The 57,671-nt window shown below is 65.3% G+C and carries 47 protein-coding genes (1 of these 47 running past the window's edge); 27 read left to right on the forward strand and 20 right to left on the reverse strand.

Annotated elements, in window-relative coordinates; all coding sequences use genetic code 11:
- Positions 1 to 139: 139 nt before the first annotated feature.
- Positions 140 to 1,807, forward strand: coding sequence for a fatty acid--CoA ligase (locus HWX07_RS14325; protein WP_175876653.1), 1,668 nt, complete (start codon positions 140 to 142; stop codon positions 1,805 to 1,807).
- A gap of 295 nt (positions 1,808 to 2,102) precedes the next feature.
- Positions 2,103 to 4,868: a LuxR C-terminal-related transcriptional regulator gene (locus HWX07_RS14330; protein ID WP_175876654.1), complete on the forward strand. Its 2,766-nt coding sequence runs from the start codon at positions 2,103 to 2,105 to the stop codon at positions 4,866 to 4,868.
- Positions 4,869 to 4,892: 24 nt separating this feature from the next.
- On the opposite strand, the gene HWX07_RS14335 is transcribed toward HWX07_RS14330, so the two are convergent.
- On the reverse strand, positions 4,893 to 5,765 hold the full coding sequence (locus tag HWX07_RS14335) for a LysR family transcriptional regulator (RefSeq protein WP_027813897.1): 873 nt from the start codon (positions 5,763 to 5,765) through the stop codon (positions 4,893 to 4,895).
- A 194-nt stretch (positions 5,766 to 5,959) separates the two neighbouring features.
- Between HWX07_RS14335 and HWX07_RS14340 the strand changes: the two genes are divergently transcribed.
- The 3 genes from HWX07_RS14340 to HWX07_RS14350 all read left to right on the forward strand — a co-directional run bounded on the left by HWX07_RS14340 (position 5,960) and on the right by HWX07_RS14350 (position 8,553).
- Positions 5,960 to 6,997: an NAD(P)H-quinone oxidoreductase gene (locus HWX07_RS14340; RefSeq protein ID WP_175876655.1), complete on the forward strand. Its 1,038-nt coding sequence runs from the start codon at positions 5,960 to 5,962 to the stop codon at positions 6,995 to 6,997.
- A gap of 137 nt (positions 6,998 to 7,134) precedes the next feature.
- Entirely contained in the window at positions 7,135 to 8,118 is a 984-nt protein-coding gene (locus HWX07_RS14345) for a LysR family transcriptional regulator (RefSeq protein WP_175876656.1), read from the forward strand.
- 57 nt (positions 8,119 to 8,175) lie between these two features.
- Positions 8,176 to 8,553, forward strand: coding sequence for a BON domain-containing protein (locus HWX07_RS14350; RefSeq protein ID WP_006480033.1), 378 nt, complete (start codon positions 8,176 to 8,178; stop codon positions 8,551 to 8,553).
- A gap of 125 nt (positions 8,554 to 8,678) precedes the next feature.
- On the opposite strand, the gene HWX07_RS14355 is transcribed toward HWX07_RS14350, so the two are convergent.
- Both HWX07_RS14355 and HWX07_RS14360 read right to left on the reverse strand, forming a co-directional pair.
- Positions 8,679 to 8,834: a DUF3309 family protein gene (locus HWX07_RS14355; protein ID WP_034185249.1), complete on the reverse strand. Its 156-nt coding sequence runs from the start codon at positions 8,832 to 8,834 to the stop codon at positions 8,679 to 8,681.
- Positions 8,835 to 8,954: 120 nt separating this feature from the next.
- Entirely contained in the window at positions 8,955 to 9,161 is a 207-nt protein-coding gene (locus HWX07_RS14360) for a DUF1737 domain-containing protein (protein ID WP_175876657.1), read from the reverse strand.
- 169 nt (positions 9,162 to 9,330) lie between these two features.
- On the opposite strand from HWX07_RS14360, the gene HWX07_RS14365 reads away from it, so the two are divergent.
- The 6 genes from HWX07_RS14365 (at position 9,331) to HWX07_RS14390 (ending at position 14,935) form a co-directional block, all read left to right on the forward strand.
- Positions 9,331 to 10,005 (forward strand): histidine phosphatase family protein, encoded by a 675-nt coding sequence (locus HWX07_RS14365; RefSeq protein WP_175876658.1) that lies wholly within the window; start codon positions 9,331 to 9,333, stop codon positions 10,003 to 10,005.
- Positions 10,006 to 10,024: 19 nt separating this feature from the next.
- Complete coding sequence (locus HWX07_RS14370) at positions 10,025 to 11,056, forward strand: phosphotransferase (protein ID WP_175876659.1); 1,032 nt, start codon at positions 10,025 to 10,027, stop codon at positions 11,054 to 11,056.
- A gap of 78 nt (positions 11,057 to 11,134) precedes the next feature.
- Entirely contained in the window at positions 11,135 to 11,899 is a 765-nt protein-coding gene (locus HWX07_RS14375) for an SDR family oxidoreductase (protein WP_012338952.1), read from the forward strand.
- Positions 11,900 to 11,906: 7 nt separating this feature from the next.
- A complete protein-coding gene (locus tag HWX07_RS14380) occupies positions 11,907 to 12,665 on the forward strand; it encodes a glucose 1-dehydrogenase (protein ID WP_175876660.1) in 759 nt (252 codons plus the stop codon).
- A gap of 40 nt (positions 12,666 to 12,705) precedes the next feature.
- On the forward strand, positions 12,706 to 13,950 hold the full coding sequence (locus HWX07_RS14385; RefSeq protein WP_175876661.1) for an acyl-CoA dehydrogenase family protein: 1,245 nt from the start codon (positions 12,706 to 12,708) through the stop codon (positions 13,948 to 13,950).
- A 79-nt stretch (positions 13,951 to 14,029) separates the two neighbouring features.
- On the forward strand, positions 14,030 to 14,935 hold the full coding sequence (locus tag HWX07_RS14390) for a LysR family transcriptional regulator (protein ID WP_175876662.1): 906 nt from the start codon (positions 14,030 to 14,032) through the stop codon (positions 14,933 to 14,935).
- Positions 14,936 to 14,951: 16 nt separating this feature from the next.
- Here HWX07_RS14390 and HWX07_RS14395 read toward each other — a convergent pair whose 3' ends face one another.
- From HWX07_RS14395 to kdgT, 5 genes are all read right to left on the reverse strand, one after another.
- Entirely contained in the window at positions 14,952 to 16,079 is a 1,128-nt protein-coding gene (locus HWX07_RS14395; RefSeq protein WP_175876663.1) for a J domain-containing protein, read from the reverse strand.
- A gap of 108 nt (positions 16,080 to 16,187) precedes the next feature.
- On the reverse strand, positions 16,188 to 16,511 hold the full coding sequence (locus HWX07_RS14400) for a DUF4148 domain-containing protein (protein WP_175877099.1): 324 nt from the start codon (positions 16,509 to 16,511) through the stop codon (positions 16,188 to 16,190).
- Positions 16,512 to 17,013: 502 nt separating this feature from the next.
- Positions 17,014 to 19,398 (reverse strand): DNA polymerase II, encoded by a 2,385-nt coding sequence (locus HWX07_RS14405; protein WP_175876664.1) that lies wholly within the window; start codon positions 19,396 to 19,398, stop codon positions 17,014 to 17,016.
- A gap of 79 nt (positions 19,399 to 19,477) precedes the next feature.
- Positions 19,478 to 19,774, reverse strand: a complete 297-nt coding sequence (locus HWX07_RS14410; RefSeq protein ID WP_175876665.1) for a hypothetical protein — start codon at positions 19,772 to 19,774, stop codon at positions 19,478 to 19,480.
- A 78-nt stretch (positions 19,775 to 19,852) separates the two neighbouring features.
- Entirely contained in the window at positions 19,853 to 20,932 is a 1,080-nt protein-coding gene (gene kdgT / locus HWX07_RS14415) for a 2-keto-3-deoxygluconate transporter (RefSeq protein ID WP_244129984.1), read from the reverse strand.
- A gap of 234 nt (positions 20,933 to 21,166) precedes the next feature.
- On the opposite strand from kdgT, the gene HWX07_RS14420 reads away from it, so the two are divergent.
- The gene (locus tag HWX07_RS14420; RefSeq protein WP_226210494.1) at positions 21,167 to 21,532 is read left to right on the forward strand and encodes a hypothetical protein; all 366 of its coding nucleotides are present in this window, start codon (positions 21,167 to 21,169) and stop codon (positions 21,530 to 21,532) included.
- Positions 21,533 to 21,550: 18 nt separating this feature from the next.
- Here HWX07_RS14420 and HWX07_RS14425 read toward each other — a convergent pair whose 3' ends face one another.
- Entirely contained in the window at positions 21,551 to 23,155 is a 1,605-nt protein-coding gene (locus HWX07_RS14425; RefSeq protein ID WP_175877100.1) for an EAL domain-containing protein, read from the reverse strand.
- A gap of 424 nt (positions 23,156 to 23,579) precedes the next feature.
- On the opposite strand from HWX07_RS14425, the gene HWX07_RS14430 reads away from it, so the two are divergent.
- On the forward strand, positions 23,580 to 23,876 hold the full coding sequence (locus HWX07_RS14430; protein ID WP_175876666.1) for a hypothetical protein: 297 nt from the start codon (positions 23,580 to 23,582) through the stop codon (positions 23,874 to 23,876).
- Between the two features lie 22 nt (positions 23,877 to 23,898).
- Here the strand turns inward: HWX07_RS14430 and HWX07_RS14435 are convergent, their stop codons facing one another.
- The 4 genes from HWX07_RS14435 to HWX07_RS14450 form a co-directional block, all read right to left on the reverse strand.
- The gene (locus HWX07_RS14435) at positions 23,899 to 24,207 is read right to left on the reverse strand and encodes a hypothetical protein (protein ID WP_175876667.1); all 309 of its coding nucleotides are present in this window, start codon (positions 24,205 to 24,207) and stop codon (positions 23,899 to 23,901) included.
- A gap of 198 nt (positions 24,208 to 24,405) precedes the next feature.
- Entirely contained in the window at positions 24,406 to 26,031 is a 1,626-nt protein-coding gene (locus HWX07_RS14440; protein WP_175876668.1) for a histidine-type phosphatase, read from the reverse strand.
- A 182-nt stretch (positions 26,032 to 26,213) separates the two neighbouring features.
- On the reverse strand, positions 26,214 to 26,648 hold the full coding sequence (locus HWX07_RS14445; RefSeq protein ID WP_175876669.1) for a phosphatase: 435 nt from the start codon (positions 26,646 to 26,648) through the stop codon (positions 26,214 to 26,216).
- A gap of 326 nt (positions 26,649 to 26,974) precedes the next feature.
- Entirely contained in the window at positions 26,975 to 28,333 is a 1,359-nt protein-coding gene (locus HWX07_RS14450) for an NAD(P)/FAD-dependent oxidoreductase (RefSeq protein WP_175876670.1), read from the reverse strand.
- A gap of 100 nt (positions 28,334 to 28,433) precedes the next feature.
- On the opposite strand from HWX07_RS14450, the gene HWX07_RS14455 reads away from it, so the two are divergent.
- Entirely contained in the window at positions 28,434 to 29,387 is a 954-nt protein-coding gene (locus HWX07_RS14455; RefSeq protein ID WP_175876671.1) for a LysR family transcriptional regulator, read from the forward strand.
- 20 nt (positions 29,388 to 29,407) lie between these two features.
- Here the strand turns inward: HWX07_RS14455 and HWX07_RS14460 are convergent, their stop codons facing one another.
- Complete coding sequence (locus tag HWX07_RS14460; RefSeq protein WP_175808002.1) at positions 29,408 to 29,602, reverse strand: hypothetical protein; 195 nt, start codon at positions 29,600 to 29,602, stop codon at positions 29,408 to 29,410.
- Positions 29,603 to 29,794: 192 nt separating this feature from the next.
- Here HWX07_RS14460 and HWX07_RS14465 point away from each other — a divergent pair, with 192 nt between their 5' ends.
- Positions 29,795 to 30,712 carry an AraC family transcriptional regulator gene (locus HWX07_RS14465; protein WP_175876672.1) on the forward strand — a complete coding sequence of 306 codons (918 nt, stop codon included), beginning with the start codon at positions 29,795 to 29,797 and terminating at the stop codon, positions 30,710 to 30,712.
- 231 nt (positions 30,713 to 30,943) lie between these two features.
- Positions 30,944 to 31,837 (forward strand): NAD(P)H-binding protein, encoded by an 894-nt coding sequence (locus tag HWX07_RS14470; protein ID WP_175876673.1) that lies wholly within the window; start codon positions 30,944 to 30,946, stop codon positions 31,835 to 31,837.
- A gap of 83 nt (positions 31,838 to 31,920) precedes the next feature.
- Here HWX07_RS14470 and tssE read toward each other — a convergent pair whose 3' ends face one another.
- From tssE to tssK, 6 genes are all read right to left on the reverse strand, one after another.
- Positions 31,921 to 32,346: a type VI secretion system baseplate subunit TssE gene (gene tssE, locus HWX07_RS14475; protein ID WP_077219851.1), complete on the reverse strand. Its 426-nt coding sequence runs from the start codon at positions 32,344 to 32,346 to the stop codon at positions 31,921 to 31,923.
- A gap of 457 nt (positions 32,347 to 32,803) precedes the next feature.
- A complete protein-coding gene (gene tssH / locus HWX07_RS14480) occupies positions 32,804 to 35,506 on the reverse strand; it encodes a type VI secretion system ATPase TssH (protein WP_175876674.1) in 2,703 nt (900 codons plus the stop codon).
- A 136-nt stretch (positions 35,507 to 35,642) separates the two neighbouring features.
- Positions 35,643 to 36,128, reverse strand: coding sequence for an Hcp family type VI secretion system effector (locus tag HWX07_RS14485; RefSeq protein WP_006494514.1), 486 nt, complete (start codon positions 36,126 to 36,128; stop codon positions 35,643 to 35,645).
- Positions 36,129 to 36,236: 108 nt separating this feature from the next.
- On the reverse strand, positions 36,237 to 37,958 hold the full coding sequence (locus HWX07_RS14490; protein WP_244129985.1) for an OmpA family protein: 1,722 nt from the start codon (positions 37,956 to 37,958) through the stop codon (positions 36,237 to 36,239).
- Positions 37,955 to 38,686 (reverse strand): DotU/TssL family secretion system protein, encoded by a 732-nt coding sequence (locus tag HWX07_RS14495; protein ID WP_175876676.1) that lies wholly within the window; start codon positions 38,684 to 38,686, stop codon positions 37,955 to 37,957. The genes HWX07_RS14490 and HWX07_RS14495 overlap by 4 nt, the downstream gene beginning before the upstream one ends.
- The gene (tssK, locus tag HWX07_RS14500) at positions 38,683 to 40,035 is read right to left on the reverse strand and encodes a type VI secretion system baseplate subunit TssK (RefSeq protein WP_175876677.1); all 1,353 of its coding nucleotides are present in this window, start codon (positions 40,033 to 40,035) and stop codon (positions 38,683 to 38,685) included. Before tssK ends, HWX07_RS14495 begins: the two co-directional genes overlap by 4 nt.
- Before the next feature lie 598 nt (positions 40,036 to 40,633).
- On the opposite strand from tssK, the gene tssB reads away from it, so the two are divergent.
- The 11 genes from tssB to tssF form a co-directional block, all read left to right on the forward strand.
- Complete coding sequence (gene tssB, locus HWX07_RS14505) at positions 40,634 to 41,146, forward strand: type VI secretion system contractile sheath small subunit (protein ID WP_069230479.1); 513 nt, start codon at positions 40,634 to 40,636, stop codon at positions 41,144 to 41,146.
- 73 nt (positions 41,147 to 41,219) lie between these two features.
- The gene (gene tssC, locus HWX07_RS14510; protein ID WP_175876678.1) at positions 41,220 to 42,752 is read left to right on the forward strand and encodes a type VI secretion system contractile sheath large subunit; all 1,533 of its coding nucleotides are present in this window, start codon (positions 41,220 to 41,222) and stop codon (positions 42,750 to 42,752) included.
- Positions 42,753 to 42,835: 83 nt separating this feature from the next.
- The gene (gene vgrG / locus HWX07_RS14515; protein WP_175876679.1) at positions 42,836 to 45,505 is read left to right on the forward strand and encodes a type VI secretion system Vgr family protein; all 2,670 of its coding nucleotides are present in this window, start codon (positions 42,836 to 42,838) and stop codon (positions 45,503 to 45,505) included.
- On the forward strand, positions 45,502 to 47,502 hold the full coding sequence (locus HWX07_RS14520; RefSeq protein ID WP_175876680.1) for a phospholipase D-like domain-containing protein: 2,001 nt from the start codon (positions 45,502 to 45,504) through the stop codon (positions 47,500 to 47,502). The genes vgrG and HWX07_RS14520 overlap by 4 nt, the downstream gene beginning before the upstream one ends.
- A 3-nt stretch (positions 47,503 to 47,505) precedes the next feature.
- Entirely contained in the window at positions 47,506 to 48,801 is a 1,296-nt protein-coding gene (locus HWX07_RS14525) for a DUF6396 domain-containing protein (RefSeq protein WP_175876681.1), read from the forward strand.
- Positions 48,798 to 50,123, forward strand: coding sequence for a DUF6396 domain-containing protein (locus tag HWX07_RS14530; protein ID WP_347879188.1), 1,326 nt, complete (start codon positions 48,798 to 48,800; stop codon positions 50,121 to 50,123). Before HWX07_RS14525 ends, HWX07_RS14530 begins: the two co-directional genes overlap by 4 nt.
- 227 nt (positions 50,124 to 50,350) lie before the next feature.
- Entirely contained in the window at positions 50,351 to 50,599 is a 249-nt protein-coding gene (locus HWX07_RS14535; RefSeq protein WP_175876683.1) for a PAAR domain-containing protein, read from the forward strand.
- A 10-nt stretch (positions 50,600 to 50,609) separates the two neighbouring features.
- On the forward strand, positions 50,610 to 51,827 hold the full coding sequence (locus tag HWX07_RS14540; RefSeq protein WP_244129986.1) for a hypothetical protein: 1,218 nt from the start codon (positions 50,610 to 50,612) through the stop codon (positions 51,825 to 51,827).
- A 14-nt stretch (positions 51,828 to 51,841) separates the two neighbouring features.
- On the forward strand, positions 51,842 to 55,633 hold the full coding sequence (locus HWX07_RS14545; RefSeq protein WP_175876684.1) for an ImcF-related family protein: 3,792 nt from the start codon (positions 51,842 to 51,844) through the stop codon (positions 55,631 to 55,633).
- 8 nt (positions 55,634 to 55,641) lie between these two features.
- The gene (gene tssA, locus HWX07_RS14550) at positions 55,642 to 57,222 is read left to right on the forward strand and encodes a type VI secretion system protein TssA (protein ID WP_175876685.1); all 1,581 of its coding nucleotides are present in this window, start codon (positions 55,642 to 55,644) and stop codon (positions 57,220 to 57,222) included.
- Between the two features lie 9 nt (positions 57,223 to 57,231).
- Positions 57,232 to 57,671 carry the start of a type VI secretion system baseplate subunit TssF gene (gene tssF, locus HWX07_RS14555; RefSeq protein WP_175876686.1) on the forward strand. It continues 1,375 nt past the right edge of the window, so only the first 440 of its 1,815 coding nucleotides appear in the window; its start codon is at positions 57,232 to 57,234; the stop codon falls past the right edge of the window.

A 57,671-nucleotide genomic window follows, 5' to 3' on the forward strand; every position in this document is an offset into this window, starting at 1 on the left:
CCGTGATACGCGTCCGGACGGCTCGCCGCCGCTTTCGACGGGGGCTCGCTCCCCCCGGACAGGGGGGACGCGAAAGCCGGCCGGTCCGGTATCGTGGCCGCACGCTCGACGACCCGACCGGTCGCCCATGGAGACTTTCATGCATTCGTCATACCCGTACCCGCAAGACGAACCGGCACCGTCCGGCCATGCGTATCCGCTGCTGATCAAGCAGTTGCTTCATGCGCCGCTGGCCACGCGGCCCGAGCAGGAGATCGTGTACGGCGACCGGGTTCGGCATGATTACTGGACGTTCCGGCATCGCATCGGGCAACTCGCGAGCGGACTGTCGTCGATCGGTGTCGGCGCGGGCGACGTCGTCGCCGTGCTGGACTGGGACAGCCATCGCTACCTGGAGTGCTACCACGCGATTCCGATGATGGGCGCGGTGCTGATGACGGCCAATGTCCGGCTGTCGCCTGACCAGTTGCTGTATACGCTCGACCATTCGGGCGCGCGCGTCGTGCTGGTGCACCGCGACTTCCTGCCGTTGTGGGCGGGCATGCGCGACCGGCTCGACACGGTGCGGCACGTCGTGCTGATCGCCGACGGCGACGAAACCGGGTTGCCGGACGGTTTCACCGACGAATACGAGGCGCTCGTCGCGGCCGGTTCGCCCGATTTCGCGTTCCCCGATTTCGACGAGCAGACCCGCGCGACGACGTTCTACACGACCGGCACCACCGGCCTGCCGAAGGCGGTGGCGTTCACCCATCGGCAGCTCGTGCTGCATACGCTCGCGGGCATGGCGGCGTTGTCGAGCGCGCGCGATCGCGGTCGCGTGCATCGCGACGACGTCTACATGCCGATCACGCCGATGTTCCATGTGCACGCCTGGGGAATGCCGTACATCGCGACCGCGCTCGGGCTCAAGCAGGTCTATCCGGGCCGTTATTCGCCGGACGGATTGGTCGCGCTGATCGCGCGCGAAGCGGTGACGTTCTCGCATTGCGTGCCGACGCTGCTCGCGATGATTCTCGACAGCCCGGCGTCGGCGGCGGCCGACCTGTCGGCGTGGAAGGTGATCGTCGGCGGCTCGCCGCTGTCCGACGGGCTGGCGCGGGCGGCGCTCGCGCGCGGGATCGAGGTCTACACCGGGTACGGGATGTCGGAAACCTGCCCGCTGATGACGATCGCGCAGATCGACCCGCCGCGCGCGGCCGGCGGCGCATCGGCCGACGACGACATCGCGCGCCGGACGAAGGCGGGGCTGCCGCTGCCGCTCGTCGACCTGCGCATCGTCGACGCGCAGTTTCGCGACGTGCCGCACGACGGCCGCTCGGCGGGCGAGGTCGTCGTGCGGACGCCGTGGGCGACGCAAGGCTATCTGGGCGATGCGCCGGCGTCGGCCGCGCTGTGGGCCGGCGGCTATCTGCATACGAACGACATCGGCGTGATCGATCCCGACGGCCGGCTGCAGATCACCGACCGCATCAAGGACGTGATCAAGACGGGCGGGGAATGGGTTTCGTCGCTCGAACTGGAGGACATCCTGTCGCGTCATCCGGCCGTGCGCGAATCGGCGGTGATCGGCGTGAAGGATGCGCGCTGGGGCGAGCGTCCGCTCGCGCTGGTCGTGCTGACCGACGAGCAGGTCGGTCGCGTCGAGCCGGAGGAATTGAAAGCGCATGTGAAGCAGGTGGCCGACCGCGGGCTGATCTCGCGCTATGCGGTGCCGGAGCGGCTGCTGATCGTCGACGCGATCGAGAAGACGAGCGTCGGGAAGATCAACAAGCGCGCGTTGCGCGAGCGCTACCAGCCCGACTGAGCGGCGCGCGCCCGGCCGTCGAAGACGCCGGCGGTCAGGACGAGGCGACTTTCCCGCCCGGGGTAACCCCCCGAATGGGGGGCTGAACATCGCGCGCCGGTTCGAGAACAATGCGGGTCCCGTGTCGCGGCCGATACGCGCATTGCGCACCCACGCCGGTACGGACATCACCTACCTTTGACGGCCGGCGTCGAATCGTTATGCTGTTTTCGGTGCACGGCGAGACCGGCCCGGTCGGCGGCTTCGCTTGCCGTGCCGGCGGACACGCGATCACCGCGAGGAGAACAGGAACAGCATGGCGCCGACGGACAGCAGACAACCGGCTCGCCCGCCGGACACCGATGCGATCGAAGTGCTGGTGCGCACCAAGCTGGCGCCGGCGTCGACCCGCGGAATCGTGACGCGCATCGCGCGGCTCGGGCGGCTCAGGCGCGGCCTCGACCGCCGGCTGACGCTCGTGAGCGCGCCGGCCGGTTACGGCAAGACCACGCTGCTGGCCGAGTGGCGCCATGCGCTGGTGGCGTCGGGCGTGAAAGTCGCGTGGGTGAGTCTCGACCAGGACGACGACAACGCGTCGATCTTCGCGTCCTACGTGGTCGCCGCGATCGTCGACACGACCGGCGGTGTCGGCGCCCGCGCGCAGCAGTTGTTGCGCGATCGCGCGCTGATTCCGCTGAAGACCGTATTCGACGAACTGCTCAACGAACTGGACAGCGCGGGCGTCGAGCTGTTCCTGATGCTCGACGACTTCGATCGCCTCGCGTCGCCGGTCATCCACGACGCGATGTTCGATCTGCTGCGCTACGCGCCGTCGAACCTGCATGTCGTGCTGTCGTGCCGCTCGGCGCCCGCGTTGCCGCTCAGCTATTTCGAATCGCGCGACGAACTCGTGCGGGTGGACGAGAACGACCTGCGTTTCGACGACGCGGAGACGCGCGCGTTCTTCGAGCGGGTGGCCGGCAAGCCGCTCAATGCGGACAACGTCGGGCGCCTGCGCGCGGCGACCGAAGGCTGGGTGTCGGGCCTGCAACTGGCGGCCCTGGCGCTGCACGACGACAGCGACGCGGCGCGCGTGGCCGAGCAGGTCAGCCACGCGCGTGCCGGCATCGCCGCGTACCTGAACGAGAACGTGATGACGCAGGTGCCGGACGCGATCCGCCACTTCCTGCTGCATACGGCGGTGCTCGACCGGATGACGCCGGCGCTGTGCGATGCGCTGACCGGCCGCGACGACGCGCTCGACTGCCTCGAATGGCTGAGCGCGCACAACCTCTTCATCCGGTCGATCGACGGCGACCGCCGGCGCTACCGCTATCACGCGCTGTTCCTGCAATACCTGCGGGAGGAGCTGGCGCTGCGCGAGCCCGGCGCGGTGGCCACGCTGCATCGCCGCGCGAGCGCGTGGTATGCGGCCGAGCGGCAATGGCCGGACGCCGTCAGGCATGCGCTCGCGGCCGGCGACTTCGATGCGGCCGCCGGCTGGGTCGAGGCGTGCGCGATGAAGCTCATCGCGTCGAGCGACGTGCGTACCGTGCTCGACTGGGTGTCGCGCCTGCCCGCGCAGGCGCTGACGGGCCGCCTGCGGTTGCGGATCGCGCATACGTGGGCGCTCGCGCTGTCGATGCAGATCGTCGATGCGCGCCGTGCGCTGGAAGCGCTGGAAGCCGACATCGCGGCCGGGCGGCTCGATACTGACACGGTTACGGCGACGGAACTGCTGGCCGTGCGCTCGCTGATCGCAGGGCTGTTGGATCGCAGCATCGAATCGCTGCAGCTCGGCGAGCGTGTGCTGGCGGCCGCCCCGCCGGCCGGTTCGTGGGTCGAGCAGATCGGGCAGACGACGCTGATCTTCGGGCTCGGCTACGCGGGCCGCCTCGGCGACGTGCGGGATCTCGGCGCGCGCGCGGAACACGCGGCGTCGGGGCACGAGCCGCTGTACGCGAACGTGTACCGCCAGAACATGTCGGGCCTGGCCGAGTTCGTCGCCGGGCGGCTGCACGACGCGTCGAAGACGTTCGAGACGGCGTTGCGCGCCGCCGAACGCTCGGCGGGTCGCCTGTCGGCAGCGACGGCGCTGTCGGCCGGCTATCTGTCGGCGATCTACTACGAATGGAACGACTGGGCGAAGGTGCGCGACGCGCAGGCCGACCGCTTCGACATCGCGATGCAGGCCTGTTCGCTCGGGCCGTTGCTGAGGTTCATGCAGACCGCCGCATTGCTGCAATTCCGGTCGGGGAACGACGCGCGGGCGCACGACATGCTCGACGAAGCCGATCGCATCGCGTGCAGCCGGCAATGGCTGCGGCTGCGCGTCGCGTGCATGGCGACCGGTATCCGGCTGCATCTGGACGCCGGCCAGCCGACGCAAGCCCACCGTGTGGGGCGCGCGCTGGCGTCGCTGGTGTCGCCCGTGCCGCCGGACGAAGCGTCGAGCCACGTCGAGACGTGGCAGATGGCGCAATCCGCGCAGGCAAGGCTGCTGCTCGCCGATGCACGCGCGAACGAAGCCGCGCAGCGCATGGCGACCGTGCACGCGGTGCTGGCCGCGCGCGGGTTCGACTGGTTCGCGGCGCAGGCCGCCGTGTTGCATGCGATCGCGCTCGACCACGCGGGCGACGAAAGCGCGGCGCTCGCGGCGTTCGCGCGTGCACTCGAATTCGGTCAGGGCAACGGACTCGTCCGCACCTTCGTCGACGAAGGCGCGGCGGCCGAGCGCTTGCTGGCGCGCATGCAGAAGCGTGCCGACCGCTTTCCGGCAGTCGGCGCGTGGTATCTGCGCGACCTGGCCCGTGCGTTCGACGCGCAGCGGGCGTCGGGCGGGGCACCGGCCACGCGGCCGGGTGCGACCGGCAACCTCAGCGCGCGGGAGCTCGAGATCCTCGACTACGTCGCGCGTGGCCTGTCGAACAAGGAAATCGCCCGCGCGCTGCGCGTCGCGCCGGAGACGATCAAGTGGCACCTGAAGAACATCTTCGAGAAGCTCAACGTGACGTCGCGCATCCAGGCGGTGCGCAGCGGGCTGGCGCTCGATCCGTCACGCGTGCGGCGCGATGACGAATGACCGGCTGACGCGCTGTCGCCCGCGTCAGCGGTGCGCGGCGAACGCAGCCACGATCTCGTCGATCGCCGCACGGATGCGCGCGGTGTGGCGCAGGTCGCGGTGCGTGACGAGCCAGACCTCGTACGGCGACGCCCGCATGCGGTCCGGCCAGATCCGCGCGAGCCCGTCGCGCTCGCCCATGTGAACCGGAATCTCGCCGACGCCGAGGCCCGCACGCAGCGCCGCACGCAGCATCAGGTTCGAGTTCGTCCGTGTGACGATGCGGCCGCCGTCGATCGGTTCGCCGGCGAGGGTCGGCTTGCGGCTGGCGTCGATGTACGGCTGGTAGACGGCGAGGTCGTGGCCCGCGAACGCGCGGCCGCGCTCGGGCTCGCCGTGCCGGTGCAGATAGTCGGGCGACGCGAACAGGCCCATGTCCCAGCACGCCAGCCGGCGCGCGACCAGATCGGGGTTCTCGGGCCGCACGGTGCGGATGGCGATATCGGCTTCGCGTTTCGCGAGATTCAGGATGTGGGTCGACGTGTTCAGCGCGACGGAGACGTCGGGATGTTTCGCGTGCAGCCGCGCGATCGACGGCATCACGAACTCGATCGCGAGCGCGTCGGTCGTCGTGATCTTCACCTCCCCGGCGAGCCGCCGGTCGACCCCCTGCGTCAGCCGCACCAGCTCGTGTGCGTGCTGCTCCATCGCCTCGGCGGCGCGCAGCGCCAGTTCGCCGACCGGCGTGGGCAGGTAGCCTTTCGACGAACGCAGGAACAGCGTCGCGCCGAGCATGTGCTCGAGCGTCGCGAGCCGCCGCCCGACCGTCGCCTGATCGACGCCGAGCGTCTGCGCCGCGCGGCGCAGCGTGCGCTCGCGATGGATCGCGAGAAAGACGCGCGCGTCGTCCCAGTTCATCGTGTGTCCCGACTGATGCATTTTTGCATTCCCCGACCGGTAATTCGCTGCGTGCCCGCGCGCGGCATCGCCCATAGACTGGCTTCACCTACATGGCGATGCCGCGATTCGGGGATGGCCCGCGAATCGGCCGCGCATCGACGAACGTTGAGGATCATATCGTGATTGATGACGCGCCCCCCCTGCCCACCCACATGACCGGGATCGAAATCGTGCGGCCCGGCGGCCCCGACGTGCTCGTGCCGGCGACCCGCGCCGTACCGGTGCCGGGCCCCGGCGACGTGCTGATCCGGATTCACGCGGCCGGCGTCAACGGCCCGGACGTATTCCAGCGCAAGGGGCTGTACGATCCGCCGCCCGGCGCGTCCGACATTCCCGGCCTCGAGATCGCCGGTGAGGTCATCGCGATCGGGCGCGACGTCGCGCGGTTCGTCGTCGGCGATCGCGTCTGCGCGCTGATTCCCGGCGGCGGCTATGCGGAATACGCGGTGGCGAACGAGAGCAACACGCTCGCGATTCCCGACGGCCTCGGGATGGCCGAAGCGGCGGCGCTGCCGGAGACCTTCATGACGGTCTGGCTGAACCTGTTCCAGCGCGGCCGGTTTGCGGCCGGGGAAAGCGTGCTGATCCACGGCGGCGCATCGGGCATCGGCACGACGGCGACGATGCTCGCGAAGGCGTTCGGCGCGGCGACGATCATCACCACCGTCGGGTCGGACGCGCAGCGCGACGCGAGCATGCGGCTCGGCGCGGATCTCGCGATCGACTATCGCAGCGAGGATTTCGTCGAGGCGGTCGCGCGCTTCACGGGCGGCAAGGGTGTCGACGTGATCGTCGACATCATCGCGGGCGACTACGTCGCGCGCAATTTCGCGGCGGCCGCGATGAACGGGCGCATCGTGCAGATCGGCGTGATCAATGGCCCCGCGAAGGAGCTCGATCTGTTTCCGATGCTGACGAAGCGGCTCACGCACATCGGCTCGACGCTGCGCTCGCGCACTTACGCGGAGAAGGCGCAGATCATTCGCGAGCTCGAGGAGGCCGTGTGGCCGCTGATCCGGCAAGGCACGGTCAAGCCGCAGGTCTATCGGCTGTTCGATTTGCGCGACGCGCGCGCGGCGCACGAGCTGATGGATTCGGGACGACATATCGGCAAGATCGTGCTGGTGACGCCGGCCGCGGATCATGCGCTTCGGGCTGCCATCGACGCAAACGCCAAGCATTCCACATGATCGGCAGACGCTTCAGCCCCCCGGTCGGGGGGCTGAAGCCGCGGCGGGGATGGCCCGACAATCGGGGCACCGAATGCGTCGCCGCGCCCCGCCGGCGCGTCGCGTGGATGCAGCACCGCACTGGACGATGAGTCGAAATGGACATGCTCGAGAACATGCGGACGTTCGTTCGCGTCGTGCAGGCCGGCAGCTTCTCCGCCGTGGCGAAGCAGACCGATGTCGCGACCGCGCAGGTGTCGCGGGCCGTCGCGAGCCTGGAGGCGTATGCGCAGATTCGTCTGTTGAACCGGACCACCCGGAAAATCGCGCTGACCGACAGCGGGCGCCGCTATTTCGAGCGCCTGCAATCGATCCTCGGCGATGTCGACCAGGCGAATGCCGAGGCCCGGAACGCGCTGGTCCGCCCGTACGGACGCTTGCGCGTGCATACGATGCCGGGCCTCGGGCAGAGCCATGTGACCGCGTTGGCCGTCGCCTATCGGGCGCGCTTTCCCGAAGTCGCCATCGAGATGACCTATTCGCAACGGATGCCCAATCTCGTCGAGGAAGGCTACGACGTATCGGTCGTCACGGCCGCGAGCCTGCCTGATTCCGCCTGCATCGCGCATTCATGCGGCACGTCGTTCAGCGTGCTGGTCGCGTCGCCGGCCTACCTGGCTCGCCACGGCGTGCCGTCCGCGCCCGCCGACCTGGCACGCCATACCTGCCTGCGCCTCGATACGCCGGCCGAAGCGAACGACGAATGGCTGCTGCACGGCCCCGGCGGCCAGACCGCGTCGCATGCGGTCACGGCCGCGCCGTTCCACGCGAATGCGCCGGAGGCGCTGTCGATCGCGCTGCGCGCGGGGCTGGGCATCGGCTCGCTGGCGATCTATTCGGCGATCGACGACCTGCGCAGCGGGCGGCTCGTGCGCGTGCTGCCGGACTACCGGTTGACGATGCTCGACGTGTACGCGATGTATGCGTCGCGTCGCTTCCTGGACGCGAAGGTCCGTACCTTCGTCGAGCATCTGCGCTTGGGGTTGTCGCCCGCGCTGAAAGCCGACGCCCGCGCGCTCGACGCGCTCGTGGCGCCGTGCGGCCGCGAGGGTGCCCGTGCGGCGGCCGGTGTCACGGCCTGACGGCCGGCCCATCCGTCGTACCCGTTGTACCCGTTCGTTCCTGTCGAGGAGAATCCGATGAAGTCCCGTTTTGCAATCGTCGTTGCAGGTTTCGTTGCGTTGTCGCCGCTGGCCGGTCACGCGCAGTCCGCCGCACCCACCGCGCCCGCCGAGCAGGCGGCGTCGGCGGCCGCGTCGCCGCGAGCGGCGAAGAAGGCCGAACGCGCGGCCGACCGCGCATTCGCGAAGAAGGTTCGGCAGGCGATCGTGAGGGCGCCCGGCGTGGGCAATGCGCAGGTCACCGTGTTCGCGAAGGCGAAGACGGGCGACGTGACGCTGGCCGGGCAGATCGCCGACGAGTCCCAGGACCGGGCCGCGGTGGACGCGGCCCGCCAGGTACCGGGCGTGACGTCGGTGAAGAGCAAGCTCCAGTTACGCCTGGAGGGTGGCCAGTAACGGAAAGGGTTGACGGCATCGGGTGCATGTCTTTGCGGGTCTCGTCGTGTAAAGAATCCACGGCGAAGGCTCGGGAAGGCACACACCCGTGCCGGCTGCGACGCGTCCCGCCGGTGACGGGGGCGTCAGATGCGACCGAGCAGCACCAGTATCACGACAATGACGACGATCAGCCCGACGGTCCCCGATGGCCAGTAGCCCCAGCTTCGGCTATGCGGCCATGAAGGAAATGCTCCGATGAGCAGCAGAATCAGAACGATGATGAGGATCGTACCGAGCATCGCATCCCTCCTGGATTTATTCGACACGGTGTGGGCTGACGCAATTCGCGTGCCGCGAGGGGACGATCGTTCCGTAGGGCGCCGCTGCCGCATCGGACGGTGCGCGGCGGGCGACCGGGATTACGCGCCGGCGTCCATGCCGGCGGTGTCCGGCCAAAGCAGGGCCTGGGCGACGACGACGTGATCGCCGTTGAAGGTGGCGGCGGGCGAGCCGTACAGGCGATAGCCGAGCGCCAGCGCATCCGACACACGGTGGCAAAACGCTGCGTCATCCTTGCCCGTCAGCAAGCGGTAGCGGGGCAGGTCGTTGGGCGGGGAATGCGACATGGGCAGGACTCCTGTGAAGGGGGCGGATCGGCCAGTATAAGTCGGACAAACCCATTCCATCTGCGAAGGCCGGGGCATTTACATCATGAATGCCTGTTCATTCAACAAATAAATTTTAAAAATGGCCGCCCACTCGCTATGCTGAGTCCTTCACTCAGGTGGGCATGCAATGGCTGAACTCTTTCTGGTACGGCACGGGCAGGCGTCGTTCGGCACCGACGACTACGACCGGCTTTCCGCGACGGGCGATCAGCAGGGCGTCTGGCTCGGCGAATATTTCGCGCGGCAGGGCCTGGCGTTCGATCGCGTGATCTGCGGCACGATGAACCGCCATGCGCAGACGGTCGCCGCGATCCTGCGCGGGATGGGCCGCGAAGGCGTCGCGGTGGACCGCCATCCCGGCCTGAACGAATACGATTTCCACGGGCTGTTCGCGGCCGCCGCCAGCGACTACCCGGAGATCGCGCGGCTCGCGGCCGGCTCGATGAAGGACCATTTCCGCGCGCTCCGGCAGGTGCTGCAGCTGTGGACCGAGGACAAGCTCGGCGAGGCAGCCCCCGAAAGCTGGGCCCATTTCCAGCAGCGCGTGGCCGACGCGCGCGCGGCGATCCGCGCAGGCGGCGGCCAGCGCGTGCTCGCGGTGAGCTCCGGCGGCCCGATCGCGGTCACCGTGCAGCAGGTGCTCGCGGCCCCGCCGTCGAGCGCGATCGCGCTGAACCTGCAGATCCGCAACAGCAGTCTTTCGCAGTTTTTCTTCAACGCCGAGGCGTTCCACCTCGCGTCGTTCAACGGCATCCCGCATCTGGAGGACCCCGAACGACACGCGCTGCGCACCTACGGCTGACCCACGAACGATCGCGACGATGACGAATCCTTCCCAGCAACTCGACGTAGCCCGCCTCACGCGCTATCTGGAAACGCACGTGCCGGGCTTCGAAGGCCCGGTCGACACGGAGAAGTTTGCCGGCGGCCAGTCGAATCCGACTTTCCTGCTGAATGCGAAAAGCGGCCGCTACGTGCTGCGCCGCCAGCCGCCGGGCGAACTGCTGAAATCCGCGCACGCGGTCGACCGCGAATTCCGCGTGCTCACCGCACTGTCGGGCACCGCGGTGCCGGTCGCGCACCCGTATCACCTGTGCGAAGACCGCGACGTGATCGGCAGCCTGTTCTACGTGATGAGCTTCGAGGATGGCCGGATCTTCTGGGATCCCGCGCTGCCGGAACTGCCGAAGGCCGATCGCGCGACCTGCTACGACGCGCTGCTGCAGACGATGGCCGCGCTGCACGACGTCGATGTCGACGCGGTGGGCCTCGCCGACTACGGCCGCCCGGGCAACTACTTCGAACGCCAGATCGGTGTCTGGACGAAGCAATATCGCGCGGCCGAAACCGGGCGCCTCGACGCGATGGAGACGCTGATCGACTGGCTGCCGAAGGCATGCCCCGAGGACACGGGCCGGCCGGCGCTCGTGCATGGCGATTTCCGGATCGACAACCTGATGTTCGCGCGCGACGGCTATCGCGTGCAGGCCGTGCTCGACTGGGAACTGTCGACGCTCGGCAACCCGCTCGCCGATCTCGCGTACTTCTGCATGTGCCTGCGGCTGCCGTCCGGCGGCCAGGTGCGCGGGCTCGCGGGCCAGGATCGCGCGGCGCTCGGCATTCCCGACGAAGCGGCGATCGTCGCGCGCTACTGCGAACTGCGCGGCATCGCGCCGATCCGCGACTGGCATTTCTACCTCGCCTTCAGTTTCTTCCGGCTCGCGGCGATCGCGCAGGGCGTGAAGGCGCGCGCGTTGCAGGGCAACGCATCGAGCGAGCAGGCGCTGCGCGTCGGCGAAATGGCCGGCCGGCTGGCCGAACTGGCCGTCGGCGTGATCGACGCGCATCGCTGATATCGCCGCGAAGGGTCACGATCGCCACGATCGCCGCGCGGCAATACGACAACACCATCAATGGAGGAGCACAGCAACATGGCAACGAACCTGTTCGACCTGACGGGCAAGATCGCACTGGTGACGGGCGCGAGCCGCGGCATCGGCGAGGAAATCGCGAAACTGCTCGCGGAGCAGGGCGCGTACGTGATCGTGTCGAGCCGCAAGCTCGACGACTGCCAGGCCGTGGCCGACGCGATCGTCGCGGCGGGCGGCCGCGCCGAGGCGCTGGCGTGCCACGTCGGGCGCCTGGAGGACATCGCCGCGACGTTCGAGCACATCCGCGGCAAGCACGGCCGTCTCGACATCCTCGTGAACAACGCCGCGGCGAACCCGTATTTCGGGCACATCCTCGATACCGATCTCGCCGCGTACGAGAAGACCGTCGACGTGAACATCCGCGGCTACTTCTTCATGTCGGTCGAAGCCGGCAAGCTGATGAAGACGCACGGCGGCGGCGCGATCGTCAACACGGCGTCGGTGAACGCGTTGCAGCCGGGCGACCGGCAGGGCATCTATTCGATCACGAAGGCGGCCGTCGTCAACATGACGAAGGCGTTCGCGAAGGAATGCGGGCCGCTCGGCATCCGCGTGAACGCGCTGCTGCCGGGGCTCACGAAGACGAAGTTCGCGGGCGCGTTGTTCGCGGACAAGGACATCTACGAAACCTGGATGACGAAGATCCCGCTGCGCCGCCACGCGGAGCCGCGCGAAATGGCCGGCACCGTGCTGTATCTCGTGTCGGATGCGGCGAGCTACACGAACGGCGAATGCATCGTCGTCGACGGCGGCCTGACGATCTGAGCGCGCAATGAAACTCGACAGCTACGCCGGCCAGGCCGTGATGATCACCGGCGCCGCGAGCGGCTTCGGCGCACTGCTCGCGAGCGAACTCGCCGCGATGGGCGCGCGGCTCGCGCTCGGCGACCTGAACGGCGATGCACTCGAACGCGTGGCCGCGCCGCTGCGCGCGGCCGGCGCCGACGTGATCGCGCAGCGCTGCGACGTGCGCGTCGAAACGGAGGTCGCCGCGCTGGTGCAGGAAGCCGTCGCGCGCTTCGGGCGGCTCGACGTCGGCATCAACAACGCGGGCATCGCCCCGCCGATGAAGGCGCTGATCGACACCGACGAAGCCGATCTCGACCTGAACTTCGCGGTGAACGCCAAGGGCGTGTTCTTCGGGATGAAGCACCAGATCCGCCAGATGCTCGCGCAGCGCGAAGGCGTGATCCTGAACGTCGCGTCGATGGCCGGGCTCGGCGGGGCGCCGAAGCTGGCCGCGTATGCGGCGTCGAAACATGCGGTGGTCGGGCTCACGAAGACGGCCGCGCTCGAATACGCACGCCACGGCATCCGCGTGAATGCGGTGTGCCCGTTCTACAGCACGACGCCGATGGTCACCGAAAGCGAGATCGGCGAGCGCCAGGATTTCCTGGCGCAGGGCTCGCCGATGAAGCGGCTCGGCCGGCCCGACGAAATCGTCGCGACGATGCTGATGCTGTGCGCGAAGGACAACAGTTACCTGACCGGGCAGGCCGTCGCCGTCGACGGCGGCGTCTCGGCCTTCTGAACCGAACGAACGGAAACACGGAAATCTCGAGGAGTCGATCATGGACTTTGGCTACACCCCGAAAGTGGAAGCACTGCGCGAACGCGTGAGCACATTCATGGATGCGCACATCGTGCCGCGCATCCGCCAGTGGAACGACGAAGTGCACGCGGGCCAGTATCCGGTGTCGTTCATGGAGGAACTGAAGGAACGCGCGAAGGCGGAAGGGCTGTGGAACCTGTTCCTGCCGCACCTGAAGGACGACGAGCCGGGGATGGGCCTGACGAACCTCGAATACGCGCCGCTCGCCGAGATCATGGGGCGCGTGAGCTGGGCGTCGGAAGTGTTCAACTGCAACGCGCCGGACACCGGCAACATGGAGCTGCTGCACATGTTCGCGACGCCCGAGCAGCGCGAACAGTGGCTGCTGCCGCTGCTGCGCGGCGAAATCCGCTCGGCGTTCGCGATGACGGAGCCCGACGTCGCGTCGTCGGATGCGACCAACATCACGACACGCATCGAGCGCGCGGGCGACGAGTACGTGATCAACGGCCGCAAGTGGTTCATCACGAACGCCGCGCATCCGAACTGCAAGATCTTCATCGTGATGGGCAAGACCGATCCCGAGGCCGAGTCGCACCAGCAGCAGAGCATGATCCTCGTGCCGCGCGACACGCCGGGCGTGACGGTCGTGCGCAACATCACGGTGGTCAATCACCACGCGCCGGAAGGGCACTGCGAGATCACGTTCGACAACGTGCGCGTGCCGGCGCGCAACCTGCTTGGTGAGGAAGGCAGCGGCTTCGCGCTCGCGCAGGCGCGCCTCGGGCCGGGCCGCATCCACCACTGCATGCGCTCGATCGGCGCGGCCGAGCTGGCGCTGGAGCTGATGGTCGACCGCGCGCAGTCGCGCGTCGCGTTCGGCAAGCCGCTGAACCGGCACGGCACGGTCGGCGAATGGATCGCGCGCTCGCGTATCGAGATCGACCAGGCACGCCTGCTGGTGCTGAAGGCCGCGTGGATGATCGACAAGGTCGGCGCGAAGGCGGCGCGCAAGGAAATCTCGATGATCAAGGCGCTCGTGCCGACCGTCTATACGGACGTGTGCGACCGCGCGATGCAGGTATTCGGCGCGGCGGGCTTGAGCCCCGATACGCCGCTGGCCGACCTGTGGACCTGGGGCCGCGCGCTGCGCTTCGCCGACGGCCCGGACGAGGTGCACCTGCAGGCCATCGCGCGGATGGAGATCAAGGACGGCGAACCCGGCGCGACGGCACCATACCTGACGCCGCCGCCGCGCGGCTGAGCGGCGCGCTGCACCGGAGAGCGACGTGGGTGAACGGGAGGCGCACGCCGTATTAAGATGCCGGCAAGGAGATCCGGCGATGCGCCTTTCGAAGATTGATCTGAACCTGTTCGTCGTATTCGAGGCGATCTACAACAAGCGCAACCTGACGCGCGCGGCCGAGGTGCTGAACCTCACGCAGCCGGCCGTCAGCAACGCGCTGGCGCGGCTGCGCAAGACGCTGAACGATCCGCTGTTCGTCAGCACGCCGGCCGGGATGATGCCGACGCCGATGGCCGAGAACATCGTCGGCCGCGTGCGCGAGGCGCTGCAACTGCTCGATTCGAGCGCGCACGAAGGCGACGTGTTCGATCCGGCTTCGTCGGCGCGCGTGTTCCGGCTCAGCATGAGCGACCTGACGGAAGCGCTGTTGCTGCCCGCGCTCGGCGAGCTGCTGCAGACGCATGCGCCCGGCATGCACGTGCGCAGCTACACGATGGACCGCCGCGAAGTCGCGACCGCGCTCGCGAACGGCTCGGTCGACATCGCGATCGACGCGCCGCTGATCGGCGATCCGCATCTGCACCAGGCGCTGCTGGTGCAGGACCGCTACGCGTGCATGATCCGCAACGATCACCCGTTCAAGGGCGACACGCTGACCATGGACCACTACCTGTCGATGGGCCACATCCACGTATCGAGCCGCCGCAAGGGCAGCGGGCACGTCGACGCGGAACTGACGCGGCTCGGGCTGCGCCGCAACATCCAGATGCGCGTGCAGCACTACATGGTCGCGCCGCTGATTGCGATGCGAAGCGATCTCGTGCTGACGGCGCCGCTGCGGCTGCTGCAGCGCTATCCGGCGCGCATCCTGGAACTGCCGTTCGAGATGCCGGGGCTCGACTACTTCTGCTACTGGCATCGCAGCGCCGATCAGGATCAGGGCAGCCAGTGGCTGCGCGAGCAGTTGATGACGCTGATGGGCGGCATCGGTGAGGTGCGCTGATGTGCGCGCAGGCGGCTCAATACGAATCGTCGTCGAAGCGTGACGATGCGGGCCGGCGCTTCATGTCCTTCAGCCAGTTCCTGACCTGATCCGGATCCTCGAACTCGCGCAGCGCGACGGTCAAATCCTGGTTGCTCCGCTGCATGCCGGCAATGTCGCGCGTAAGCATGCGAATCACGGTATCGGGCGCGACCTTGGTGGACGGCGCGATCCCGTACGTGCGCCGGAAGTCGTTCTCGACGTGCACGATCTCCTGATCGAGTTCGCGCAGTTGTTCCTCCAGGATGCCGTTGTAGCGTGTGAGCCGCGCTTCGCCGAGGCCGTCGATCGCACGCCGGTCGATCTGTTCGATTTCCAGCTGCAATTCGAGTAGCTGGAGCAGATTGCCTTTCTCGTAGGCACGGTTGACCCGCTGCATCAGCACGGTCTTGCGTTGCTGTTCCTGCGGATCGGTTTCGCGATCGGGGTGCAGCGCGCTTGCGAGCTTGCGATAGATCTCGCGGATCGACTTGTTCGATTCGGCCTGCTCGGCTTCGACCCGCGCCTGCGCGGCCGACTGCTTCGGTGCCTTCTTGCGCTTCGCGCGCTGCGCCTCGCGGGCCGCGTGGGCGGCCATGTCGCGCTCGAACTGGGCGTCGAGTTCGGCCTGCATGCGTGCGGCGAGTTCGTCGGGTGACAGCGTATCGAGATCTTCCGGCGATTGCGGTTCGGGTTCCTGTTCCCGTCCCGGTTTGGCGGGCTCGGGAGCGGCCGCTGAGTGGCCGGTGTGCGCGGCTCCGGCATGCCGGTTGTAGATGATTTTCAACGTCGCGTCGTCGCTGACGTCGAGCAACTCGCGCGCCATATCCACGATCAGGTCGGACAGCGTGCGCTGCTCGGCCTTGCTCAGACCCTTCTGCAGGAACGCGTCGTCGAGCAGATGGATCAGCCGGATACGCAGCGCCGTCGCTTCCTGTTCGAGCGGCAACAACCCGTCGACGAACTTCTTCTGGAACGCCGGCATCACGGCTTCCCACGCGCCGAGCCGCTCGCGCCGCGTTTCGATCTGCTTGACGAGCGTATTGAACGTTTGCTGGGCTTTCGACAGGCTGGCTGTCTCGTGGCCGGGTGCGATGGCGACCGCGGCACCGCGACGTGCGGTCATGATGAGTGTCCTCCGGCCGCGGCGGAACGCGCGGCAGGCCGGTATTTTAGCCGCATGCCCGCGGGGCGGCGCGGAGTGGGGCACTTCCCGTTGGCGACCGGCGGCGCGTCAGTGCGTCACGGCCGCCGCTGCCGGCGCGCCGGAATCCGAACGCGGTGCGCCGTTCGGGCCGTAGGCCGCTTCGGCATTCTTGTGTTCGGCGAGGCGCTTCGCGGCCAGACGTTCCTGCGCGGCGACGATGTCGTCCGGATAGCTGTCGCCGTCGCCGATCGACGGGTTGTAGCCGACCGATTCGAGGTCCAGCAACTCCTGGCGCACTTGCGCGCGGGTGAGCGTCGAGTGGGACGATTGCGCGTACGACACGGTCGGTCCTGCAAGAAGCATGGTGGCGGTAGCGGCGACGGTGGCGATGGTAACGACGAGCGATTTCACGATTTCCTCAGACAGTTTCGTTGCGATTCGGCGTACGTGCGGCAGGCCGGACCGATGAAGCAAGTTTAGGAACCCGGAACGGCCGGATAAACGGCGATTCCTGGCGAGCTGTGTTCCAGAATGCGTGAGAGTGCGTAACGCGCATGCCGTGGCGATCACGCATCGGCGATTGCTGCGACGGTGCTTGTCGCATGAGCCGTTCCGGACGCGCGCGGTGACGGCGTCGTCATCGATCGTGGCGTTCGGCTCGGCTCGGTGGTAGGTGCGTGCGCGGGTCGAGGGCAATGATCCGATGCGCAGGCAGATCGACCGGCCGGCGCTGCGTCCAAGCCCGATTTCCGACCGGGGCAATCGGTTTGACTTGTCGTGCGGCGTGCGGGCGCGTGCGAGTGCCGATCGATGCCGATGCGGGTCGATCGGCAGAAAAAATGGTCGATGAGCGAAGCGTGGTCGGAAAGAAATCGGTTGCATGCGCAACCGGAGCGGACTCGATGGTAGTCCGTCAGTCGCCGAACAACTGCCTCTGTCCGGAGATCACGCGTTCGAAATCGTCGCGCAGGAACGGCAGGATCGCATCGGCGACCGGCTGAATCTGGCGGCTCAGGTAGAACGCATAGTCGATCGGCGAGCGCATCGTTTCGAGCGGCTCGGGGCCGGCCGTCGTCATCACGTAGCTGATCCAGCCGCCGCGCTGATACTGCAGCGGCCGGCCCTGCGCCTGATTGAACTCGTCGGCGATGCGCGCCGCGCGCACGTGCGGCGGCACGTTGCGCTCGTATTCGCGCAGCGGCCGGCGCACGCGCTTGCGGTAGACGAGCTGGTCGTCGAATTCGCCGGCCAGCGTGCGCTGCACGTAGTCGCGAATGAAATCCTGGTACGGCTCGCGCCTGAACACGCGCCGGTACAACTCGCGCTGGAACTGCTGCGCGAGCGGCGTCCAGTCGGTGCGCACCGTTTCCAGTCCCTTGAACACGAGATCCTCGCCGCCGTCGGCCGTTGCCGCGAGCCCCGCATAGCGCTTCTTGCTGCCTTCTTCCGCGCCGCGCACGGTCGGCATCAGGAAGCGGCGGTAATGCCGCTCGTATTGCAGCTCCAATGCGCTATCGAGCCCGAACTGTTCGCGCAGATGGGCGTGCCACCAGCGATTCACGTGCGCGACGAGTGCGCGGCCCTTGGCGCCGGCTTCGTCGTCGTCATGTGCGCGGCCGAGCCACACGAACGTCGAATCGGTATCGCCGTAAATCACTTCGTAACCCTGAGCTTCGATCAGCTTGCGCGTGCGGTGCATGATTTCGTGGCCGCGCATCGTGATCGATGACGCGAGGCGCGGATCGAAGAAGCGGCAGCCCGTCGAGCCGAGCACGCCGTAGAACGAATTCATGATGATCTTCAGCGCTTGCGACAGCGGCGCGTTGCGCTGGCGCTTCGCGTCGTCGCGGCCCTCCCACACGCGGCGCACGATGTCGGGCAGGCAGTGCGCGGTGCGCGAGAAGCGCGCGCCGAGAAAACCGGGCACCGATGCGTCGTCGCCAGGATTCGCGAGCCCCTCGATCAGGCCGACCGGATCGATCAGGAACGTGCGGATGATCGACGGATAGAGGCTCTTGTAGTCGAATACGAGCACCGAGTCGTACAGCCCGGGCCGCGAATCCATCACGAAGCCGCCGGGGCTGTTCTGCCCCGTCACGTCGCCGAGGTTCGGCGCGACATAGCCGAGCCGGTGCATGCGCGGCAGGTACAGGTGCGTGAACGCCGCGACCGAGCCGCCGGTGCGATCGGCCGCGAGGCCCGTGACGCTCGCGCGTTCCAGCGCGAAGGACAGCAGGTCGGCCTTGTCGAAGATGCGCGTGACGAGCTCGCAGTCCTTCAGGTTGTAGCGCGCGAGCGCGGGCTTGTCGTGCTCGAAGCGGCGCTGGATCTCGTCCATCCGCTGGTACGGGTTGTCGATCGACTTGCCTTCGCCTAGCAGCGACTGCGACACGTATTCGAGGCTGAACGACGGGAAGGTCCACGTCGCGGATTTCAGCATGTCGATGCCGTCGAGGATCAGCCGGCCGGCCGCGCCCGCGAAGAAGTGGTCGGGCTGCTGGCCGTGCGCGCGCCAGTCCAGCACGCTGCCGCCGCGCCCGAGCTTCAGCGGGATGCCGTATTGCTCCGCGTGCGCATGCAGGATGCGCAGGTCGAACTGCACGAGGTTCCAGCCGATCACCGCATCGGGATCGTGCCGGTCGAACCAGTCGTTGAGCCGTGCGAGCATCGCGGGGCGGCTGTCGCAGTAGTCGAGGTCGAAGTCCAGGGCGCTTGCGCTGCCGCTTGCGTCGCCGTTCGGCGGCCCGAGCATGTAGACCTGGCGCTGTCCGCAGCCTTCGAGCGCGATCGAATACAACTCGCCGTGGACGCTGGTTTCGATGTCGAGCGACACGCAGCGCAGCGCGGGGCGGTAACCGGTTGCGGGCTTCAGCTCGCCGCCGGTGAGCGTGCCGTCGCGGCCGGGCTGGCCGCGAAACGCCACGCATGCGGTGATGAAGCGCTCCATCGCGTAGCGGTCGGGCGGCTGCACGTCGGCTTCGTAGACGTCGACGCCGGCGGCGGCGAGCCGCTTCTGGAGCCCGGACAGATGCCGGTAGCGCTTGCAATAGAGGCCGACGACCGGGCGCTGCCGGAAGTCGCGTAGCGCGAGCGGGCGCAATTCGGCTTCGCGCTCGCCGGCCAGCGTGCGTTCGGCGAGTGCCTGCTGTTCGGCCGGGATGAACGCGACGGCTTCCTGCGGGCGCAACCGCACGCGGCGCGGACCGTGTTCGGTTGCCAGCCAGAACTCGATCTCGATGCCGGATGCGGTGTCCCGCCAGTGGCGGGTAAGGATGAAGCCCTGCTCGAACGCCGTCAAAACGCTTGCTCGTCGTGGATGCCCAGGCGGCGGATTTTAGCGCCTGGAAGCGGTTCGCGCCGATAGCGGCGCCATGGCATCAGGTGGCAGGAAGCCGGCGCGTGATGCGCCATTTCGTGTGGGCCGCATCGATCCGCCGCAGCCACCAGCGGCGCGCGACGATCGCGTGGTGCTTCTGCGTGACGTATTCGTCCACGGCAAGTTCGAGGGTATCGTCACCGACGCGCGACAGTGTCGCGGTGGCGCCGGAGCCGTCCGCGAATTCGATGACGGCGGGGTGTGGTTTGGCGGTGCCCGGCGCATCGTGGTCGAGCGTCACGATGCTGCCCGGATAGAGGTGCGAATGGCCGGTACGCAGCAGGACGGCGGTGGGCATGGAAGACGCTCCGGAAAACGGCGGCTGGGCAACGTGAGCCGGATTCCGGAGCCTACACGAAGGGAAGCGTTCGAGGGGTTATGGCGAGCTGACGCCAGGATGATCGGTGCCGGGGGCCGGACCCGAACCGGCACCCCCTCGAACATGCCCCTCATGCTCGATCGCCCCACCATGCGCCGCCCGCGCCGCGACCCGCACCGGCACCCCTGACGCCCTGGCCGCCCGCTTCGCCCACATCGCCGTCAGAATCGGCACGAGAATCGCCGTCACGAGGCACGCGGTCGCGACGATCGCCGTCGCCGCCGGCACCATCGGTTTGAACTTCGGAATCATCTCGCCGATGATCGCCGGGTTCGCGACCGCGGCGCCGGCCGTCGACGACGCGGCCAGCCCTGCCGTCCCGTTGCCGCCGCCCAGAAACTTGTCCGCGAGAATCAGCGGCACGCCCGTCACGACGATCACCGCGAGCCCGAGCGCGATGCCCGGCAGGCCGCTCTTCGCGATCACGTTGAGATCGATGCCGTTACCGAGTGCGAAGCCGAAGAACGGAATCAGCGGATGCACGCAGCGGCCGAACAATTCGCGCAACTCCACGTCGAGATTGCCGAGCACGAAACCGATCAGAAACGGCAGCACCGCGCCGATGAAAAGCCGCGTCTCGAACACCGCGACGCCGGCCGCGCCGAGAATCAGCATGCTGACGAGCGGCCCCGATTCGATCGACATCAGCACGAACGCGCCGGCCTCTTCCTTGGTGCCGTATTGCTGCATCACGGCCGCATAGAGGCCGCCGTTGGTCATGTCCATCGACGTCGTGATCGCGAGCAGCGACAGGCCCGCGAACAGGCCGGTGCGGATGCCGTCGTCGGGGATGAACCGCGCGGCGATCACCGTCGCGAGCCACGCGACCACGATCTTCGTCGCGAGCAGCGTGCCCGACTTGCGCAGCACGACACCCGTCGCGCGCAGGTCGATCGTCGCGCCCATGCAGAAGAACCAGACGGCGAGGATCGGCACGGTGCCCGCGATCAGGCCGTTGGTGAACGAGCCGAAGTACTTGCCTGCGTTCGGTGCGAACGTGTGCACGCACGCGCCCAGCAGCATCGGCACCAGCATGAGTCCGCCCGGAATGCGGTCGATGGCCTGTTTCAGCTTCACGTCTCCTCCGTGGACGTCGATGCGTCCCGTTGTCGAATGATGTCTGCTGACTGACTATAGGACATGATTCGGAACGGTGGTCCGTTTTCGTGAATTTCGATGGTCGTCGTATCATCCGGACGCGGCCGGCGCCGAGGTGACGACTGTGACGACCGTCGCGCAGGATCGAGCGTATGCCGGCCGCGAACCGGCAAACCGGAAAAAACACTACGGCGTGGAGGGCGAATGATGAAAATGACGATGCACATGGGCATCGCGCTGCTGGTGCTCGGCGCAAGCCTGGGCGCGAACGGCGCGCAAGCGAAGAGCACGGTCGATTGCGGGAAGCTCGATGCGGCCACGAGCGGCCCCGACGACAACTTCCGGCCGCCGGCGTCCGGTACGGTCATCGGCACGGGCCGCGCGTATTTTTACTCGGCGCCCGACGCGCAGTGCATTACGAAGCGCACCTTCATCGTTCCCGGCGATTCGGTGACCGTCTACAAGTCGCACGGGCGCTGGTACGACGTCATGTACGTGAACGGCAAGACCGGCGACGACGTCGAAGGGTGGGTCGAGCAGGGCCGCGTGCGCCTCGGCGGCCAATACGGCGCGCAGTAGTCGCCGTCGGCGGCGCCGCTACACCGTCGCCCCGGCGAAATCGCGCTGCAGGCTCTCCGCGCGCAACGGCCGCTGGTACAGGTAGCCCTGCGCGTAGTGGATTCCGACCGCATGCAGCGCGCGATGTTGCGCTTCCGTTTCCACGCCTTCCGCGATGATCTTCAGGCCGTAGTGATGCGCGACGGCCGCGATTCCCTCGATCAGCCTCGAGCTGCCGCTGTCCAGTTGCGACACGAACTGTCGATCGATCTTCACGTAGTCGAACGGGAAGCGCGACAGCATGTCGAGATTGCTGTGATGCGTGCCGAAATCGTCGATCGCGAATTTCGCGCCTTTCGATCGCAGTGCATGGAAGATCTCGGTGGTGCGCGCGTTTTTCTCGAGCAGGATGCGCTCGGTGACTTCGAGCACCAGCGTGAAGCCGGGCGGCAGCGCACGGATCGCTGCCTCGACGTCGGCCACGAACCGCCCGCGCTCGAGATCCTGCGGCGCAATGTTCACGGCAATGCGCAGTGGCGCGGACGGCGTCAGCGCGGTCAGCTCGGCGACCGCCGTGCGCAGCACGAATTCGGTGACCTTCGGCAGCACCGTGCTCGATTCCACCTGCGGGATGAACACGGCCGGGCTGATGGCCCCCCACTTCGGATGGTGCCAGCGCAGCAGCGCCTCGACGCCGACCGTCCTGCGCGTCTGCACGTCGACGATCGGCTGGTACACCACGTGGAACTCGTCGCGCCTGAGCGCGTGACGCACGGCTTTCAGCAACAGCCGCCGCGGCGCCATCGCGAGCAGGTAGGCGGCCATCACGAGGCTGTCGGCCAGCAGCACGATCGTCGCGCAGATCAGCCGGTAATGGCGCTGGACCTGTGACGCGTAGCGCGTTGATGCGATAACCGACACCGTGAAGGGCCAGCGCTGCGAAGCAATCGTGCTGCCGCCCGCGGCGGCCGCCTCCGTTTCCGGCGAGAACTTCCCCTGCTGATCGAGACGGCCAGAACCGGCGATCGAGAGCGTGGCCGTTTCCGCCCCGTTGCCGGTGCCGTGGGCGAGCGCGTCGGCCACGTAGTCGCCCTCGATCACATACAGGACGCCCGCGCCGCGCGCGGTGGATCGGAATACGGACAGCACCGGAATGCCATGCTGGAACGGCGTCTGGCGTAGCAGCGTGACGGTCATCGAGCCCGGTTCCGGCTCGCGCGCATACGCGGTGAGCGGCAGGTCGATCGAACCGAGCGCCGACGAGCACATCAGGCGGCCGTCGCTCACCAGCCCGACCGCACGCAGATAGCGCAGGCGAGTGCCCACTTCGGCGAGGGTCCGGAACACCGTCGCGCATGGCCGCCCGACGAGCGCGCTCAGTTCGTCCGCGTGTCGGAGGCGCACGCCGTCCAGGATGCGGTTAACGGAAGCCACGATGTCGTTTGCCACGACGCGCTCGTTCGCTGTGACGACATCGCGTGCGTAGCGGTCGGCCAGTACGATCGCGAACGCGGGCACGAGCACGCAAATGATCACGGCGGCGAGAAACATGACGCGCGGCCACGCGCCGTTGCGGTGGAAGAGGAGTGTCGAGCCGGGCGTGAGCGCCCGCAGCCCCGCGATTGCCTTTGGTGTTATACGCATGACGTGGCAAGTCGAACCGGTCGATACACCAGCGGCACGCACGCCGCATGCCCGAGTCGGGCCATGCGGCTCGCGCGCCGGTTTCGGATGCCTATCGATTCGGCTGTCGCGACGGCATCGGCAGTTGCTTGTCGCGATCGTCCGTCGATCTGGCGGTATCCCTCAATAACATGCGTACATTGAGCATGTATATAGGCGCAGCGTCTCGAAAAAAGACCCGGCCGCACAGTGTGTGCGGCCGGGACGAAAGACACCGTCTCTTGGCACGAGGATGGTGCGCGGCAAGTATATGATGCGGCGCGCTATTACGAAATATTGTTGTCTAAAAAATGCTGCCGTTTTGTGATTGTGTCTCAAAAAGAAACATTTCCGCGTGGCCCGCTTTCGGCGGTCGGCCGCGAGGGTGTCGAGCAGGAGCTTTGCGATGGAAGAAAATACCGCGCCCACGGTCATCGTGGCCGACGGCGCCGCCCTGGCGGACGGTGGTTCGCTGTGGATCAGGATTTCGGTGGACGGGCAGGCCCGCGACTATTCGCTCGATCGCGCACTCGCATCGCGCGGTACGCCGCGCTACGACAGTATCCGTGGTGTGCATGGCGTACTGTCGAACGACGAGCGACGGGAGTTGCGGATGCTGCTGGAGCGCATCGCCGACCTCGCGATGTGGGCCGGCATCGTCGACACGTTCATCCAGGTGCTGAAGCGCTCCGATGCGTCATGAACGATGCGGTGCCGGGCGAGATTCAAAAGTCGTTGCGCATCTTGTGAAGCAGGCCGCTGGGTGACTGATGCGTGTCCACGGCAGTGAGGACATCGGTCAGGAACCACGGCAGGTTCAGCTGCGTGTTGGAATCGCCGACGCAGACACGGATCGGCGGCGCGCTGGAGGGAGAGCGGGTGCCTGGTGCGGCGTCCCGCGACGGCACGCAATTTTTCGCGTATGCCTGAGCCGGAACCGGCGGCGCGACGGCACCCGAGGGCGCACCGGCGATGGCCGGCAGGCTGATGGCGGCAAACAGGGTCAGGGCAGCGGCAAGGGCGACGCGTTTCATGAGGGTTCTCCGGCGATGCTCGTTCGACCATGCGAGCCGGTGCGAGTTCGTGCGTGCGAGAGGCGTGTCACGTGCCCGAACGGGCCGCTCGGCCACGGGCGACGCCGATCGCCCGCCCCGGTCGCCGGCTGCACCGCTGCCGTGCCGCTTCTCCCGTCCTGCGCCGAAAGGCGCGCGTCAACGCGCTCGCGCATCCCGTCACTGATACCCGTAACACTGCTTCAGCCCCGCGTAGTCGTAGAAATGGCTGCCCGGCGCGAGCTTCGCACCGTCGCACGCGGCCTGGAAATCCGTCTCGCGCTCGTTGTACAGCATCTTCACGATGAGCCGCGACCCGTTGCGATAGACATCCCACTGCATGTTCGCGGCCATCGGCGAGACCTGGTCGCCGCGCCACGGGTTGTTCGCATACGTGTACGTCTGCGCCTGCGGCGTCGGCACGAACACGTTCTTCAGGTTCATGATCGACGCGAACGGAATCACGATCTCCGCATGCGTGAAGCGCAGCTTCGCGGCGTGCGTCAGGTCGCCGCGCGCGATCGCATCGACTTCGCCGAAGAAATCGTCCTGCAGCACTTTCGCCATCCGGTACGTCACCGGGTTTGCTTCCTGGATGCCGGGCCCTTTCTGGTAGTAGTCCTCGGCATCCTGCAGGTACGCGAGATACTGCGCCTGCTCCGCGCCGATGTACTTCTCCATCGTGACGCCGCCGGTTTCCGCGGTCATGGCCGGCGCGACCTGCAGCAGGTTGTACAGCACGTTCACCGCATCGACCGCCGTCGCGATCTTCGTCTTGCCGTCGCCCTTCAGCGTGTTGGTGAACTTGCCGTCCGCCGACGTGAACGCATAGGTGCCGGTGTTCGCGAACGTGTAGCCGTCGGAGCCGAGCTTCGCGATGAAGGCCGGCGACACGAGCGCGGCCAGCACCGTTTGCGCGACGTCGGCCGCCTGCGGCGCGGCCTTGATCGCCTTCAGCTTCGCGGCCACCGTCGCGTCGTTTGCATAGGTCTGGTACCCCTGGCTCGCCTGATAGGTCGCGTAGTACGGATCGCTCGTGTCGGTCACGAGATCGGTGGCCGGCTTCAGCGAGTGGAAATACAGCAGGAAGCGGTTGGTGCCGGCCGGTTGAGCGACCGGCGCGCTCGCCGGATAGCCGGCCGGCGCGGCCGGCAGCGTGATGGCCGGCGCCAATGCCGGCTGCGCGGCAACCAGCGCCGCCGAGAAATACGTCGAACTGTCGACCGCGCGATCCTGGCCCGAGTTGACGACGACCACCTGCCGGTTGCCCGTCGCAAACAGCGCGGGCAGCCGCTGCGCGAGACGCGCGGCGAGTTGCTGATGTTCGCGGATGCCGGTTTGCGTGAGGTTGCCGTACCCGGGTGTCGAAATGCCCTGCACGCCATAGCCGAGCAGCGCATTGGCCTTCATCATCGCGTACGTGTCGGCCTTGAGCTGCGCGCCGAGCGCGGTCAATGCGCCGTCCGCCTCTGCCTTGACCAGCATCGCGTAGATCGCGCCGTCGTACTTGAAGCCAGACAGCCCGCGCGAGCCGTGACGGGCGACGAGTTCGGTATAGACCGGCGCGTAGCCGGCCGGCGGCGCTTCGTACGTCGCCGCGTCCTGCTGCGGGCGGTACGGCGTCTTCGTCTGGTAGTAGGTCGCGGGAGCCGGAGTCGGCGTGGGCTGAGGTTGCGGTTGCGGCGCGGGCGTCGTGCCGTTGTTGTCGGCTGACGTGGCGGGCGGCGTCGAGTCATCTCCGCCGCAAGCGGCGAGCAACAGGCAGGCAATCGTGAGGGCGGCGGCGGTGCGGGTCGGGCGTGTCATCGTGGCGGGCAACGGACGGGACGATACGCATGCGCGTCGTCCCGTCTCCGGGGGAATGTGGTCGAGCCCCGAAGTGTTGCAAGCGACTTTGACAGCAGAATGTCAGGATGCGGTCGGACAATCGTCGGATTGCGGCCGGATCGACGATGACGACCGGCCGAGGCCGGCCCGTGTGCGGCCGTTCAGTGCAGCCCGGCCGATGCGATCGAGCGCACCGTATCGGTGATGTTCACACAGCGCGACAGGCCGAAATGCTCGGCTTCACGGCGTTCCGGTTCGCTGCTCGCGATCCCGACCGCGCGCTCCGGTGGCACGCCGAGCGCTTGCAGCGCGACATCGAACGGATGCTGATTCGATCTGGAGTCCTGTTGATCCGAATCCGTGACGACGACCGAGAAGCGGTCGAGGTTCGCGCGGCCGAACTGGCCTTCGAACATGTCGCTGAGCCGCGCGGCCGGCAGCGTCGTGACGAGGCCGAGCCGATAGCCTTCTTCCGATGCGCGGTCGAGCCACTGGATGATCGCGTCGCGCTGATGGCGCGATTCGCGCGAATCCGGTGTGGCTTCGATCTGCGCGAATGCTGCGTCGAGACGGGTGACGATGGCTTCGATGACCACGGTGATTCCTTTTCAGAAACGTGATGATCCGTTCGCCGACGGGAATGCCACACACCTTAGCGTCGATCCGGAAAACTCGACCAATTAATATTTTTCGCCGACTCATACGATTTGGCTAATGAATGGGGTGGCGAGCCAGCGCGGGCGCGGAATGCGGGTCGCGCGGCATGTCCCGTATGAATTGCATCGTATCGATCGCGTTCAACGTGATGCACCAGCGTGGCGCGCAGTGTGAATGCATCGAGTCTATGCATATGGAAAAACGGCATATCGAGCGATGCCCGCCCGATATGCCGCGTTGTGATGCCGTGCGCGAACAGGCGCGATCAATGCAGCTTGATCGACGGCTGGTGACGGCTTTGCAGCCAGTGGCTCAGCGACTGGAACAGCGCGCGCTTCATGCCGACCACGCTGAACAGGTGCTTGCGATACAGGAACTTGTACAGCCCGATCGCCGCCAGCCCGTCGACGATCAGTGAGCGCGAGCGCCCGCCGATGTCCGCCTGATACACGGCGCCCGCATGCCCGAGCGACACGACGGTGCCCGCATCGCGGAACGTGAAGCCGGCCACCGGCTTGCCGGCGACGCGCCGCGCGAATGCGTTGACCAGATACACCGCCTGCTGATGAGCGACCTGCGCGCGCGGCGGCAGAAACCCGCCTGCACCGGCCGACGGGCACGCGGCGCAGTCGCCGAACGCATACACGTGCGGATCGTCGGGGGTCTGCAGCGTGTCGGTCACGATCACCTGGTTCGACCGGTTGAGCGCGATGTCGCCGATGCTCCGCAGCATCGCGGGGCCCGCGACGCCGGCCGCCCAGATCGTGATGTCGCTCGCGAGCCGTTCGCCGGTCGCGGTCGTCACGGCATCCGCGCCGACTTCCGCCACGCGCGTCTCGGTCAGCACGTCGACGTTCAGCGCGCGCAGCTGCGCGTGCATCTTGCCGGACAGCCGTTCGTCGAGCGCCGGCAGGATGCGCGGGCCGCTTTCGATCAGCCGGATGTGCACGTCACGCGCGGACACCAGCGCCTTGAAGCGGTACGTCGTCAGTTGCTGAACTGCATGGCGCAGCGCGGCGGCCAGCTCGACGCCCGTCGCGCCCGCACCGATCACGTTGATGCAGATCGGCGCCGCGCGCCGCGCGGGCTGCTGCTCGGCCAGGTGATTCGCCTTCGTGCACGCAGCCAGGAACTTGCGGCGGAAATCCTCGGCCTGATCGAGGTTTTCTAGCGGCAGTGCATGGCGCTCGGCGCCCGGCACGTTGAAGAAGTTCGTCACGCTGCCGACCGCCAGCACGAGATCGTCGTAGTCGAGCGTGCGCTGCGGCAGGACTTCCGTGCCGTCCGCATCCAGTACGGCCGCGATCGTCGCCGTGCGCGCCGCACGGTCGACCCGCTGCAGCGCGCCCTGCACGAAGCGGAAGCCGTGGCGCTTCGCCTGTGCCGCGTATTCGATCGTGTGGGAGGCCGGATCGCGATGGCCCGATGCGGCTTCGTGCAGCAGCGGCTTCCAGAAGTGCGTCGGATAGCGGTCGACGAGCACGACGTCGGCGTGCCCGCGGCGCCCGACCGTATCGCCGAGGCGCGTCGCGAGCTGCAGGCCGCCGGCGCCGCCGCCGACGATCACGATGCGCGGCAGACGCGGTGCGCGGTCCGTTGCAAGGGTGGGCGTGGTGTTGTCCATGTTGGGCTCCCGCTGAATGACGATTCGGATGACATTGCTCAAGAACCGACGATATAGTTTCGAACCCACTCGAACAATTTAATGTTTATAAGCGACTCATATGTATTCACTTATAGGAAAGACCGCGACGTTCCGGCAGTTGAAGGCGCTGGACATGATCGCGCGGCTCGGCAGCGTGTCGCGCGCGGCCGAGGAGCTGAACCTGACGCAGCCGGCCGTGTCGCTGCAGGTTCGCCTGCTCGAGGAGGCCGTGGGCGCCGCGTTGCTGCAGCGGGTGGGGCGTGGCGTGCAATTGACCGCGGCCGGCGAGATCGTGTCGCGCTACGCGCGCGAGATCCTGCATCTGTGGAGCGAGGCCGGCGATGAAGTGGCCGCGCTGACCGGCGATCTCGGCGGCACGCTGCGGATCGGCGCGATCACGACGGCCGAATACCTGATCCCGCCGCTGCTCGTCAAATTCACCGCGACGCGCCCGCACGTTAAGACTTATTTCAAGGTCGGCAACCGCGACGACATCATCCGCATGCTCGCGACGCATGAAATCGATCTCGCGGTAATGGGCAGCGCGCCGAAGGAATTGCGCACGCACGCGGTGGAGTTCGCGAAGCATCCGATGGTGTTCGTCGCGGCGCCCGGCCATCCGCTGATGCAGCGCAAGCGCGTCGCGCTGAAGGATCTCGAATCCGCGCACCTGCTCGTGCGCGAACGCGGCGCGGGCACGCGCTCGACCGTCGAGAGCCTGTTCAAGAACGCGGGCTACCGCTTTCATGTGGGCTCCGAACTGTCGAGTAACGAGGCGATCAAGCAGATGGCCGAAGCCGGGCTCGGCGTCGCGTTCCTGTCGTTGCACGCGTGTGCGCTCGAACTGCGCACGGGGCTGCTCGGGCAACTGCCGTTTCCCGGCAATCCGATCGAGCGCGAATGGTACGTGGTCACGCTCGCCGACCGGCGGATTTCGCAGGTGACGGGGCTGTTCCGCGACTTCCTGATCAAGCAGGGCGCGCCGGTGATCGACGGCGCGACGGTGGCGCCGCCTGAGCGGCGGCGCAAGTAGGGGACGTATCGACCGGCCGGTCAGACGAGCCCGAAGTCGTCGTTGCTGTCGGGAATCGACGCGAGCAGCCGTTCGAGCCGGTACCAGCCGACCACGCGCAGGCACCACGCGGCGATCGCGGTGCGTGTGTTGCGGGCGTGGGGGCCGGATGAGGGGCGGGCGGCGGACGGCGCGCGCGCGATGAACGCCGCGCGTTGCGGGCAGGAATGGGGCATGACGGGCTCCGTAGGTGTCGGATGAGGCGATCGTAAGCGCTGCGGCGCCCGCCGGCGCGCACGCAAGGATCGTCCCGAGCAGAAACGGATGATCTTCTTCTGTTCGATCCAGCGGCGGCTGCGCAGGGCCGGCACGCCGGCCCGAAACGCGTCACAATGCGCGTTCGGCACCTGATCTGGTGGAGACCATCAATGAGCGATCCGATTCTTGCCGCGCCGGCGGACAACGGCGTCCCGGTCAGCCTGCGCTCCAGCCGCGGGCTGGGCTGGCGCGGCTTCGGCGCGTCGCTGCTGGAGATTCGCGCGGGGACGTACCGGATTCCGGCGGCGGAGCATCACCGGATCGGCGTGCATATCGGCGCGCCGGTGCGCGCGGATTGCGTGTGCGACGGCGAGCGCGTGTCGCGCATCCAGGCGCACGGCGACGTCGACGTGATTCCGGCCGGCCTGCCCGGCCAATGGACCGACAGCGCCGATTGCCGGATTCTGCATATCGCGCTCAGCGACACCTTCGTGCGGCGCACCGTCGAACAGCTCGAACTGAAGCCGTCGCACGCGCAGATCCGCCGGCGGCTACAGGTGCGCGACCCGCGGCTGCAGCACATCGCGTGGGCGATGGCCGCCGAACTCGAAGCGGAAGACGCATCGGACCCGCTCTACGCGGAGAGCCTGTGCACGGCGCTCGTCGCGCGCCTGGTCGACGGCCAGCCCGTGTTTCGCGAACGCCGGCGCACGCTCGCGCCGAAGGCGGCGGCGCGCGTGATCGACTATGTCGAGGCGAATCTCGACCGGCGCATGACGCTGGCCGAGCTCGCGGCGCTCGTGTCGATCAGCGTGCCGCATTTCAAGGTGCTGTTCCGCGAAACGCTCGGGATGCCCGTGCACCAGTACGTCGTGCGGCGCCGGGTGGAGCGCGCGAAGACACTGCTGCTCGAAGGCCGGCTCAGCATCAGCCAGATCGCGCTGGAGGCCGGGTTTGCGCATCAGAGCCACATGGCGAACTGGATGAACCGCGTGCTGGGGGCGACGCCGATGGAGATCGCGCGGTCGGGCGCGCGGGGCGGGTTGCGGCTGGCTTATGACGGTGAGGATGGCGGGAAAGACGCATAACGCAACAGCGGTACACGGGCGTTGCGTTTGATCCGACGGTAATTGTCCAACAGATTGTTGGACAATTGTTGCGTTCGCCTTCGCCGGTTTTGACGAGCTTGTATCGGGGTGCACGCATGGATATGGCGTACTCGGCATGTCATCCTTTCCTGCTCGATTCATCCCTCCGTGCGCGCCTTCTCGGCCGCGCAACCCGACAATCACAGCACCTTCATCCCTCAGGAGCGAATCGTGTTCGTGATCTTCGGAGCATCCGGCAACGTCGGCTTGTCGACCGTGACGACCTTGCGCAACGCAGGCCATTCCGTACGCACGGTGCTGCGCGACGCGCGCCATCGTGAACGTTTCGTGCAGCTCGGCTGCGATGTCGCGATCGCGGACCTGACGGACGCGAACGCGATCGCCGCGGCGATCGACGGCGCGCAGGCCGTGCAGATACTGTGCCCGGTGCCGGCCGCCGATCCCGATCCGGCCGCGACGATGACGCGGACGATGGACGTCGCGACTGCCGCGCTCGCCGCGAATCCGCCGCCGGCGCTGCTAGCGTTGTCGGATTACGGCGCGGAGCTTGAAGGCAATACGGGTATCACGCGTCTGTTTCATGATTTCGAGGAACGTCTGAAGACGATTCCGACGCAGTTGACGCTGCTGCGCTCGGCCGAACATCTGCAGAACTGGGCGCGCGTGCTGCCGGTCGCGCTCGGCACCGGCGTGCTGCCGAGCTTCCATCATCCGGTCGGCAAGGTGTTTCCGACGGTCTGGGCTTCCGACGTGGGCGTCATCGCGGCGCGGCTGTTGCTCGATGCGCCGGAAGGCGGCAGCGGGCCGCGCATCGTCAGCGTCGAAGGGCCGCGGCGGGTGAGCGTGACGGCGATCGCGGAGACGTTGGGCGCGGCGGCAGGCCGTGCGATCGTCGCGCGCGAGCTGCCGCGCGACACGTGGAACGCGACGCTGCTGCGCGCAGGGCTCAGCGAACGTCATGCGCAGCTGATCGTCGACCTGTATGACGTGCACAACGCGGGGCGGATCGACGTGGAGGCTGGTGTGTCGGAGCGGGTGTGCGGGACGACGCCGCTGGAGGAAGGGCTTGCTGTGCTTGTGCGCGCGCATGCGGCGCGGGCGTGAGGCAGGTAACCGGCATCTGGCGTCGATATCGATGGACCGGGATTCGCAAGTCGCGAAACCCGGTCGCGACTTCGGGGCGCACGTCAACCGTGCCCGGTGCTCCGGCGTTTCAACCACATGCGCCCGGGAGGCTCGAAATACGTACCGAACCGCACGAGTCCGGCCTTCTTCAGATGGCACGTCATTTCAAAACTCACCAGCACGCCGGGATCGTCGTTTTCGAGGATGGCGACGTCGATCGAGCGGATACGGGGCTCATATTTCAGGAGCGTCGCCTCCATCTGCTGCTTGAGCATGTGGGCTGACGCGGGCAGCGCCTTGTAGATGTTCGTCAGATCCGGCAGACCGTAGTCCGGCAGATGTTTCAGCGCGCCGGCACGCGAGTTCAGGATGCGCTGCACATTTTGCTGGACGCTCATGCATTCGAGTGTCCGGTCGTCGTAAGCATCGAGCGGCTCGCCGCCGATCTGGCCGAGCAGCATGTCGTAAAGCGAAGGGCTGGGGTTCATTGCGTCGCGGATTCCGATGTCGTTCAATTTCGCATTCGATGTCGTTTGGACGCTCCAGCGACGCCGCGGACGAGCGGCCGGACGCAGGCGATCAGTAACGCGACCACTGCCGCGGCCAGAAAGAGTACGAGCGCCATCCACGCAGACCCAACGATTGAATCGAGGCCCCCACCTTTGCTACCGCTGACGCCTCCCGCAAGTGGAGCGCCCGCATATAGCACCGGTACTGGACTGGTGATTGCGTAGCCTAATGCGTAGCAAAGCAATGATCCCGTCGAAGGAAGATGCCATGTTGTTTGAGGCGTGCGGCGCATGCGAAAAATTTTTATGGAATGCGCATCAGGCTGAACACGGCGTATCCCCCCCGAGTGATAAAAGCAAGAGAATTTCCAAGACGGTTCCTTGTCGACGAACAGCAATGGATCGGGTTTGGTCGTCATTGATGTATGGCGGCCATCTATTTAAAGTAATCTGCCGCGTTGCTCCGATCGATGAAATCGATCGTCAGGTTTCCGTCGGCCGTGCTCGACAGCACGATCCTCGCGGGTGCGGCCCCGGTAGTCATCCGCACGAGCAGTTCACGCGACACGTTCGGCAGAATCCGCTGGTTGAGGAATGCATCGACGTTGCGCGCCCCGGACTCGCGCGCGAGGCAAAGCGCGGCCATCGCGTCGATCAACGATTCGTCGCACACCAGCTCGACGCCGTGTTGCCGACGCAGGCGGTCGGCGACTTTCGACAGCTTGAGCCGCACGATCGACGCGAGCGCGACGGCATCGAGCGGCCGATAGACCAGCGACTGGAAGCGCGCGAGCAGCGCGGGCTGGAAGTGCGCGACAAGCTGCGGGTGGATCGACTCGAGCAACGCCGCCTGGGAAATTTGCGGATCGTTGGCGGTCATCTCGTCAATCCGTGTGCTGCCGAGATTGGACGTCATCAGAATCACGCAATTGCGGAAGTCGATCTCGCGTCCTTCGCCGTCGCGCATCATGCCGCGGTCGAACACCTGATAGAACACGTCGAGCACGTCACGGTGGGCCTTTTCGACTTCATCGAGCAGCACGACGCCGTACGGCCGCTGCCGCACGGCTTCGGTCAGGATGCCGCCGCGTCCGTAGCCGACATAGCCCGGTGGCGACCCTTTCAGTTGCGACACCGTGTGTGCTTCCTGATATTCCGACATGTTGATCGACGTGAGCGCGGCCTCGCCGCCGAACAGCAGGTCGGCCAGGGCCAGCGCCGTTTCGGTCTTGCCGACGCCCGATGGCCCTGCGAGTAGAAAGACGCCGAGTGGCGCATGTTCGTTCTTGAGGCCTGCCTTTGCGGTGCGCAGGCTCTCCGCGAGCGCAGCCAGCGCATCGTCTTGTGCGACTACCCGCATGGCCAGCTGCTGTTCGAGATTCAGCAGGCTCAGCAGTTCGTCTTCGACGAGGTTGCCGACCGGCACGCCTGTCCATTCCGCAACGATACGCGCGACGGCCGCCGCATCGACGTCGACGGAGATCAACGGCGCCTTGCCTTGCCGGTCGGCCAGTCGGCGTTTGATGTCGTCGAGCGGGCCACGGCCGGACGCCGAGCCGCCTTCGGCGAGCTCGGCTCGATGCTGGTGAACGAGGCGGACCAGCTCGAGTTCGCCGACGTGGCGCGCCTGCAAGCCGGTCAGGATGTTCCGCGCCTGGGAAAGCGCGTGCTCCAGCGTCACGCGCCGGGGAGCAACATCATCGATACCCGCTTGCGCGTCCGCGTCGAGCGTCGCCAGCTCGAGTTCGAGGGCGGAGACGGTGGCGCGTGCGCGTTGCAGTTCGGCTGGGGGCGATTCAAGTCCGATTCGCACCCGTGCGGCTGCGGTATCGATCAGGTCGACCGCCTTGTCCGGCAGTTGACGCGCGGGGATATAGCGCCGCGAGAGTTTCACCGCCGCGATCAGCGCCTCATCCCGAATGTGCACATCGTGATATTCCGCATAGCGGCGCTTCAGGCCCCGCAACATCAGGCACGCCGCATCGTCGTCGGGCTCGTCGACCTTGATGATCTGGAAGCGGCGCTCGAGCGCGGCGTCGCGCTCGAAGAATTCCTTGTACTCCGACCATGTCGTTGCCGCGATCGTACGCAGTTCGCCGCGCGCGAGCGCCGGTTTGAGCAGGTTCGCGGCATCGGCGCCCCCGGCGGTATTACCCGCGCCGATCAATGTGTGCGCCTCGTCGATGAAGAGCAGGATCGGCTCGGGTGAAGACTGAACCTCGTCGATGACGGTCTTCAAGCGTTGCTCGAATTCCCCTTTCACCCCGGCGCCGGCTTGCAGCAGGCCCAAATCGAGTGTCAGGATGCGCACGTCACGAATCACGTTCGGGACGCTTTCCTCGGCGACGCGCAGCGCGAGGCCTTCGACGAGCGCGGTTTTGCCGACGCCCGGCTCGCCGACGAGGATCGGATTGTTCTTGCGCCGACGCGCGAGCACGTCGACCATCTGCTGGATTTCGCGATCACGGCCGAACACCGGATCGATCGCGCCGCGTCGAGCCTTGTCGGTCAGGTCGATCGCGAAGCGGGAAAGGGCGTCACCGTCGGTGGTTCGCTGGGGCGCGAGCGTTGCTGCCGCGGCGGGTGCCGCTGATACGGGCGTCGGATTGGCCGCGCGGACGACCGGATGGTCGTCCGCACCTGCTTCGATATCGTTCGGACGCGAGCGCTCGCATGAACGATGAGCAAGACGCGGCAGGACGCGACGGATCTGCGTGCTGCTGACGGACAACAGAGGCCACGCGTTTTGCGCACGCAGCACGTGGGGCCGATCGACGATCGCCTGCAGCAAATCGCCGGATCGGATGGTCGAATCGTCCGTCTCGGACGCAGCGTGCAGCCATGCGTCTTGCAGCAGGGTCGCCAGTTGTGGAGACAGTGCCGGCTTGCCCCGAAGATTGCGTGGCAGGTGCTCGATCGATGTGAGCAGCACATCCCACACGGTGTCGAGGTCGATACCGTAGTGCCGCAGGATCGCCGGGATGTCTCCATCGCCGGCCTCCATCAGTTTCAGCAGCCAGTGCTCGACGGTGATCTCGTCCGCGAGACGCGTCTGGCATAAGCTCGCGGCCGCTTCGAGCGCCTTCGCGCAGTGCGGATTGAGTCGGCGGAGCAGGTGGGTCGTGTCGCGCGGAGTCATGTCGATGTCTGAAGAGGGAAGGGTCGACGCGCAGTCGCTGGCCTGACTGGGTCTCGAGGACAGGAAGGCCAGCCTGACCCAGTCAGGCTGGCAAAAGAACCGCGCGAGGCGCCGGCGGTTCGACCATCGATAGGGATCAGGACCGCTCGTTCCAGGTGTCTTTGTGAATAATGTTGCCGTCCTTGTACGACCAGGTGATCGTTTCGTAGCGAAGCTCCACGTTTTCGAGGTGGTTGTGCTTCTCGTAGTCCGGATTCTTGATGTCGTGCATGACCGGATTCACGGCGACGATCTTCACGTTGTCGAGCTTCGTGTTGAAGTACTCCTTCTCCTTGCCCGCGTCGTCGATCTTGTACCACTTGATCTCGACCGACTTGAGCGTCTGGCCGCTCGTCACGGCCTTGTACAGATACGGGGTCGACGCGTCGGTTTCCTTCGTCAGCGTGATCGGCTTGTGGACGCGCGTGCCCGTCAGCTTGCCGGTGTTGCCGTCCGTGGGGATATGCACGCCGTGGTCGAAGGCGACGAGTTCGACGCTGCCTTCGCGATCCTGAACCGTCACCGATCCCTTGATGTCGGCGCCGCCGTCGTCCTTGAGCCACATGTAAGCCGGAATTGCCATTGCCTTGCTCCTTGATATTGCACTGTACGCACTACTAAACTCGCCAGGAGCGAGCCCCTGACCTTGAGAATCCCGAAGCGGGCTGCTTCGGGGGCTGAACCTGGGTCGCTACTTTCTCGTGTCGGGTACCAGGGTAATTTCCACGCGACGATTTCGCGCGCGTCCGTCGGGCGTATCGTTGCTCGAAAGCGGGCGGGTCATGCCGTAGCCCTGAATCGCAAACCGGGTCGCGGAAATGCCGGATGCGTCGACCAGCCAGTCGCGCACGGCTTCCGCACGTGCGGTCGACAGCTTCAGATTGCTGTCCGGATTGCCCACGTTGTCGGTGTAGCCGGCGACGAGGATGCGTTTGTCGGGATGGGCATTGATCATGTCGAGCGCGCCGACCATCGCACGGTTCGACCCCGGCTTCAGCAGGGCCTTGCCACTATCGAACAGCGACATGCTGTCCAGCGAGACGACCGCAGGGGGAGGCGGCGGCGGCTCGTAAGATGCGATCGCGTTGTTCAGCACCGGAATCAGTTGCGCGCCCCGATACATGCCGAACGACAAGCGCAGCGGAATACCGGTGCGCGCGTAGCGATCGAGTTGATCGCGATTGGCCACGAGCGCCTGCAGTGCGTCCCGCTTCGCTGCGTCGTGCGTTGCCGGGATCGTCGAATAGCGGCGCAGATCGGTGGCGATACGATCCAGCAGCGCTTCGTTGTTCCTGGCTGCACCCCAGAATGCGACGGCAGCGGCGCAGGCGAGCAGGGCGAGCGCGTGGCCCACGGCGGCCTGACGGGGAGACATCCAGTATCGTCGCGGCAGCGCTTCGATCAGCGGCTGCGGGAGCGGCCACGGCGCTGGCGAGGCGGTGGCGGTGGCACGCGCCACGTGCGTCTGCATTTCGACATCGCGTTCCCACAGGTTTCGAGGTGCACTCGCCGGTCCGCAGTCGATCCAGCCGGTGCCGAACAGCACCCATGGCGCCGCCGGCTGTCGTCGGTCCGTCAGTGCGCCGAAAACCACGCGCCGCGTCCAGCCGACGATGGAGGCCAGCGCGGCGGCGCGTGCCGCCGCGACGCCATCGCCGGCCGCGCGCTGAACCTCGTTTTCCGCTGCGCGGACCACGGGCTCGAAACATTCACCGCCCGCCAGACGGGTGGCCGACGACACGCCGTACCACGCCGGCGTCGAGAGGTCGACGGGGCCGGTGGTGAGCCGCTGGTAGACCGCGACATAGCCCGGCAGTCGCGTACCCAGCATGCGGGCCGCATCGGCGACGGCCTGCCGTACGGCATGCAAGTTCCGGGTCAGCGTGTCGGTTTCGGCGTGCAGCGCAGGCGCGACCGACAGCACGACGCCGTCCGGGGCCCGCCCGTCGCGCCACTGCCTGACTGAAACCGCCAGACGTGGCAGATCTTGAGGGCGATCGACGCGCAGCCAGATGCCGCCGTCGCCGACGTGGACGTGCCGGACTTCTCCCGTACGATCGAACAGCGCGGGCAGACCGTCGCCGGTCACCAGCACGAGCGGCATGCGCGTGCGCAGCTTCACCGGGATGTCGGCCGTCGCGGCGCCCAGCGCAGCCAGCATATGCGCGCTCTGGCGACGCGCGCGGGCAAGCGTGCACGTACACCGCACCATGAGTGCGCAGGCAGCAATCGCGGCGGCGACCGAGAGTGCCCAAGCGACGCCTGGACCCAGCGGGAGCACCAGCCAGATCAACGCGAGTCCCAGCGCGGTTGCGAACGCGACCAGCAGGAGGGACGGATACCCGAGCCCTTCGTGGCCGCGATCAGGTGGCCGCTGCGATTGCGCGGAGAGAACAGGGGGGGCGGATTTCACGGGCGAGCGGCCTTTGTCGCCACGAGATGCGCGAGCTGTCCGTCGAGCGTGGCCGACCAGACGCCCCATACGATCGCGGCAGCCACGCACGCGAGTCCGGCGATCGCCCAGGGAGACAGCCGGTAGAACCAGTCGGGCACACGTCGTCCGACGCGATTCGCGATGAATGGCCGATCCGGGGAAGGGCGCAGCGTTTCCAGTCTGGCATTCAACGACGCGATCAGCGCAATCCGCTTGGCTTCGCCGTCACGGGCGTACCGGCCGACGAATCCCATCCCCAGGATGGCCGAGTAGCACTCGAGCAACGCGACGGGCGGCGCGGGTTCGCGCATGCGCGTTTCGAGCCGCTCGAACACGCGTTCACCTGCTTCGTGCAGGTTGAACTGCTCCACCTGCAGCGGCTCGCGCTCCCATGCGGATCGGGATTCGCCGGGCAGGTGTCGCAGCGCTGCTTCGTCGAGCAACCCGCACTGCGCCACCAGCGCGTCGTTGCGCACGTCATCCGGAAAGCCCCGGTGCCGCAGCGCGCTCGCGAATTGCTCGACAAGCTGCTTGCACCGAGCCCGCAACGCGACCGCGTCCTGCGTCTGTCCGCCCGACGTGAGCGTCGTCACGAGCAGCGCGGTGTCGCGCAGCAGATCGCGCATCCCGTCGCTGCGTGGGGTGCTGGCGCCCGTCGCGTTCGGCATCAGGGCGGTGTCGCTTCGATTGGGAGTCAGGGCATTCATGAACGCAACACCGCGTAAAGTTCGAGCGAGGCGTCCGGTACCGACGCAGGCAGATAGATCTGGCAGGCTCGCGCGGCGAGCATCTTCGCGTGCAGGGCACTGGACGCATCGAGCGCGAAATAGTGATTGTCCAGGCGTACCGGGATCGCGCCGGGTACGCGCTGGACAGCCTTGAGCGGGACGCCCAGAAGCGCCGAATTGATGATGTATTCGACGTCCTCGGGCGCGCCGACCTTGCAAAGCCGTGGAAACTGTTCGACCAGCTCGAACGCGGGCACCGGTGCGTTGACCGACAGATACCAGTCGGCGGCATCCGCGACGATCCGTTCGTCGAGGAACTGGGCGGTCCACGTGGTCGGCCCCTTGCGGGTGAGCCCGATCGACACGACCCGTGACGGAATGATGGCGTCGAGCAGCGTGCGGATCAGCGATTCCAGTTTCGCGAACACCTCGTCGGCTCGCACGTGGTCGTACGCCGGGATGTCGGTGAGCCGCGCTTCGGTCGAGAACGTCATCAGTGCGCTCGTCAGTTGCGCGAGCGTCGTGTACAGATGCTCTGGCGGGCGGTTCGGATGCGTGGCGAACAGCCGCAGCTGCGGCCATGCCGCGTGGATGCAATGAAGCAGCCAGAAAAGTTGCACGTCGGCCACGCCGTATTCCGCGACGTCGGTCATGCGTTCACTACGACGCGTACCGAGCGCGAGGGTCCTGGCGTGAAGGATGTCCGTCAGACGATTGATCCGTTCGACGTGCAGCGCATGGCTGGCGAGCGTGAGGCACGGCGGCACGAACTGCTGATCGACCTGGAACTGGCCGCCGGCGCCGCGCGTCAGTCGCGCGATCGCACAGACCGTGTCGTCGGCGTGCGACTCGAAGTCGAACACGAGCCGGACTGCATGCCGTTCGACCGCGATTTCGGCGTCGCCGGTCCCGTTCAGGTCCGTGACCTTGACGAATTCACGGTAAGCGCGCCGCGGGCGAGCGAGCGACGCCTCGTCGAAACGGCAGTTGCTGCCATTCGCATCCGGCAACGCGAGCGCCGCGAACACGACGACGCTCTGCATGTCCGCCGGCACGCCCTGCGTCAGATCGCGCGCAGACGGCAGCGTATCCGCGACGGTCGTATCGATTGGCGTACCGTCCGGAAAAGCCAGCCGCAGGCGGGTGAGTTTCAGGCGCCCTGTCGATAGCGCTTCTTCGTCGACTTCGACGGCGAGCGTTCCCCACGGCTGCGCCATTGTCGCGCCGGCGTACTGACGTAGTGCAAATTCAGCCCATCTATCCTGTTGCTGAAAATGCTGCTGCGTCAGGATGAGGCCCTCGTGCCATAGCGGCTTCGCGATTCGCATGGTCTCTCGTGTGGTTTGTCTGATCGTTATTCGGTTCAAGGGCGTAATCTATACACGACATTTTTATGAGCGTGCAAGCCATTTTGGGAAAAATAAATACTTCGTGTTGCTAATTTGTAATTCTGTGAATGTGAACGAATATAACAATTTGGTAGATGGGTATTTTTTGAGATATCTCGGTTTTCTTGCGAATTTGATCACCGTGCGGAAGGATGCCGTTCGCATCGATGGAAGATCGAAAAGTACCGTGTGATAAGGCATCTGGCATCGTCTGAAAAATGTTTTTGCGTGCGTATTATGGCTTGTGCGCCATTTATCTCGAAAATGCGATCTCGACATTGGATTTGTAAATTGTTTCTAAATGTTTGCGTTTTTTTGCATTTTATCGATGTGGTTTATGTGCGACTCGCTTTGACTATGTCGAGGTTTGGCGTGTATAAGTCCAATGCGATTTCGCCGTGCGAGCGGCGACCATGCGTTGGAATATCGATCGACCCATGTACGCATAGCATCCACGCGTCACGTATCGACGAGGCCGTCGGGTTGAATGCGTCGTGTTCTTGACCAATGCTTGACCATCACTAAATAAGGACTGCAAATGGATAGCTTCCAGAGAGAAATTCCGAAGAGCCGCGTCTCGATCACGCTGGATTTGCATACGGGCGGGGCCCAGAAGAAGGTCGAGCTGCCGTTGAAGCTGCTTGTCGCAGGGGACTTCAGCGCGGGCCGCGAACAGGCGCCGCTGGCCGAACGCAAGAAGGTCAACATCGACAAGAACAACTTCGATGCCGTCCTGGCCGATCACGCACCGGACCTGAAGATTGCCGCCGAGAACACCCTGGCCGGCGACGGCTCGGAGCTGCCGGTGAATCTCTCGTTCCGCTCGATGAAGGATTTCGAGCCCGAGCAGGTTGCTCGGCAAATTCCCGAACTGCAAGCGATGCTGGCGATGCGCAATCTGCTGCGCGACCTCAAGTCGAACCTGCTCGACAACGGCATGTTCCGTCGCGAGTTCGAGAAGATCCTGAAGGACAAGCGCCTGTCCGACAAGCTGCGCGGCGAACTGGGACAAATCGCCACGGCCACCCTGCAACAGGAAGGCCATGCGTGAGCGCGGCCGGCCCAAGACGGCCGTCACCGCCTCCCGCAACCACGCAGCCATACCAAACATGACTGAGAGAAACATGAACCAGAATGAATCGCGCCAGGGCGCCACGGAAACGATCGTGCTCGAAAACGACAGTGTCTACGCCGCGCTGTGCAACAAGATCAACCTGAAACCGGTCGCCGAGGCGCGGCCGCTGGAAGTATTCCGCGACAACGATGCGTTGTCGGAGGCATCGGCCGATGAACGCGTCGCACGCGGCATGGACGCGCTGCTCAACCTGATCGCGAAGGAAAGCAAGCCGGTCGACCGGCTCGACAAGTCACTGCTCGATTTCTACATCGGGCAGCTTGACCGGCAGATCGGCCGCCAGCTCGACGCGGTCATGCACGCGCCGGATTTCCAGGCGCTCGAAGGGCGGTGGCGCGGCCTGAAGATGCTCGTATCGCGCACGGACTTCCGCAAGAACGCCCGCATCGAGGTGCTGGATGTATCGAAGGAGGCGCTGCAGCGCGACTTCGAGGATTCGCCGGAACTGATCCAGAGCGGCCTGTATCGCCTCACGTACATCGAGGAATACGACACGCCGGGCGGCCAGCCGATCAGCGCGTTGATCAGCGATTTCGAATTCGCGAACTCGCCGATGGATGTCGCGCTGCTGCGCAATATTTCGAAGGTCGCGGCTGCCGCGCACATGCCGTTCATCGGCTCGGTGGGCGCGGCATTCTTCGGCAAGCATTCGATGGAAGAAGTGGCGTCGATCCAGGACATCGGCAACTACTTCGATCGTGCCGAGTACATCAAATGGAAAAGCTTCCGCGACACCGACGATGCGCGTTACGTCGGCCTGACGATGCCACGCGTGCTCGGCCGCCTGCCGTACGGCAAGGATACGACGCCGGTGCGTGCGTTCAACTACGAAGAGGCGGTGAAGGGCCCGGACCACGACAAGTATCTGTGGGTCAACGCGTCGTTCGCGTTCGCAGCCAACATGGTACGCAGCTTCGTGAGCAATGGCTGGTGCGTGCAGATTCGCGGCCCGCAGGCGGGCGGCAAGGTGGAAGACCTGCCGGTTCACCTGTATGACCTCGGCACCGGCGTGCAGCCGAAGATTCCGACCGAAGTGCTGATTCCGGAAACGCGCGAGTTCGAGTTCGCGAATCTCGGCTTCATTCCGTTGTCGTTCTACAAGAACCACGATTTCGCGTGCTTCTTCTCGGCCAGCTCGACGCAAAAACCGGCGTTGTACGAGACGAAGGAGGCGACGGCCAACAGCCGCATCAACGCGCGCTTGCCGTACATCTTCCTGCTGTCGCGCATCGCGCACTACCTGAAGCTGATTCAGCGCGAGAACATCGGCACGACCAAGGACCGGCGTCTGCTCGAACTCGAGCTGAACAACTGGATCAAGGGGCTCGTGACCGAGATGAAGGACCCGGGCGACGAGCTGCAGGCGTCGCACCCGCTGCGCGAGGCGAAGGTGACGGTCGAGGACATCGAGGACAACCCGGGTTTCTTCCGTATCAAGCTCTTCATCATCCCGCACTTCCAGGTCGAGGGCATGGACATCGGCCTGTCGCTCGTGTCGCAGATGCCCAAGGCCAAGGGCTGATCCGCCGTTTCATGCATGACCCGCCGGGACGCTGATGGCTGCCCCGGCGGCGGCGTTGTGTTCGTGCACCTGAGAGAAACTCCATGTCGATGATACTGCCGTCGCAGGCTTATGAATTGAAGCTGGCGCCTCATCCGGCGCCGACGTCCGTGCTGCGGTTTACGGGCCGGGACGCCGTGAGCGAGTTGTACCGCTACGACATCGAATTCACGAGCCCGATGGCGTGTATCCCGATGGATCAGGTGATCGGCCGCCCCGCCAAGTTCATCGTCGCGCCGGTCGATCCGGACCTCGACTATCTGCGCAGGATGTTTGGCGAGAACGCCGGCCAGTTCAGCACGATGTCGCCGGCTTATACGATCCACGGCGTCATCACGCAGTTCGACGAGTTCGGCAGTTCGGCTGATCAGACGCACTATCGCGTGCGGCTCGAGCCGAAGCTCGCCGACTTGAATCGGGGTGTGACGAGCCGGCTGTTCCAGAAGCAGTCCGCCGAGGAGATCGTGACCGACACGCTGCGTCATTACGGCTACCGGGCCGGCGTCGATTTCCTGTTTCAGTTGCGCGGCGAATACAAGCGGCGCGAGTACGTCACCCAGTATCACGAGACGACATTCGCCTTTATTCAGCGCCTTTGCGCGGAAGAAGGAATCTGGTTCCGTTGGGAGCAGAAGAAGGATCACGCGGCGATCGTGTTTGGCGATGATCTGGATGCCTACGCACGCAAGCAACGTACAGTGTCGTACCGGAGAGATTCGGGGCTCGAAAGTTCCGGTGTGGACGCGATCAAGACGCTCGAGAAGCGGACTCGGCGTGTACCTGAAGCTGTTTGTCTGCACGACTACAACCATCGGCAGGCCGGGGTGTCACTGCTCATCGAGGAAAACGCCGCGCGCGACGACATGACGACGAGCGGCGTCGATTACCGCTGGGGCGAGCATTACGAGACGCCGGAAGAAGGTAAGGGCGTGGCCCGCCGGCGTCACGAGGCGCATCTCGCCGCGCAGATCACGTTCAAGGGCACGGGTAATCCGTTCTGGCTCGAAGCCGGTGAGGTCATGCGGATCGAGCCGAACCCGGCCGACGCGAAGCATGGGATCTTCATCACGGCGGTTCAGTCGCAGGGCGGTCGCGATCAGTCGTATTGGATGACGTTCGAGGGGATTCCGTCCGATCGTGTGTGGCGCACGTCCATCGATGCGATCAAGCGACCGGCGATCGACGGGATTCTGCCCGCGCGCATTACCTCTCCCGGGGATTACAAGTACGCATATCTGACCGAACAGGGCTGGTATGTGATCAAGCTGCCGTTCGATCTCGATGAGTGGAGCCCGGGTGGGACGAGCCGGCCGGTGCGGTTCGCGAAGCCGTATAGCGGTGACGACTATGGGCATCATTTTCCGCTGATCGACGGGGCGGAGGTGGCTGTTGTTTTCACGCAAGGTCATCCGGATCGGCCTGTGATCATCGGGGCGATGCATGACAGTCTGCATCCGGATCTCGTCAACAGTCGGAACCATACCCGGAACCTGATCCGTACCGCCGCGCGGAATGAAATGCGGATGGAGGATAAGGAGGGTGTCGAGCACGTTCATCTTGCGACGCCGTTTCAGGCCAGTGAGCTGAACCTCGGCCATATGGTCGATGAAAACGGAAAGGAGCGCGGCAGGGGCGCCGAGCTTCGTACCGACGAACACGTTGCGGTGCGGGGAGGAAAGGGCGTTTTCATCTCTGCCGACATGCAGTCGGTGCCGAATGGCCGACAGCTCGACATGCGACCGGCCCTGGGACTGCTAGAGCTTGCGCTGCAGCGGATGCAGTCGCTTGCCGATGCGGCACAAGCTGCTGAAGCGGTCGCCGCGGACTATTCGCAGCAGAAGATCCTGCTGGACGAGACCTTGACCGAGCTGAAGCAGGCCGGGGTGCTGATCAGCGCCCCGGCGGGTGTCGGGATCGTATCGGATGACCATCTGCAACTCGCAGCCAGCAAGAACCTGATCGCGACCGCTGGGGGGAATGCCGACATCGGCGTTGTCAAACGATTCACCGTGGCCGCCGGCGAAACCATCTCGATGTTCGCTGCAAAACTCGGCATCAAGTTATTTGCCGCGAAGGGTAAGGTCGCCATTCAGGCGCAAACCGATGAAATGGCGTTGGCGGCATTGAAGGACGTGACTATCACCAGTTCGGAGGGGCGGCTCGTCCTGTCCGCGGCGAAGGAAGTGTGGATTGGCGCGGGCGGATCGTATATCAAGATCGATGCGAATCGCATCGAAAACGGTACGCCGGGAGACATTCTCGAGAAGTGCGCGTCGTGGAACAAGCCTGGCGCGGCCGCGGCGCAGATCAGTCCGGCGCTGCCGAACAGTTTGCCGGCAGAACGTTTGATGCTGAACTTGGGCGCCTCGCCTTCGGCCATGGCGGCCATTCCGCAAGACATCCCATACAAGCTGTATGCGCAAGGCGCCCTTGTCGCTCAAGGCGTTACGGATTCGACCGGGCGAATCGCCGTCGATCATCGCCCCGGCACGCAATCGTATCGGGTCGAATTCGCCAATGGCGTGGCCTATCAAATCCCGGTGAGCGAGGAGTTCCGCGGCGATGCAACCAACGGACAGTTGGCCAACCAGGGTTTCCATTTCTTCGAGCAAGGGCCTGACGGCGACGGCGCTGATCGCGCAGCCCATCGTCGGCATTACTACAGCCTGATGAATCCCGAAAGTGACGCTGAAAGCACGGGGACCCCGTCATGAACCAATCCGTAACCATCACCGTACCGATCGCACGATCGTGTGGCAATACGGCGACGCTGACGTTGCCTTATCACGTGCAAGGCGCGGAATACGACCCGAAGCATGCGACGCACTACCCGCTCGTCAACGGCGAGGAGGCCTTCGGTGCCGTCTACGATGCGATTGCCGCGGCACAACATAGCGTCGACATTGTCTGTTGGGGATTCCAGCCGTCAATGTATTTCAAGCGCGGGGCATCGGGCCAAGGCTCGCTTTCGATCGGAGAGTTGCTGCTCGAAAGAGCACGGCACAAGGTAAAGATTCGGTTGCTGGTGTGGGGCGATAAAACCCACGTCGCACAATTTATTGAAAACATGATGCCCGGCGGTCGTTTTTCGCACAAACCGGATAATCGGAACTCGGCGCAGAGGGAGTTCGATCTGTGGTGGTATTGGCAGGTCAAGCTCGATAAGAAAAACAAAATTGGAACCGAAATGACGGGAGCCGACTTGTTTCCGTTTCCGACGAATTACCTGGTAAAGAGTATGGAGGGTGCCGCCAAGCGTGCCCAGTTGCCGTCCCGTGATCCAGAATTTCGCAATATCGAATTCGCAACCCGTGATTTCAGCATGATCGAGCGCACCGAAATCGCATGGCGCACGCTGACGGATAGTCAGTACAACGAGCGCAGCACCAAGGCGAAAATTCAGAATGGCGCAATGATGGGTGGGTGGCCCTCACACCATCAAAAAATGGTGCTGATCGATTACGAATATCCGGAACTGGCGACCGGATTCGTGATGGGCCACAACACGCTCGATGAATACTGGGATACCAGCCGGCATAGCTACGTGCGTATGCACTCGAAAATGGGGCGCAACGGCTTCTTGCCGCGACAGGATATTTCAGCTCGCGTAACAGGACAAATCTTGGTCGATTTGAACAAGAATTTCTGTCAGGCATGGGATGCTACGACGGGGCAGCAACTGGAAAAGCAACGGGCTTCGGCGAAAGCTCCCTTACCCCGCAGCAGCAAAGACGATCTGCCAGTGATGGCGCAGATCCTGCGCACTCAGCCCCAGGTCGGTAAAGGTGGCGTTAAAGATATTGAACGACTGTACCTGCAGGTCGTCAACAATACGACCAATTTCATTTATATCGAAAATCAGTATTTCCGGTTTCCGCCGCTCGCCGAAAAGCTGACAAAACTAGTGAAATCGTGCCAGGCTGGCGGACGCAAGACTCCGCTTTACCTATTCGTCGTGACCAATTCGAGCGACGACGGGATTGGCCCCGGTACAGTGAGTACCTATCACATGCTCAACGCGCTGGGGCGGGCGGATGTCATGCCCGGCGTGGCGCAACTAGAGCGTGCCGACGACTTGAAGAAACCGTACAAGGAAGCGCTCGAGGCAAAGAAGAAGGCCGATGCGGCATACGAACGCGCGAAGCGCGTGCCTGTCGATCCGTTTTCGAGTTCGGCGCAGTATGCGGTGAACAATCTAATCGCGACGCAACTGGATGCCACTGAGGCGGCCCAGCGTGTGAACGACTTGAAAGTCCAGATGGGAAAGGCCAGGACCGAGGCGCCGGAGAAGCTCAACATTCCGGGTCTCAAGGTGCATATCTGCACGCTCGTGCCGCCGGATACGCCGAAAGGGAAGCCCTGGGACGAAGTGTATATCCACTCCAAGCTGATGATCATCGATGACGTGTTCGTCACGCACGGTTCGGCGAACGTGAACCTGCGCAGCATGGAGGTGGATAGCGAGCTGAATATTTGTCACGAGTCCATGCGGGTCACGCAGCCGCTGCGCGAGAAGCTGTGGAAGATTCATGCTGGCGATGATGGGATAGGGTCGAAGGACAAGAATGGAAGGCTGAATGCGGAGAGTGCTTTTAAGGGCTGGGGTGACATAATTTCGAAAAATCAAGAGCTAAGAAGTGGAGGGGATGCGCCGCGTGCATCGTTGGTCGAGTTTTATCGAGACGACCCAAGCCGTTCCTATCTGGATTAACGAATGCGCATCCTCATTTCAATCTGTCTGGCCATTGCCAGTTTATCCGCCTGCTCGAAGGAGAGCGCTTTGCCTGGATCATCTGATCTTGCCAATGTACGCGCCAACCTGGCGTTCACCTGCACCCACGAAGCGGATCGGCTGCCTGCTCTGGACCCGGACGCGGAGGCGTTGTTCCGCTACGGCCGCTATCTGCAAACGCGCGATGGCCCGAAGAACTTCGATGAGGTGGCACGCTACTTCCGGATCGCTGCGGCGCATGGTCATTACAAGGCGAACCACAACGTGCAGCAACTGGTGTCGCAGGGGCTTGCCAGTTCTCCGAACGCGGCGAACGAGGCGGTCGAATGGGCAAGCCAACTGGTTAATCAGGGGATTCCGACGGGCTACTACGACATCGGCTACTACCTGAAGTCCGGGTATGGACTGAAGCAGAACACGGAACTAGCACTGAAGTACATCCGGAAGGCGGCCGACCTGGGTAATCCCGACGCCCAGTATTACGTCGCCAAATTATTGGCGCCTCACGACAAGGCGCCCGATATCGCTCGACAGATGCGCCAGTGTGCCGCTGATCAAGGGCACGGCCGCGCTGCTTACGAGTTAGCGATTCACCTATCGTATATAGGGAGGTCCCACGACGCAGTGCTAGCGTATCAGAAGGGGGTGGCGGCAGGGGTCAGTGGGACAGCCATGAATCTTGAGCGCGCGTTCCTTGCGCCTGAATCGGTAGATAAGCGATTCGCGCTCGACGTGCCAGAAGATCCTGAGCGCTCGCGTCGCTATCAGCTGATCGGTGAGTTTCTGGACAACAACACACTGGCCAACCCGAAAGTGCCGGACGTTGATCAGATCGTCCCGCTGCCGCCAGCGAAGCTTCCGCCGTGGGACGGCACCTTCGAGTGGGAAAAGCAACGTGCTCAGGTGCCGCCCAAGCCGTCGGAAGAACTGATCGACCGATTGGCAAAGGAAAAGCACCTGGATCCCGCAACCGGGTGGCCACTATCGGCCGACGCTCAAACTTCGCAGACAGTGGCCCCGGGGGATGTTGTCGCTCGACTGCCGCTGGGCTCGACGGCACGAACCGGTATGCGCTGCCCCGAAGGCGGGGTCTGGTGTGCGCAGCTTCGGCCGGGTCTTCAGGCCGAGACGACCCGGACTTTCGAGAAGGGCGACGTGTTGCCGATGATTGACTTCTACGAGCCGCGTGCACTGGCTTGGCTCGACCGGGTATTGGGCGAGCGTCGCTTGACGACGGAGGTCGTGTGGAAACTGGTTGCTTACGAGGACAAGGCGTGATCGCGCTCATTCGGTACGGGCACGCCGCTAACAAGATGCTGCTCGGGTTACTGCTACTCGCTGGGCTAAGCGCGTGCTCGAAGGCGGATTCCTCGTTGATGCGGCCCGAGCTTGCCGATGTGCGGGCCAATCTGGCGTTCACTTGTAGCCACGAAGCAGACCGGCTGCCGGCCATCGATCCGGATGCGGAGGCGTTGTTTCGCTACGGTCGCTACCTGCAAACGCGCGACGGTCCGAAGAACTTTGACGAGGTCGCGCGCTATTTCCGGATCGCCGCCGCGCATGGCCATTACAAGGCAAATCACAACGCGCAGCAATTAGTGTCGCAGGGGCTGTCCAGTTCCCCGAATGCGGCGCACGAGGCACTCGAGTGGGCAAGCCAACTGGTTAATCAGGGGGTGCCGATGGGTTACTACGACATCGGCTACTACCTGAAGTCCGGGTATGGATTGAAGCAGAACCAGGAACTGGCGCTGAAGTACATCCGGAAGGCGGCCGACCTCGGCAATCCCGATGCCCAGTATTACGTCGCCGGATTACTGGCGCCTCATGACCGAGCGCCGGATATCGCGCGACAGATGCGCCGGTGTGCGGCCGATCAAGGACATGGGCGTGCAGCTTACGAGTTGGCAATTAATCTCGCGGGCCGCGGCGATTCCCATGGCGCGCTGCTCTCCTATCAAAAAGGGGTGGCCGCAGGGGGCAGTGGGGCCGCCATGAGTCTTGAGGAAGCCTTCCGTGCGCCCGAATCAGTAGATAAGCGATTCGCGCTCGAGGTGCCCAAAGATCCCGAGCGCTCGCGCCGCTATCAGCTGATCGGTGAGTTTCTGGACAACAACACACTGGCGAACCCGAAAGTGCCGGACGTTGACCAGATCGTGCCGCTGCCACCGGCAAAGCTTCCGCCCTGGGACGGCACCTTCGAATGGGAAAAGCAACGTGCTCAGGTACCGCCCAAGCCATCAGAAGAACTGATCGACCGATTGGCCAAGGAAAAGCACCTGGATCCAGCAACCGGTTGGCCGTTATCGGCCGACGCTCAGACTTCGCAGACAGCAGCGCCGAGTGATGTTGTCGCTCGACTGCCGCTAGGCCCCACGGCGCGAACCGGGATGCGCTGCCCCGAAGGCGGGGTGTGGTGTGCGCAGCTTCGGCCGGGTCTTCAGGCCGAGACGACCCGGACTTTCGAGAAGGGCGAGGTGTTGCCGATGATTGACTTCTACGAGCCGCGTGCGCTGGCCTGGCTCGATCGCGTGATGGGCGAGCGTCGCTTGACGACGGAGGTCGTGTGGAAACTGGTTGCCTACGAGGACACGGCGTAATGACGCGAGATCGATTTGGTTGCGCAATGGACGAGCGCTGATCACCCTGCGTGGGCTGGCAAGCTTCTCCACACATTCGAATTCGAACACCTTCCCGCTTTCGCCGCGCATGTCGGTTTGCATGTCGGTCTCGCGATTCCTGCCGCGCGAGCGCGCCGAGTGTCGCGTGGACCACCGGAATGCAGCGGCGCTTCGCGCGTTTCTCTCACTTAAGGAATACTCAAGTCATGATCGATCTCATTCGTCTTGGCGATGCCACCGACCACGGTGGAGCCGTCATTACGGCGTCAACGTCGATGTGCTTCGACGGCAGGTACGTGGCGCGCAAAGGTGACGAGGTGACGTGCCCGAAGCACGATATCCGTCCCAATCTCATTATCGAAGGCGACGAGACCATGCTGGATGACGGCGTACCGGTCGCGCGACATGGCTATCGCGCGATGTGCGGATGCCGGCTGCTTTCGAGCCTGGTGTGAAAGAACAATCATGCCAGTAGAGCTTCCGGAACTCGACCCACCCGGTGCGGAACCGAAAGCGCCGCACCCAATCGTGTGGATGATTCTGTTTGTTGTGGTGATGGTTGTCGGCGTAGCGATGGCCCTGTTGACGTGGCCGAACGGTGAACCTACCGATACCGTGTGGTTTTGGGTGCGTTTGCTTGGACTGCCTGCGTTGACGTGGTGCGCGATGTTTGGGCTGCGGCTGCACTACTACGACCAGGCGCGCCAGCGACGTCAAGCCGAACGCGAAGTACGCGCCGTCGATCGGGAGAAAAGGCTGCGGTTCGCACGCGAGCCGCTCGCAGTCCTGGACTATGCGTATGTGACCGCGCCGGGCCGTGCGGATGTCGCTCGCCAGATAGCGGGGAGCGAGCTTGCGTTAAGCGCCCGGACAACCCTCGCAGGTATTGATGCAATCCGCCACACCGCATTGGAACTGACTGAAGACCCGGAAGCGCCCGGACGCTATCGGACATGTTTCAACGCGTTGCTGGACAAATTGTCGGATGCGGTGACGGCCGTACCGAACGAGGTACCGCTCATTGTCCGTTTGCAACTGCCTGATGATGTCGATCGGAAGGATCTTCTCCAGACGTGGCAATCGTGTTGGGCTGCCAAGAACGCTCGGCCTGTGTCAGCTGAACTGCTGGGTGTTGAGCAGGGCGCAATGTTTCTTGATGAATGGCTGGATATCTGCGGCGGTCCTGCTCTCGAGCGCGCGACGTTATTGGTTTCCGTGCAACTGCACGACGAGCCGACACCGTCGAGCGCCGAAGCCGCGGTCGGCATGCTGCTTGCGTGGGCGCCGCTTGCTGAACGATATGGTCTGGAGACGCGCGCGTTGCTTCATCGACCGGTCGAAACCGGCGCGTCAGGTCCGGACACCGCCCTGTCCAACGCATTGCTGTGGGGGGAAACGACTGCGAACGAGATTAGCGATCTGTGGCAGGCAGGATTGTCCACTACGGACAAGCGGGCGTTGCTTCAAGCCGCGTCGGATATGAAGTTTGGCATTTCGCAAACAGCCGGACTGTCGGGTGTGCACGACGTCGATCTGGCAATCGGCCATCCCGGCGTGTGCGGGGGATGGCTCGACATTGCATTCGGGATTGAACATGCGGTGCACACCGGCACGCCTCAACTCATGGCGTGGCATGAGCAGACGCTGCGGTTCGCGGTCGCCCGTGTTCCCCGCACAAACTAGATGGTGTATCACACATGATCGTTCGCAAGATTCTGGGTTACTGGATTCTCGTACCAGCCGTCACCGCGTTCCTGGCGATTCTGGCGTACTTCAAGGGAGGCGATATTCATCCGTCGCCTTGGTTCCGTGTCTGCGTCGTCATTGCGAGCGGCTTTGTTCTTCTGGCGCTACATCCCCTTGTGATCGGTGCCTGGGGGGTGGTCGCTCGGCACACTTCCAGCCGATCGGCGAGCAGGTACGACCGCGATCCGATGGCACGGGTTGGTGCGCCGCAGAATAAGGATGTGGTAGATCTCAATGCATACCGTGGTGCGACTCTTTGCGAGGCGCTGCGCAACCGGCATGGCCGGCGCTGGCGTTATCGCGCGCGATGGGTTCTGATTGCCGGCGACGTCCCGCTCGTCAAGCGCCTGGCGCCGGGACTCGTCGACGCCGGGTATCTGATTGTTGGCGGTGCGGTCCTGCTCTACGCAAAGCAATTTCGCGATACCCTCGATACCGCATGGCTCGACGAGATCCGCCGCCTGCGCCCTCGTCGTCCGGTCGATGCAATCGTGGCAGTCACACGTAACTGCAGTTCCGTCGATACCCCATTCGACACCGACAATCTGTCGCAACGGCTCGCACGCCACGCGCGTGCGCTCCGCTGGGCCGCGCCGGCCTATCTGCTCAATGTGACGGATTTCGGCAGCGAAGCGTCGAGTCCCGACGAGGCGATCGGCTTCACCTGGGCCAACGCGCGCGTCAGCTCGGATGCGATCGACGCGTCGCTGCAAGACCTGACTGACAATCTGGCGGATGCCGGTGTCGTGCGCCTCACGAAGGATGCAGGCGACCGCTACCCAGCTGAGCTGTCGCAGCACATTTCGAATCTCGGAAGTGCGCTATCTGGTCTGGTGCGACAAACCTCCCAATCACGCATCTGGCGGCACGCGGTCCACGGCCTTCTGTTCGCACCGCTATTCAAGGAACAAGAACTCGCACCGCCGCAGGCACCGGCCAGCGCGAACGATGAAGGCTCGCCCGTCGACCCGCCACACCGCACGATCTGGCAAACCGTCGCCGAGCACAGTCGCAAGGTCCACGGCCGCCGCGTGGGCTTCTCGTTGTCGACCGCGGCCGCGTGGCTAACAACCGGCCTGATCGGCTGCTGGATCGCCGGCACGATGCTGTCCGGCTTCGTCAACCGCGCAACGATCCAGCGCACCGCGGACACGATCGCTAATCTCTCCACGATTCAGGACCGCACACAGGCGTTGCAAGCCCTGAACACGTTGGGCCAACAGATCGACACGCTCGAAGTCCATCAGCGCGAAGGCGCGCCATGGACGTCGCGATTCGGCCTGAATCGCGACAGCGCACTCCTCGACGCGTTGTGGCCGAGCTACGCCGGCGCGGCTAACCGCATCCTCATCGCCCCGATTCGCCAGAAGCTCGAAGCGCGCCTGCAACAGCTCGCATCGCTGTCCGACGCTCAGATTGCCGACGGCGGCGACGCGCAGACCCAGGCCGCCTACGACACGCTCAAGGCCTACCTGATGCTTGCGAAGCCGGAGCGCGCCGTGGCTGCTTTTCTGACGCCCCAGCTTGCCGCGACAGCCGTGCCTGCACGTCCGTCCAACTCATCCTTGTCGCCGGGCGCCTGGGAAGACCTGCGTCTGCACGCTATCGCGTTCTTCGCCAACCATCTCGGCCGCGCTCCCGCATCCAATGCATCCCCGTTCGCAATCACGCCGGACGGCAACCTGATTGCATCAGCCCGCCAAACGGTGATCGGTGTGCGGGGCATCCAGAATTCGACGGACGCGCTCTACCAGCAGATCGTCGACGAAGCGGCGCCGAAATATCCGCCGGTTTCTCTCGCGACGCTGCTCGGTGACACGACCAGCCGAGGCCTGTTCAATACGACCGCGACCATCCCCGGCGTTTTCACGCGTTCGGCATGGGAGGAGCGCATCTCGAAGGCCATCGACGACGCAAGCGCGAAGCGCGACGTGTCCGGCGACTGGGTGTTGCGCCCTGAAGGAAACGCCGTTGGGGCAACCGACAACAAGGACAGCCGCCACCCTCCGCCGACATTGAAAGCCGAACTGCGCCAGCGCTACTTCGACGACTACGCGCGCGCATGGGCGCTGTTCCTCAACAGCTTGCGCTGGCAATCCGCGCCAACGCTGTCGGCCACGGCCGACCAGTTGACGCTCTTGGGCGACTCGCAACGCTCGCCGCTCGTCGCGCTGACGAACGCGATCGTCTACCAGGCGGGCACCGGCGCGAGCGCGCAGTCACTCTCCGAGAGCCTGATCAACAAGGCGCAACAACTGGTCGGCACCGATGAAAAGGACCCGTCGAAGCAGGCTCAACCGCAGCTTGCGCCGCTTGCCGCGGCTTTCGGCCCGATCCTGCGCCTGACCGGCAGCGATCTGGTGTCCGGCGCACCGGCCAACGATAAGGCCGCCACGCAACTGGCCGCGACCGGCGACCTCAGTCTCGCACGCTACCTCGAGCGGGTCACGGCGATGCGCCTGAAGGCATCGCAGATCGTCTCCGGCGCCGATCCGGACGCGATTGCTCGGCTGGCCGCTCAGTCGGTCCTGCAGGGCAAGACGTCCGATATTTCGGACAGCCGCGACTATGCGAGCCGCGTAGCCGCGAGCCTGGGCGAACAGTGGGCCGGCTTCGGTGCGCTGTTTCGTGCGCCGTTCGATCAGGCGTGGCAAGTCGTCGTGCAGCCGGCCGCGGCGAGCCTGAACGAAATCTGGCGGACGGCAATCCTGGCCGACTGGAACAAGTCGTTCGGTGGCCGATATCCGTTCTCGGACGCCGACAACGACGCGTCGCTGCCCGAGATGGCGCGCTTCATGCGGCCCGACCATGGCGTGATCGCGCAGTTCGTTGCCACGCAGCTTGCCGGCGTGATCGAGCGGCAGGGCGATCGGTGGGTCGTCGCGCAAGGCGCCGACCAGGGTGCGCTCACGATCGATCCGGTCTTCCTGAGCAGCTTGAACAAGCTCACGCGGATTTCGACCGTGCTGTTCCCGTCCGGAGACGCGCGTGTCCGGTACGAACTTCAGGCCGTACCGACGCCGGGCGTCACCGGCATGAAGTTCGTGCTGTCCGGGCGCGAACTGCGCTACTTCAACCAGAAGCAGGAATGGGTGCCGTTCGAGTGGCCGGGCCAGTCGCTCGAGAACCTGTCGCACATCGAATGGCAGACCGAGCAGGGCGGATTGCGCACGGCGCTCGACTCGCAGGGGCGCTTCAGCCTGATCCGGCTGCTGGAGCGTGCGAAGATCGCGCAGCAGGACAACGCGCGTTACTTGCTGACCTGGATGCCGGACACGAGCCAGGGCATTCCGCTGAAGGTGCAATTGCGCAGCGAGGCGGGCGCCGGGCCGCTCGACGTACTCCAGTTGCGCAACTTTGCGCTGCCGGCACGGATATTCGTGACCGGGGCGGCGGGTACCGGGCCGAGGCTGTCGACAGCCAGTCCGCCGCCGTTGCCGGCTGCGGCGATCGCCGCGGCAAAGCATGCCGCCGTGCCGTTGCCGCCGGGGTTTCCGGGGGCGATGTCGTGGCAGGACGCACCAATGCCGGCGGCGCCGGAACCGGCGCCCGCGTCTCGTCGAACCGCTACTGCGGAAGCGGCCCGAGCCGACGCGCAGCCGGCTACGTCCGGGATGAAGTCGCCCAAGGCCAATCCGGGGATGACGGTGTCGTCGCTGGCGACGACTTCGATGCCCTCGGACGCCTCCCCCAAACCGTTCGGACATGCCCTCCGTTTGCTGGGCGACGCATTTGCGTTTTGAGACCTGCCATGACGCTTGCCAATTTTGTTAAGACACTCATCGGCGGTCCACGCATCGATTTGCTGCATGAAGCGCGCCGGCATACCTGGGCGGCATGGCTGGTGCCGATACCGGGGGAGCACGCGTATGGCCGCGATCCCGGCTACGAGGATGCATTCTTCGAACTGAAGGACGAAGCGACCAAGCTGTCGGGCATCGATGACGGGCTGATTACCCGTGCGTGCGAACAGCTTCTCAAGGAAACCGGAAAGGATCTGCGTCTGGTCGGTTACTACGCGTTTGCGCGGCTGCGTCAGGATGGTCCGGCCGGGTTCGCCGATGGACTCGAGCTGGCCGCTTCGCTGGTCGACCGGTTCGGCGAGACTCTGCTACCCGCGCGGGCCGAGGCAAAGCGTGCGGCGCTGGAAATGCTGTCGACCGCGCGAATGATCGAAACGCTGGACAGCCGCGGCGACTTTGCGCCCGCGGATCTCGAGCGCGCGATTGCGGCGCTCGAGGTACTCGTCACCCGCACCGGTACGTGGTCCGACGCCGCCCGCCCGAACCTGCATCCGCTTGTTGCCCGCTTCGGGAACAAGGATGAACCGGTTCGCAACGTGAGCCCGGATTTGGCGATGCCACAGACGCCTGCTTCGACAAGCGTATCGAGCGGATCGATCGCATCGGCGCGCGACCTGCTCGATCATGCCCGGGCGATGTCGGCATGGCTGCGCGATCAGGAAAACGGCTATTTGCCGTCGGTGCGTATCGCGCGCAGCGTTCGGTGGGACACCTTGCACGACGTGCCGCCGTCGGATACCGCGTCGCACACGCGTCTGACGCCGCCACGCGCCGAGTTGCGCCAGCAGTTGAAGCGGCTGGTGCTGCAGAAGCAGTGGCACGAACTGCTCGAACGCGTCGAAGGGGCGTTCATGGAAGGCGTGAATCACCTGTGGTTCGACCTGCAGTACTTCCAGCACGTCGCGCTCGATCACGTTGGCGCGCCTTACCACGCGTGGAGCGAAGTGCTGCGCACGGATTTTGCGTTGTTCCTCGCGCGATTGCCGGGCATCGAGCGGATTTCGTTCAGCGACGGCACGCCATTCTCCGACGACACGACGCTCGAGTGGATCGCCCGGCACGCGGTCGTGCGCGACCTCGAAGCGGGCGAGACCGTTGCGCCGCTGCCGGTGTCGGCGGATAGCGAAGGCGATGCGGGCGACTGGCCCGAGATCGAGGCGCAGGCGCGCGAGCTGGTCGCGCGCGACGGTGTCGAGGCCGCGTTCGCATGGCTCGATGCGCTGCCCGGCATGAAGACCGAGCGTCACCGCTTCTTGCAGCGGCTCGTGATGGCGCGCCTGGCCGATCATGCCGGTCGACCCGATACGGCCCTCGCGTTGCTGGTCGAGCTCGACACGTCGTCACGCTCGCTGCCGGTGATGCGCTGGGAGCCCGCGCTGGCGTTCGAGGTCAAGCAGCAACTCGTCCGAGCGTTGAAAGCGACGAGCAACCGCAAGGATGCCGACAAACCGACGCTCGCGCGCCGCATCGGCGAACTGCAGGCGGAACTTACCGTGCTCGACCCGGCTCGAGCGCTGACTCTTTCGTAACGAGAATCCATGGCAAACGACGATCCGATCCTGCGCTACTACGAAGCGGAAATGCGCTATTTGCGCGAATCCGGCAAGGAATTCGCGAAGGCGCATCCCGATCGCGCACGGCTGCTCAACCTCGACCGTGTCGGCGATCGTGATCCGTACGTCGAGCGGCTGTTCGAGGGTTTCGCATTCCTGACCGGGCGTCTTCGGCAGAAGCTCGACGACGAGTTGCCGGAGCTGACGGAAGGGTTGGTCAGCCTGCTATGGCCGCACTACTTGCGCATGATCCCGTCGTTGTCGGTTGTGGAACTCGTCCCGCTGTTGGAAAAGCTTCAGAAGACCGAAGTCGTGCCGGCAGGTGTATCGGTGCGCTCCGCGCCGATCGCCGTACCGCCGCCCGCTGGCGCGGAAGGTGTATCGCCGAAGGCCGTGCAATGCATTTACAGGACCACGCAAGCGGT

Origin of the sequence: Burkholderia sp. BCC0097, from assembly GCF_902832985.1 — a bacterium.
Taxonomy (GTDB): Bacteria; Pseudomonadota; Gammaproteobacteria; order Burkholderiales; family Burkholderiaceae; genus Burkholderia; species Burkholderia orbicola.

What these genes read in the sequence shown, in the direction of transcription:
- HWX07_RS14325 (WP_175876653.1), top strand. Translation starts at nt 140, where the DNA reads ATGCATTCGTCATACCCGTACCCGCAAGACGAACCGGCACCGTCCGGC.
- HWX07_RS14330 (WP_175876654.1), top strand. Translation starts at nt 2,103, where the DNA reads ATGGCGCCGACGGACAGCAGACAACCGGCTCGCCCGCCGGACACCGAT.
- HWX07_RS14335 (WP_027813897.1), bottom strand. Translation starts at nt 5,765, where the DNA reads ATGAACTGGGACGACGCGCGCGTCTTTCTCGCGATCCATCGCGAGCGC.
- HWX07_RS14340 (WP_175876655.1), top strand. Translation starts at nt 5,960, where the DNA reads ATGACCGGGATCGAAATCGTGCGGCCCGGCGGCCCCGACGTGCTCGTG.
- HWX07_RS14345 (WP_175876656.1), top strand. Translation starts at nt 7,135, where the DNA reads ATGGACATGCTCGAGAACATGCGGACGTTCGTTCGCGTCGTGCAGGCC.
- HWX07_RS14350 (WP_006480033.1), top strand. Translation starts at nt 8,176, where the DNA reads ATGAAGTCCCGTTTTGCAATCGTCGTTGCAGGTTTCGTTGCGTTGTCG.
- HWX07_RS14355 (WP_034185249.1), bottom strand. Translation starts at nt 8,834, where the DNA reads ATGCTCGGTACGATCCTCATCATCGTTCTGATTCTGCTGCTCATCGGA.
- HWX07_RS14360 (WP_175876657.1), bottom strand. Translation starts at nt 9,161, where the DNA reads ATGTCGCATTCCCCGCCCAACGACCTGCCCCGCTACCGCTTGCTGACG.
- HWX07_RS14365 (WP_175876658.1), top strand. Translation starts at nt 9,331, where the DNA reads ATGGCTGAACTCTTTCTGGTACGGCACGGGCAGGCGTCGTTCGGCACC.
- HWX07_RS14370 (WP_175876659.1), top strand. Translation starts at nt 10,025, where the DNA reads ATGACGAATCCTTCCCAGCAACTCGACGTAGCCCGCCTCACGCGCTAT.
- HWX07_RS14375 (WP_012338952.1), top strand. Translation starts at nt 11,135, where the DNA reads ATGGCAACGAACCTGTTCGACCTGACGGGCAAGATCGCACTGGTGACG.
- HWX07_RS14380 (WP_175876660.1), top strand. Translation starts at nt 11,907, where the DNA reads ATGAAACTCGACAGCTACGCCGGCCAGGCCGTGATGATCACCGGCGCC.
- HWX07_RS14385 (WP_175876661.1), top strand. Translation starts at nt 12,706, where the DNA reads ATGGACTTTGGCTACACCCCGAAAGTGGAAGCACTGCGCGAACGCGTG.
- HWX07_RS14390 (WP_175876662.1), top strand. Translation starts at nt 14,030, where the DNA reads ATGCGCCTTTCGAAGATTGATCTGAACCTGTTCGTCGTATTCGAGGCG.
- HWX07_RS14395 (WP_175876663.1), bottom strand. Translation starts at nt 16,079, where the DNA reads ATGACCGCACGTCGCGGTGCCGCGGTCGCCATCGCACCCGGCCACGAG.
- HWX07_RS14410 (WP_175876665.1), bottom strand. Translation starts at nt 19,774, where the DNA reads ATGCCCACCGCCGTCCTGCTGCGTACCGGCCATTCGCACCTCTATCCG.
- HWX07_RS14420 (WP_226210494.1), top strand. Translation starts at nt 21,167, where the DNA reads ATGACGATGCACATGGGCATCGCGCTGCTGGTGCTCGGCGCAAGCCTG.
- HWX07_RS14425 (WP_175877100.1), bottom strand. Translation starts at nt 23,155, where the DNA reads ATGCGTATAACACCAAAGGCAATCGCGGGGCTGCGGGCGCTCACGCCC.
- HWX07_RS14430 (WP_175876666.1), top strand. Translation starts at nt 23,580, where the DNA reads ATGGAAGAAAATACCGCGCCCACGGTCATCGTGGCCGACGGCGCCGCC.
- HWX07_RS14435 (WP_175876667.1), bottom strand. Translation starts at nt 24,207, where the DNA reads ATGAAACGCGTCGCCCTTGCCGCTGCCCTGACCCTGTTTGCCGCCATC.
- HWX07_RS14440 (WP_175876668.1), bottom strand. Translation starts at nt 26,031, where the DNA reads ATGACACGCCCGACCCGCACCGCCGCCGCCCTCACGATTGCCTGCCTG.
- HWX07_RS14450 (WP_175876670.1), bottom strand. Translation starts at nt 28,333, where the DNA reads ATGGACAACACCACGCCCACCCTTGCAACGGACCGCGCACCGCGTCTG.
- HWX07_RS14455 (WP_175876671.1), top strand. Translation starts at nt 28,434, where the DNA reads ATGTATTCACTTATAGGAAAGACCGCGACGTTCCGGCAGTTGAAGGCG.
- HWX07_RS14460 (WP_175808002.1), bottom strand. Translation starts at nt 29,602, where the DNA reads ATGCCCCATTCCTGCCCGCAACGCGCGGCGTTCATCGCGCGCGCGCCG.
- HWX07_RS14465 (WP_175876672.1), top strand. Translation starts at nt 29,795, where the DNA reads ATGAGCGATCCGATTCTTGCCGCGCCGGCGGACAACGGCGTCCCGGTC.
- tssE (WP_077219851.1), bottom strand. Translation starts at nt 32,346, where the DNA reads ATGAACCCCAGCCCTTCGCTTTACGACATGCTGCTCGGCCAGATCGGC.
- tssH (WP_175876674.1), bottom strand. Translation starts at nt 35,506, where the DNA reads ATGACTCCGCGCGACACGACCCACCTGCTCCGCCGACTCAATCCGCAC.
- HWX07_RS14485 (WP_006494514.1), bottom strand. Translation starts at nt 36,128, where the DNA reads ATGGCAATTCCGGCTTACATGTGGCTCAAGGACGACGGCGGCGCCGAC.
- HWX07_RS14495 (WP_175876676.1), bottom strand. Translation starts at nt 38,686, where the DNA reads ATGAATGCCCTGACTCCCAATCGAAGCGACACCGCCCTGATGCCGAAC.
- tssK (WP_175876677.1), bottom strand. Translation starts at nt 40,035, where the DNA reads ATGCGAATCGCGAAGCCGCTATGGCACGAGGGCCTCATCCTGACGCAG.
- tssB (WP_069230479.1), top strand. Translation starts at nt 40,634, where the DNA reads ATGGATAGCTTCCAGAGAGAAATTCCGAAGAGCCGCGTCTCGATCACG.
- tssC (WP_175876678.1), top strand. Translation starts at nt 41,220, where the DNA reads ATGAACCAGAATGAATCGCGCCAGGGCGCCACGGAAACGATCGTGCTC.
- vgrG (WP_175876679.1), top strand. Translation starts at nt 42,836, where the DNA reads ATGTCGATGATACTGCCGTCGCAGGCTTATGAATTGAAGCTGGCGCCT.
- HWX07_RS14520 (WP_175876680.1), top strand. Translation starts at nt 45,502, where the DNA reads ATGAACCAATCCGTAACCATCACCGTACCGATCGCACGATCGTGTGGC.
- HWX07_RS14525 (WP_175876681.1), top strand. Translation starts at nt 47,506, where the DNA reads ATGCGCATCCTCATTTCAATCTGTCTGGCCATTGCCAGTTTATCCGCC.
- HWX07_RS14535 (WP_175876683.1), top strand. Translation starts at nt 50,351, where the DNA reads ATGATCGATCTCATTCGTCTTGGCGATGCCACCGACCACGGTGGAGCC.
- HWX07_RS14540 (WP_244129986.1), top strand. Translation starts at nt 50,610, where the DNA reads ATGCCAGTAGAGCTTCCGGAACTCGACCCACCCGGTGCGGAACCGAAA.
- HWX07_RS14545 (WP_175876684.1), top strand. Translation starts at nt 51,842, where the DNA reads ATGATCGTTCGCAAGATTCTGGGTTACTGGATTCTCGTACCAGCCGTC.
- tssA (WP_175876685.1), top strand. Translation starts at nt 55,642, where the DNA reads ATGACGCTTGCCAATTTTGTTAAGACACTCATCGGCGGTCCACGCATC.